The 57,671-nt window shown below is 61.4% G+C and carries 21 protein-coding genes (2 of these 21 cut by a window edge); 14 read left to right on the forward strand and 7 right to left on the reverse strand.

Translation table 11 applies throughout. The features are described from left to right. Together ACP3TY_RS15825 and ACP3TY_RS15830 are read left to right on the forward strand one after the other, a co-directional pair. Positions 1–215: the 3' end of a MacB family efflux pump subunit gene (locus ACP3TY_RS15825; protein ID WP_053118862.1), read on the forward strand. The gene continues 1,759 nt to the left of window position 1, outside the view; only the last 215 of its 1,974 coding nucleotides appear in the window; its start codon lies beyond the left edge, outside the window; its stop codon occupies positions 213–215. A 7-nt stretch (positions 216–222) separates the two neighbouring features. After that, complete coding sequence (locus ACP3TY_RS15830) at positions 223–1,617, forward strand: efflux transporter outer membrane subunit (protein WP_426617945.1); 1,395 nt, start codon at positions 223–225, stop codon at positions 1,615–1,617. A gap of 77 nt (positions 1,618–1,694) precedes the next feature. Here ACP3TY_RS15830 and ACP3TY_RS15835 read toward each other — a convergent pair whose 3' ends face one another. Then, positions 1,695–3,305, reverse strand: coding sequence for a PvdJ/PvdD/PvdP-like protein (locus tag ACP3TY_RS15835; protein ID WP_426617946.1), 1,611 nt, complete (start codon positions 3,303–3,305; stop codon positions 1,695–1,697). A 252-nt stretch (positions 3,306–3,557) separates the two neighbouring features. Between ACP3TY_RS15835 and pvdM the strand changes: the two genes are divergently transcribed. From pvdM to ACP3TY_RS15860, 5 genes are all read left to right on the forward strand, one after another. Further along, positions 3,558–4,928: a pyoverdine-tailoring dipeptidase-like protein PvdM gene (gene pvdM, locus ACP3TY_RS15840; protein WP_426617947.1), complete on the forward strand. Its 1,371-nt coding sequence runs from the start codon at positions 3,558–3,560 to the stop codon at positions 4,926–4,928. Beyond that, positions 4,925–6,205 (forward strand): aminotransferase class V-fold PLP-dependent enzyme, encoded by a 1,281-nt coding sequence (locus ACP3TY_RS15845; protein ID WP_426617948.1) that lies wholly within the window; start codon positions 4,925–4,927, stop codon positions 6,203–6,205. Before pvdM ends, ACP3TY_RS15845 begins: the two co-directional genes overlap by 4 nt. A 35-nt stretch (positions 6,206–6,240) precedes the next feature. Beyond that, positions 6,241–7,149, forward strand: coding sequence for a formylglycine-generating enzyme family protein (locus tag ACP3TY_RS15850; RefSeq protein WP_426617949.1), 909 nt, complete (start codon positions 6,241–6,243; stop codon positions 7,147–7,149). A 144-nt stretch (positions 7,150–7,293) separates the two neighbouring features. Further along, on the forward strand, positions 7,294–8,943 hold the full coding sequence (locus ACP3TY_RS15855) for a cyclic peptide export ABC transporter (protein WP_400647566.1): 1,650 nt from the start codon (positions 7,294–7,296) through the stop codon (positions 8,941–8,943). Between the two features lie 98 nt (positions 8,944–9,041). Continuing rightward, positions 9,042–11,504 (forward strand): TonB-dependent siderophore receptor, encoded by a 2,463-nt coding sequence (locus tag ACP3TY_RS15860; protein ID WP_426617950.1) that lies wholly within the window; start codon positions 9,042–9,044, stop codon positions 11,502–11,504. A gap of 146 nt (positions 11,505–11,650) precedes the next feature. On the opposite strand, the gene ACP3TY_RS15865 is transcribed toward ACP3TY_RS15860, so the two are convergent. The 5 genes from ACP3TY_RS15865 to ACP3TY_RS15885 form a co-directional block, all read right to left on the reverse strand. Then, on the reverse strand, positions 11,651–12,613 hold the full coding sequence (locus ACP3TY_RS15865) for an alpha/beta hydrolase (protein WP_426617951.1): 963 nt from the start codon (positions 12,611–12,613) through the stop codon (positions 11,651–11,653). A 262-nt stretch (positions 12,614–12,875) separates the two neighbouring features. After that, the gene (locus ACP3TY_RS15870) at positions 12,876–25,205 is read right to left on the reverse strand and encodes a non-ribosomal peptide synthase/polyketide synthase (RefSeq protein WP_426617952.1); all 12,330 of its coding nucleotides are present in this window, start codon (positions 25,203–25,205) and stop codon (positions 12,876–12,878) included. Beyond that, positions 25,205–36,277: a non-ribosomal peptide synthase/polyketide synthase gene (locus tag ACP3TY_RS15875; RefSeq protein WP_426617953.1), complete on the reverse strand. Its 11,073-nt coding sequence runs from the start codon at positions 36,275–36,277 to the stop codon at positions 25,205–25,207. The genes ACP3TY_RS15870 and ACP3TY_RS15875 overlap by 1 nt, the downstream gene beginning before the upstream one ends. Positions 36,278–36,279: 2 nt before the next feature. After that, a complete protein-coding gene (locus ACP3TY_RS15880) occupies positions 36,280–48,729 on the reverse strand; it encodes a non-ribosomal peptide synthase/polyketide synthase (protein ID WP_426617954.1) in 12,450 nt (4,149 codons plus the stop codon). A gap of 220 nt (positions 48,730–48,949) precedes the next feature. Continuing rightward, positions 48,950–49,684 (reverse strand): thioesterase II family protein, encoded by a 735-nt coding sequence (locus ACP3TY_RS15885; protein WP_212544378.1) that lies wholly within the window; start codon positions 49,682–49,684, stop codon positions 48,950–48,952. Positions 49,685–49,816: 132 nt separating this feature from the next. Between ACP3TY_RS15885 and ACP3TY_RS15890 the strand changes: the two genes are divergently transcribed. Then, positions 49,817–50,953: a cupin-like domain-containing protein gene (locus ACP3TY_RS15890; RefSeq protein WP_426617955.1), complete on the forward strand. Its 1,137-nt coding sequence runs from the start codon at positions 49,817–49,819 to the stop codon at positions 50,951–50,953. Positions 50,954–51,046: 93 nt separating this feature from the next. Here ACP3TY_RS15890 and ACP3TY_RS15895 read toward each other — a convergent pair whose 3' ends face one another. Continuing rightward, the gene (locus tag ACP3TY_RS15895) at positions 51,047–52,219 is read right to left on the reverse strand and encodes an MFS transporter (RefSeq protein ID WP_426617956.1); all 1,173 of its coding nucleotides are present in this window, start codon (positions 52,217–52,219) and stop codon (positions 51,047–51,049) included. 243 nt (positions 52,220–52,462) lie between these two features. On the opposite strand from ACP3TY_RS15895, the gene ACP3TY_RS15900 reads away from it, so the two are divergent. The 6 genes from ACP3TY_RS15900 to ACP3TY_RS15925 form a co-directional block, all read left to right on the forward strand. Continuing rightward, complete coding sequence (locus ACP3TY_RS15900) at positions 52,463–53,473, forward strand: terpene synthase family protein (RefSeq protein ID WP_426617957.1); 1,011 nt, start codon at positions 52,463–52,465, stop codon at positions 53,471–53,473. Between the two features lie 118 nt (positions 53,474–53,591). Continuing rightward, positions 53,592–54,392 carry a 3-oxoacyl-ACP reductase FabG gene (fabG, locus tag ACP3TY_RS15905; protein ID WP_159813774.1) on the forward strand — a complete coding sequence of 267 codons (801 nt, stop codon included), beginning with the start codon at positions 53,592–53,594 and terminating at the stop codon, positions 54,390–54,392. Continuing rightward, positions 54,385–56,211, forward strand: a complete 1,827-nt coding sequence (locus tag ACP3TY_RS15910; RefSeq protein WP_426617958.1) for a glycoside hydrolase family 15 protein — start codon at positions 54,385–54,387, stop codon at positions 56,209–56,211. The genes fabG and ACP3TY_RS15910 overlap by 8 nt, the downstream gene beginning before the upstream one ends. Positions 56,212–56,592: 381 nt before the next feature. Continuing rightward, positions 56,593–56,982 (forward strand): hypothetical protein, encoded by a 390-nt coding sequence (locus ACP3TY_RS15915; protein WP_053118822.1) that lies wholly within the window; start codon positions 56,593–56,595, stop codon positions 56,980–56,982. Between the two features lie 12 nt (positions 56,983–56,994). After that, complete coding sequence (locus ACP3TY_RS15920; protein WP_426617959.1) at positions 56,995–57,627, forward strand: BRCT domain-containing protein; 633 nt, start codon at positions 56,995–56,997, stop codon at positions 57,625–57,627. Positions 57,628–57,639: 12 nt separating this feature from the next. Further along, positions 57,640–57,671: the start of an alpha/beta fold hydrolase gene (locus tag ACP3TY_RS15925; RefSeq protein WP_426617960.1), read on the forward strand. It continues 868 nt past the right edge of the window; 32 of the gene's 900 nt are visible here — the first part of the coding sequence; its start codon is at positions 57,640–57,642; its stop codon lies beyond the right edge, outside the window.

Below are 57,671 nucleotides of genomic sequence, written 5' to 3' on the forward strand. Positions count from 1 at the left end.
CGGTGATGCTTTCGGTGGTTGGCGGCATCGCCGGGATCGCCCTCGCGCTGATCGTTGGCGGCGTGTTGATCCTCAGCGATATCGCCGTGGCGTTCTCGTTGCTCGCGGTGCTCGGCGCCTTCGGTTGCGCCCTTGTGACCGGTGTTGTCTTCGGCTTCATGCCGGCCCGCAAAGCTGCCCGGCTCGACCCGGTCACGGCCCTTACCAGTGAATGATCGATCTATGAAACCGCGCCTCAGTTTGTTGACCGTGTGCCTGCTCCTCAGCGCCTGCGGCAGTCCCGTTCAGCGCCCGGACAGCGGCGTGCAAGCACCCGCTATGTGGCAATCACCGCACAGCGCCAGCGTCGCCCGCAACAACCCGCAATGGTGGACACAGTTTGGCAGCCCGGAGCTGGATCGTCTGATCGAACAGGCTCGCGTCGGCAGTTTTGACCTCGCCGCTGCGGTGGCGCGCGTTCAGCAGGCGCAGGCCAGCACGGTGATTGCTGGTGGCTCGTTGCTGCCGGAGGTCAAGGCCGGGCTGAATGCCAATCGGCAGAAACTGTTGCGCGGCAAGGGTTACAGCCAGCTGGATGCCGACAGCAATAACAAGGCCGTGGACTATTTCGATGCCAATTTGAGCGCGACGTATGAGATCGATTTCTGGGGCGGTAAACAGGCGTCTCGCGACAGTGCGCAATTTGCGTTGCAGGCCAGCGAATTTGATCGCGCGACGGTTGAGCTGACGTTGCTCAGCGGCGTTGCCAATACTTATGCGCAGACCTTGTCGTTGCGTGAGCAGAGCCGCATTGCCGGACTGAATCTGGCTAACGCGCAAAGCGTGCTGAAACTGGTTCAGACGCGCTTTGATTCTGGTTCGGCGACAGCGCTGGAACTGGCGCAGCAGAAAAGCCTGGTCGCCGCCCAGCAACGGCAATTGCCGCTGGTGCAACAACAGGCGCAGGATGCGTTGATCAGCCTCGCCGCCCTGCTCGGGCAACCGGTGCAGCAACTCGCGGCCAATCAGGAATCATTCGATCGCCTGCAATGGCCGGGGATTGCCAGCGGTGTGCCGAGCGATTTGCTCACCCATCGCCCGGACATTGCTCGCGCCGAAGCACAATTGGCGGCCGCCGAGGCTGATGTCAAAGTCGCTCGCGCCGCGATGTTGCCCACTGTCACATTGACGGCGCAGTTCGGCTCGGGCGCTGACAAGTTTGATGACTTGATCCGCAGTCCTTTCTACAACCTGACTGCGGGGCTGGTCGCGCCGATCTTCAATAACGGCCGCCTCAGCGCTGAGCGCGACAAGGCCACGGCGCGTCAGGATGAGCTGCTGCAAACCTATCGCGGCGCGATCATCAACGGCTTCGCCGACGTCGAAAAAGCCCTCAACAGCATTCGCGGGCTGGACGAACAACGCCAATGGCAGAGCGAAGAACTGAGTCAGGCACAGACCGCTTTCAACATCGCCCAAAGCCGTTATCAGGCCGGGGCCGAGGACTTGCTGACGGTTTTGGAAACTCAGCGCACGCTGTATGCAGCGCAGGATCTGAACGTGCAACTGCGGCTGTCGCGGGTGCAGGCGAGTATCGCGCTGTACAAGGCGCTTGGGGGTGGGTGGCGGGTTCTCTGAAGATCAAAAGATCGCAGCCTTCGGCAGCTCCTACAAGGGATCAGTGTAGGAGCTGCCGAAGGCTGCGATCTTTTGCTTTAAGCCTTTGCTTTCAGATTGCGCGCATACCACGGCCGTTGCGGCACGCGGCGGAACAGGTTGGCGAGTTTGTTTTCGTCTTCGCCGAAGGTGATGCGCAGGGCCAGTTTCATGGTTTCCGGATCCATCTCCACTGATCGGCCCACCTGCAAACCCGGCGTAGTGCTGCAACCGTGCGTATCCGGCCCCAGCCATGGATCAGCGATTTCCACCCAGCGACCTGGCGCGAACCACTTCACGCCGTTGACCTCAAGGCGCGTAACCTGGCCCGGATGGAAGCGCTCATGCGCGCGATACCAATCCTCGATGCGATCATCGATCCAGCCGTGAAAATGCCAGAACACCGGGTTCACATGGGATGAAAACGGGTCGCCGAGGAAATCGTTTTCCGCGGCGAACCAGCGGGCGGCGAAGTCATCCAGATCACGCGCCAGCGGCACCGGCTGACCGTTGGAAGGGTCACGCGGCACCGACGCCCAACGCATGTGCAGCCAGTCGTGCAGGCCCAGCTCAACCTCTGAACCAAACTGGCCCAAAGTGAGCTTCGACAGATACTGCGGATCGCGGTACTGCGATTCCCAGACTTCAAAATTGCTTTGATAGGTCTCGGCGGTTTTCAGGTCGCTGACCCACTGGGTGTATTCATCGTCTTCGGCCGCCAGCCAGGTCGGCGGCAGCGAAGTGCCGTCGTGGTTGTCGAAGTAGCGCGCGAAGCCCTGGCGATCACGGATCAGCTCCGGTTGCGGCAATGGGAAGAACTGCCACGACGGCAAATCCATCATCGAGCGCGCCGTGCCGAGCATGTGCCGGTGCATGAAAAAGAAATCGATGCCTGAGCCGTTGCGATCCTTGTACGTGCCACGCGCATCCCGCTCCTGGTCACGCGGCCCGGGCTGCCAGCCGAGGCCGCGCAGGGCATTGCGTTTGTCCTCGGGCAGCGTATGCCATTTGTCGCGGGTGGCGTGCCAGACCTGATGGAACAGGCGATGTTCCGGCGACACCAGCCATGCCAGCAACGGCGCATTCAACGGCGCGCGCTGGCGGGCTTCAGGGAACAGGCATTTGACCGCGATGAAGCGATTGTCCTGCGCGGGCAAGGCCAACGGGCGATCGAGGCGCTGCACCGTGCCGCTGAGGGTGCCGCTGCCGGCATTGCCGAAGTCAGCCCAGACTTCATCAAGGATCATGTTCAGTTCGTAATCGACGCGACCGTCCGTGCCGAGCAACCGCCAACTGAGTTTCGAGGCCTCTGCCCCGGCCAGATCGCCAAGAATTCGGTAACGAGGTGTTTCGTCACTGCGCAAACGCTCGGCAGTGTCGAGGAAGCCATTGACGCCCCGGCCCTTCTGGCCGATGTCGAGAAACACTTCCAGCCCTTCAGCCGGCAAGCCATCGAGGCCGGCGTCAGTGCCGGTAAACCGAATGTTCCAGACACCGCGCAAGGCATTGGACAAGCGCTGCCCGGCCACGTCGGCGACATCGAACGACGCCTCACCGGGAGTGATCGTCGGATCCGGCTTCGTCCATTCACGGTGCCCGAAATAAGCCGCCGGTACGGCAGCGCCGGTCAACGCCAGGCCTGCCATGAACCATCGTCGAGAAATCCTCATTGCCCTACCTGTGTCAGCCCTGAAGCAGGCTTTATCCAAGCTAGAACGTTTGCTGCGCGGGTAAATTTATGTGGGTTTGAAAAGATCGCAGCCTTCGGCAGCTCCTACATGCAATGTATATCCCTGTAGGAGCTGCCGAAGGCTGCGATCTTTTAACCCGGCGACCTAAATTCCACGGCCATCCACTCGTTCTTCCCAGATAGCAAAGGCCTCTGCGCCTGCACCTCGACGGCGAACCTGACTGAGATGGCAATGACAAAACCACGTTCGAAAAAGGCTCTTTTCATCGGCCTGCCGCTGGCTCTGGCGGTCAGCGCCGGCGCTGCTTTTGCGGTGTGGGACATTTGGTTCAAGGACAATCCCGGCTACCCGCACAAAGTCATGCAGCAGGCCGAAGCGCTGCACGAGCACATGCTCTCGTTCGACAGCCACATCACCGTCACCCAGGATTTCGGCACCACCGGCAACGAGGTCGACAAGGACGGCAGCGGCCAGTTCGACCTGGTCAAAGCCAACCGTGGTCGCCTGTCCGGTGCAGCGCTGACGATTTTCGGCTGGCCGGAAATCTGGAACGGCGCCAACGCCCCGCACAAACCCACCGCCGGTTTCGTCGACGAGGCGCGCAATCAACAAGAGATCCGCTACAAGATCATTTCCGGCATGGTGCGCGACTTCCCCAATCAGGTCGGGATCGCCTACACCCCCGCCGATTTCCGTCGCCTGCACGGCGAAGGCAAGTTTGCGATTTTCATCAGCATGCTCAACGCCTACCCGCTCGGCCACGACCTCAACTTGCTGGATCTGTGGACGGCGCGCGGCATGCGCATGTTCGGTTTCAGCTACATCGGCAACAACGACTGGGCTGATTCGTCGCGGCCGTTGCCGTTCTTCAACGATTCGCCGGACGCCCTCGATGGCCTCTCGGATCTGGGCAAGCAAGCGGTCAAACGCCTCAACGATCTGGGCGTGATCATCGACGTCTCGCAGATGTCGACCAAGGCCCTTGAACAAGTCGCGCAACTGAGCCGCACACCGTTGGTGGCGTCGCACTCCGCACCAAGGGCGATGGTGGATATTCCGCGCAATCTCAGCGACAAGGAACTGCAGCTGATCAAAAACAGTGGCGGCGTGGTGCAGATCGTCGGCTTCTCGCAGTACCTGCGCCCGCTGACCCAAGGCACTCAGGACAAGCTCAACGAACTGCGCAAACGCTACGACCTGCCGCCGTTGCCAAACCTGGCCATGGCGCTGATGCCGGGCGACCCGATCATCGCCGCGTGGTCGGAGCAGAAATTTGGCGAGTACGCCGGTCAGCTCTACGCGATTCTCGAAGAGGAGCCGAAAGCCAGCCTCAAAGACTTGGGCGACGCCATCGATTACACCGTGCGCAAGATCGGCATCGATCACGTCGGCATCAGCTCGGACTTCAACGAAGGCGGCGGCGTCAAAGGCTGGGAGAACGTTGGCGAGATCCGCAACGTCACCGCCGAATTACTCGCGCGCGGCTACTCCGAAGCCGACATCGCCAAGCTCTGGGGCGGCAATTTCCTGCGCGTCTGGGATCAGGTCGAGAAATCCGCCAAACCGGCAGTGGCCGCTGCTCAGGACACCGTCAAGCCATGAGCAATCGTCGTGACTTTTTGAAGCAGGCCGGAATCCTCGCGGCGGCGCTGCCACTCGGCGCGAGCCTGCCGAGCGTTGCTGCCGCCACGCCGATCGCACCGTTGCCGCGCGATAAATGGGCGCAGTTGCAGCAGCTGTTCAATCAAGATCCCGAGTACCTGCACTTCTCCAACTTCCTCATCACCAGCCACCCGAAACCGGTGCGCGACGCGATTGAAATGCACCGCGCCGCACTCGATAAAAACCCGGGGCTGGCGATGGACTGGGACGTCGGCGTGATCGAAAAACGCGAACACGATGTGCGCGTCTGGGCCGGCCAATACCTGCAAGCCGATGCCAAGCAGATCGCCCTGACCGGCAGCACCACCGAAGGCCTGACCATGATTTACGGCGGCGTGCACGTGCGCGCCGATCAGGAAATCCTCACCACCGAACACGAGCACTACGCCACCCACACGATTCTGGAACTGCGCAGCGAACGTGAAGGCACCAAGGTGCGCAAGATTCGCCTGTTCGACGATCCGCAAACGATCAGCGAGAAACAACTGCTCGCCAACATCGACCGCAGCATCCGCCCCGAGACCCGCGTTCTGGGCATGTGCTGGGTGCATTCGGGCAGCGGCGTGAAGCTGCCGCTCGGCGCGATCGGCGCGCTGGTCGACAAACACAACCAAGGGCGCAGCGATGCTGACCGGATCATTTACGTGGTCGACGGTGTGCACGGTTTTGGCGTTGAAGACCTGAGTTTCCCGGCGATGAATTGCGACTTCTTCATCGCTGGCACACACAAATGGATGTTCGGCCCACGCGGCACCGGCATCGTTTGCAGCCGCACGCCGGAAGTGAAATACGTCACGCCGATCATCCCGACCTTCTCCGAGGCTGAGCACTTTTCCACGACGATGACCCCGGGCGGTTATCACGCCTTCGAACATCGCTGGGCGCTGACCGAGGCGTTCAAGTTGCATCTGCAATTGGGCAAAGCCGAGGTGCAGGCGCGCATCCATGAACTCAACAGCTACCTGAAAAAACGTCTGCTGCAACGCCCACAGATCGAACTGGTGACGCCGTTGAGTCCGGAGTTTTCTGCCGGTTTCACCTTCTTCCGGGTCAAGGGCAAGGACAGCGACAAGATCGCCGCGCACCTGATGGCCAACCGTGTGGTTGCCGATGCCGTCGAGCGTGACGTCGGCCCGGTGATCCGCACCGCACCGGGGCTGCTCAACAACGAAGCGCAGATCGAGCGCTTGCTGAGCATCCTCGACCAGGCCCTGTGAGCCTGCCCTCTTTTTCCTTTTTAGCGAGACGCGAAATGAACAGTGAGTTACCTCGTTTTTCCCTGAAAGCCCTGCCCGCTCTGGTGCTCGCCGCCCTCGCCGCAGGCCTCATGCCGAGCGCCGCTCAGGCCGCCACGCCACCTGCGCCGGGCAAAGTGTTCAAGGACTGCAAGGACTGCCCGGAAATGGTCGTGCTGCCCACCGGCACCTTCACCATGGGCACCCCGGATGACGAAGTCGGCCGCGAGCCCGATGAAAGCCCGATGCACCCGGTGACGTTCGCCAAACCCTTGGCCATCAGCCGTTTTCAGGTGCTCAAGGGTGAATGGTTCGCCTACCTTAAGGACACCGGTTACCAGATGCCGGACGGCGACGACCGCCCGGGCCGCGCGTGCAAAGCGGGGATTCCGGACTATCAGGGCAGCGACCCGCGCAAGCAATACACCGACCGCCACCCGGCGGTGTGCATGGACTTCGCCGAGGCCAATGCCTACGTCGCGTGGCTGTCGAAAAAGACCGGCAAGCAATACCGACTGGTCAGCGAATCCCTGCGCGAATACGCCGCCCGTGGCGGCAGCAGCGGGCCGTTCCCCTTCCCGTTCGATGAAGGCAAGGAATACAGCATCGCCAAACACGCCAACACCTATGGCGCCGCCGACGGCTACAACTTCACCGCCCCGGCCGGCAGCTTCGCGCCGAATGCGTTTGGTGTGTACGACATGCACGGCAACGTCTACGAATGGACGGCCGATTGCTACAACGAAAACTACGTCGGCGCACCGAGCGACGGCAGCGCCTGGCTGACCGGCAAGTGCGAATTCAAGCGCATTCGCGGCAACGACTGGGGCGAGGCGCCGGTGTTCTCCCGCTCCGGCAACCGCAACGCGCTGGTGCCGGGTGATCGCGGCGACTGGATCGGCTTCCGGGTCGCCCGCGATCTGTAACCGCAGCGCCCCTTAAATTAACCACCCCTCCAGTCGTTTTACAGGTGGGCGCGATCCATTGCGACGCGCCCCCGCCCTCTACGCACCCAGGCGAGGCCCGCGACCGATGCCGGCCTTCGCCGTTCTTTCAAGCAGGGAACCTCCATGAGCAAACCAACACGCGGGGTGATCAATGAATTGTTCACCCTGCTCAAACCCTTTCGTCTGATTGTTGCCGGCTCGATCCTGCTGGGCATGGTCGGTGGCCTGAGCGTCACGGTGCTGCTGGCGACAATCAATAATGTGCTGCATGCCGAGGGCGGCCTGACCAACACCGTGGTCGCCGCGTTCGCCGGGTTGTGTCTGCTGGCACTGGTCAGTTCGATTTTCTCCGACATCGGCACCAACTACGTCGGCCAGAAAATCATCGCCAAACTGCGCAAAGAGTTGGGCGAAAAGGTGCTCTCAGCACCGATCGAACAGATCGAGCGCTATCGCAGCCATCGGCTGATTCCGGTGCTGACCCACGACGTCGATACCATCAGCGATTTCGCCTTTGCCTTCGCGCCGCTGGCCATTTCCCTCACCGTGACACTCGGCTGCATGGGCTACCTGGCAATGCTGTCGTGGCCGATGTTTCTGATGATGGTGGTGGCGATCATCATCGGCACCATCGTTCAATACATCGCTCGCGGCCACGGCATCAAAGGCTTCATGGAGGCTCGCGATTCCGAAGACGAATTGCAAAAGCACTACAACGCCATCGCTGAAGGCGCCAAGGAACTGCGCATCCACCGCCCACGTCGTCATCGCATGTTCGTCTCGGGTATCGAGCACACCGCCGACAAAATCTGCGACACGCAGATTCGCTCGGTGAATATCTTCGTGGTCGCAAAAACCTTCGGTTCGATGCTGTTCTTTGTCGTGATCGGTTTGGCGCTGGCCCTGCAATCACTTTGGCCGAGCACGGACAAAGCGGTGATGAGCGGCTTCGTGCTGGTGCTGCTGTACATGAAAGGGCCGCTGGAGCATTTGATTGGCACGCTGCCGATTGTCAGCCGCGCGCAGATCGCCTTCCGCCGCATCGCCGAGTTGTCGGAACAGTTCTCCTCGCCAGAGCCGCACCTGTTGCTCAGCGATCAGGGCAATCGCAAAACCCCGGTGCACAGCCTCGAACTCACCGACGTCGCCTACAGCTTCCCGGCGGTCGAAGGCGCCACGCCGTTCAAACTCGGCCCGGTCAACTTGAAGATCGAACAGGGCGACATCGTTTTCATTGTCGGTGAAAACGGTTGCGGCAAGACCACCCTGATCAAGTTGCTGCTGGGACTTTACGCGCCGCAGCAGGGTGAAATCCGCCTCAACGAGCAAGTGGTCACCGCCCTCACCCGCGACGACTACCGCCAACTGTTCACGACGATTTTCGCCGACTACTACCTGTTCGACGACGTGGTACAGGGCGACACGCACATCCCCGAAGACGCCAACCAATACCTGCAACGCCTGGAGATCGCGCACAAGGTCAGCGTGCGTGACGGCTCGTTCACCACCACCGACCTGTCGACCGGTCAGCGCAAGCGTCTGGCATTGGTCAATGCCTGGCTGGAAGAGCGTCCGGTGCTGGTGTTCGACGAGTGGGCGGCGGATCAGGATCCGACCTTCCGGCGCATTTTCTACACCGAGCTGCTGCCCGACCTGAAGCGTCTGGGCAAAACCATCATCGTCATTTCCCACGATGACCGTTATTTCGACATCGCCGACCAATTGGTGCGAATGGAAGCGGGAAAAGTCATCACGGAACTGCAAACGGCGTAAATAGCCACGATTCTCATTCTGGTTTTCTGAGGCTCGTGCGTCTAATTAAGAATCGATAACAACTACAACCCATTTAAAACCTGCAAGAGTGAAACACAATGCCAGCAATTCCGGGGATTCCACGTTTTACCAAGGCGCTGATCATGCGTCGCCTGTTGCAACCTGGCTTCAGCGCTACCGCCTTCAGCATGGCCCTCGCCTTGCCGTTCAGCGCCCACGTTCAGGCTGAAGAAGTGAATTTCAATATCCCTGCGCAATCGCTGGCAAGCGCACTGCAGGCATTGGGCACGCAATCGAACATGCAAGTGCTGTACAGCGCTGATGACGTACAGGGCCTGCGCAGCCAACCGGTCAGCGGCCGGTTGTCGCCGTCGCAAGCGCTGTCGAAGATGCTGGTGGGGACCGGCGTCATGTTCACCGTGCAGGACAACACCGTCACCGTGCGCGGCAGATCGAGCGGTAACTCGCTGGAGCTGGGCGCGACCAACATCAATGGCCGAGCGGTTGAATCCGCCTATGGCCCGGTCGACGGCTATGTCGCGACTCGCAGCGCCACCGGTACCAAGACCGACACGCCGATCCTGGAAATCCCGCAGACCATCAACGTGATCACTGCCGAGCAAGTGCAGACCCAGGGCGCACGCAACCTGACCCAGGCCCTGCGCTACACGCCGGGCCTTAACGTCGGTGGTTTCACCGACCGCAACGCCATCGCCGACGAAATCACCAGCCGTGGTTTTGCACCGACGCCGCTGTACCTCGACGGCGCCTACCTGCCGTATGCCGGCAGCCTCGGCGGCGCACCGCAGATCGATCCGTACACCCTTGAGCGCATCGAAGTGCTCAAAGGCCCATCCTCGGTGCTGTACGGCCAAAACCAGCCGGGCGGCATCATCAATATGGTGTCCAAGCGTCCGACCGCCGAGCAGCGCAGCCAGGTCAAACTGGGTGCCGGCAGCTACGATCGGGTTAACGGCGCGTTCGACACCAGCGGCCCGATCGACGATCAAAAAGAGTTCACCTACCGCGTCGTTGGCGTTGGCAAAAAAGGCGGCCAACAGGTCGATCACACCCACAGCGAGCGTATGTTGCTGGCGCCGAGCCTGACCTGGACGCCAAACGACGACACCTCGCTGACCCTGCTCGCGCAGATCCAGCGTGACGACGGTCTGGAAGACTATCAGGCGCTGCCGATGATCGGCTCGCTCAAGCGCGGCCCGAACGGCGAGCGCATCGACCGCGAATTCTTCTCCGGCGACTCGAAATACAACGACTACAAACGCGATCAGTACGTCTTCGGCTACGACTTCACCCACAACCTCACCGAAGATTTGAAATACCGCTCCACCGCGCGTTACACCGACGTGCGCGATGACTACAAAGGTTTCTACCTGCGCAGCTTCGTCACCGATGACGCCGGCGTGACCGACTACACCCAGGCCAACCGGGTCAAGCTGAACTGGCAACAGCACAACACCGCGTACACCGTCGATAACAACCTGGAATACAAATTCAACACCGGCGCGCTGGAACACACCACGCTGATGGGCGTGGATTATCGCCACTTCAACCGTAAGTACGACGGCTACAACGCCTACAACGTGTTGCCGATCAACCTTTACGGCGCGAACAACAACTACGACACCAGCAGCGTCACGCCGCAACTGGACACCAAGTGGGACAACACCATTCGCCAGACCGGTGTGTACCTGCAAGACCAGATCAAACTGGACAAGTGGATCCTCACCATCGGTGGCCGCCAGGACTGGGCCGAAGTGGAAAACAAGGATCTGCTGGCACGCACCGTCGAAGAAAAACGTGACCACAAATTCACCAGCCGTGTCGGCTTGACCTACGTCACCGACTTCGGCCTCGCGCCGTACGTCAGCTACTCGGAATCGTTCCTGCCGACCCTCGGCACTGCAGCGCCTGAGCGCGGTGGCAAAGGCTTTGAGCCGACCGAAGGCGAGCAATACGAAATCGGTGTGAAATACCAGCCGTTCGACCAGACCCTGATCACCGCTTCGGTGTTCCAGATCAAACAGAAGAACGTGCTGACCGGCGACACCGAGTACCCGCAATACCAGGCGCAGTCGGGTGAAGTGCGCTCGCGTGGTGTCGAACTGGAAGTCAAATCGACCTTCGACAACATCGACGTGATGGCGGCCGCCAGCTACCTCGACTCGTTCTACACCAAAGACACTTGGGGCAACGAAGACAACCGCAGCGAAGCACAGTCGCCTGTTTCGGCGCTGGTGTGGGCCAACTATCACTTCACCCAGGCTTCGCTCAACGGTCTGACCTTCGGCGTCGGCGCCCGCTACACCGGTCGCAAGCCGGGTGATGCGGCCAACTCGTTCGACGTGCCGTCCTACGTTGTCTACGACACCACCGTCAGCTACGACATGGGCAAACTCTCGCCAAGCCTGCGCGGCGTGCAGACCAGCGTGAACGTGCAGAACATCTTCGACCGTGAGTACATCTCGGACTGCAACTACTCGTTCGGTTGCTACTACGGCCAGGAGCGCGTGGCATCGGTTGAAGTGTCTTACGACTGGTAAGCCACCCCACCGACAAAAAAACCGGGCGATTGCCCGGTTTTTTTATGCCCTGAAACCGCTTTTTGTAGGAGCTGCCGAAGGCTGCGATCTTTTGCTTTTGAAGATCAACAGATCGCAGCCTTCGGCAGCTCCTACAGGGGACGTGTTTAGTGTGAGATGGCTGTGCGCAGGCTTTGGGTGAGTTGGGTGTAGACGTTATCGATGTCCGGCACCACGCTCTGCAGACGCAGGAAGTCGTGAATCAAACCTGTGTATTCGATCAGCTCCACGGTCACGCCGTGCTCTTGCAGACGCCGGGCATAAGCGCGGCCTTCGTCGAGCAATGGATCGTGGCCAGCCAAGGCGATGACGGCCGGGGCCATGCCTCGGTAATCCGTCGCCAGCAGCGGTGAGAAGCGCCAGTCGAGACGATCCGCCGCGTCGTTGGCGTAGTGCCGGTAGAACCACTCCAGCGTCTCGCTTTCCAGCAGATAACCTTCGCCGAACAGCTCGGTCGAGGGGCTGCTGGTGGAGGCGTCCGTTACCGGATAGCAGAGCAGTTGCAGACAAGGCGTGATTGCCAGCGAAGCCGGATCGCGCGCCGATTGCAGGGCCAACACTGTCGCCAATGTCGCGCCGACGCTGTCGCCACCGAATGCCACGCGGTTGATGTCCAGACCTTCAGCCACAGCGTGCTGCGCCAGCCACGCCAAGGCATCAGCACCATCATTGAGCGGCGTTGGAAACTTATGTTCCGGCGCCACGCGATAACCCACCGACAACACCGCGCACGGCGTACGCGCGCAAAACTCGCGACACACGCCGTCATGGGATTGCAGGCTGCCGACCACATAACCACCACCGTGGAAATACACCAGCACCGGCAGCGCCTCGGCCTGCGCATTGGCGGGCCGATATAAACGCAGCTCCAGACTGGCGCCATCACGCGCGGTGTACGGCACCGTCACGACACTGACATCCGCCGGCGCGCCCCAGCGCAACTGCACCGTGGTGCGCTCGAAGGCTTCCCGGGCCTGAGCCGGCGTCGACAAATGAAACGGACCGGGGCCATCGGCCTGGCTTTCTTCGGCCAGATCGAGGAAGGCATTGAGTTCCGGATGCAGGGACATCGCAGGTTTCCTTATGAAAAAGCCACAGACAAAAGAGGAGCCGCAAGGGCTGACGCCGAACAGTCGGGGCAACGAAAGCCCTGTGGCGAGGGAGCTTGCTCCCGCTGGGTCGCGAAGCGGCCCCCTCTTCACCTGAGAAAAGAAGGACTGCTGCGCAGTCCAGCGGGAGCAAGCTCCCTCGCCACAGATTCTTTGCCAGACCGACTGCTCGACATCAGCCGCAAGGGCTCCTCTGTGTATAACGATGGATCAGGGCCAATACTTAGGCCGCTTGTGCGACACAGTGCTCGATCAGCGCCTCCAGTTCCGCCTGATACTCGCGCATCAGTTGCTCGACAGTCTCGGCGCGGTAACGGCGAGTGCTGTAGATGCAGCGCAAGGCCAGGCGCCCGTCGTACACCTGACCGACCACTTCCAGCCAGTTGCCCAGCGCAGCATGCGGGCTGTAGCAACTGCCGTAGCTTTCTGCCGCCGGCACCAGCATGGCTTTGTCATCAAAGCTTTGGTCGAATTGCCCCAAATAGTTGAAGGTCACGCGTGCCTGCGGCGCCTGACTCAAGGTCTCGGCCATCGCCCCGCCGCTCATGTGACGCAGCACGCCGTAGCCCAGACCTTTGTTCGGCACCGCCGCCAACTGCCGCTGCACGGCACGCACCGAAGATTCGATGTCGGCGTTTTCGCCGGGCACCAGGCGCACCGGGAACATGCTGGTGAACCAGCCCAGACTGCGGCTCAAGTCGATGTCCTTGACCAGATCTTCACGGCCGTGGCCCTCAAGCTGAATCAGCACCGAAGACTGCTCACTCCAGCGGCACAGCACCCGGCTCAGCGCCGCCAGCAGCACATCGTTGATCTGCGTCTGATACACCGCCGGCACTTGCTTGAGCAGTTGCTGGGTGTGCTGTTCCGACAAGCCCAAATGCGCTACCGACTGGTATTGCACCTGATTCTTGCCGCGCGGGTTATCGCACGGCAACTCGCTGCCGGGCTGGTCGATCTGCGCCAGCCACCAAGCCTTTTCCTCCGACGGATAATCCGCTGCGTAGGCTTGCAAGCCTTCGGCCCAGGCGCGATAGCTGCTGGTGCGAATCGGCAGGTTCGGTGAGCCACCGGCGCTGTACGCCTCGTAAGCCACCTGCAAATCCTGCAACAGCAAACGCCATGACACCGTGTCGATGACCAAGTGATGAATGACCATCAGCACACGGCTTTCGCCAGCAGGCAACGTCACGTGCGCCGTGCGCCACACCGGCCCATTGTGCAGATCGAGGCTGCGTTGCACCTGCTCGGCATACAGTTCCAGTTCGGCTTCATCGGCCACTTCGTGCTGCCACAGCAACGCTTCGTTGGCCCATTGCGCCTGCATCTCCGCCAGCGGTTGGTAATGCTGATAATGGCGCCCGCCGACATCGCTGAAGCGCAGACGCAGGGCGTCGTGCTGCTGCATCATTGCGCGCAGGGCCATTTCCAGCGCCGGCAAATTCAGTGCTTGCCGCGCACGCAACATCAGCGCCTGGTTGTAGTGATGCGGCTCGCTCATGCGTTGATCGAACAGCCATTGCTGGATCGGAATCAGGTTGAACTGCCCTTCGGCCGCCACCTGCGTCACGTCTTCAACCACGCTCGCCACTGCGCTCGAACGCTGTTCGAAAATCGCTTCGATGGTCTGCCCACGCATCAGGTCGCGCAGTTTCAGATCCATCTTTAGCTCCGCGTGGTTGCGCACCCGCGACACCACTTGCAGGCTGAGAATCGAGTCGCCACCCAGTTCGAAGAAGTTGTCGGTAATGCCCACCCGCTCGACTTGCAACACATCGGCCCAGACCTCGGCCAGCAGTTGCTCGTCACGGGTGCGCCCGGCCACATATTCCGCGCCCTTGAACTCGGGTTCCGGCAAGGCCTGGCGATCGAGTTTGCCGTTCGGCGTGACCGGTAGCGCGGCGAGGCAGATCACCTGCGCCGGCACCATGTAGTCCGGCAGTTGCGTACGCAATTCGGACTTGAGTCGATCACCGATGGCCACACCCTGCGGCGTCACCACATAACCGATCAGTTGTTTACCCGAGGCACTGTCGCGGGCGATCACCAACGCATCGCTGACGTCGGCGAGCTGACGCAGACTGGCTTCGATTTCGCCGAGTTCGATACGGAACCCGCGCACCTTGATCTGATGGTCGATGCGCCCGACGTAATCGAGCACACCGTCGGCACGCTGGCGCACCAGATCGCCGCTGCGGTACAGCCGATCGCCCGGCTGGCCGAACGGATCCGGCACGAAACGCTCGGCGCTCAGATCCGGACGCTGGTAGTAGCCACGGGCGATACCCTGGCCGCCGATGTACAGCTCGCCGGCGATACCCGGTGGCAGCGGATTGAGATCTTCGTCGAGCACGTACAACGCACGTTCGCCGACAGCACGACCGATCGGCGCGTACGCCGCTTCACAGCGCTCGCTGACCGGCACCTTCCACAGCATCGGCGTGACCACGGTTTCGGTCGGGCCATAACCGTTGGTGAAGAATTGCGGACGCAACGCGGCTTTCACTTGCTCAAAGGTTTGATCCGGCACCGCGTCGCCGCCAAAGCAATATACGCGTACCGGCGGCGGCGCCAATTGGCTGTGTGCAGCGTATTCGGCTAGTTGTTTAAGGTAGGCCGGCGGGAAACAGGCAATCGTGATCGCGTGCTGATGCAAGGCCTCGAAGGTCTGCTCCGGTGTCCACAAACTGGCGTCGCGAATCACCAGCGTGCCGCCGCTGAACAGCGTGCTCAGCCAGCGCTCGTGGGCACCGTCGAAGGCAAACGACATGAAATGCAGCTCACGGGTGCGCTCGTCCATGTCGTATAGCTCGGCAATGGCCTGGCAATGCATGCTCATCGGCCCGTGCGCCACCGCGACGCCTTTCGGCCTTCCGGTCGAGCCGGAGGTGTAAATCAGATACGCCAGATTGCCCGCGAGCAAGCCGCTGACCGGAGGTGTGTCGCGGTAAGCGCTGTCGTCGAATTCATCGATAGCCAGACGCGCCAGCCCCTCGACCACCGGCAAGCGATCTTGCACCTGCGTGTGGGTGAGCAGCAGCGCCATCGCCGAATCTTCGATCATGAACGCCAGACGCTCCGGCGGATAATCGATGTCCAACGGCACATACGCCGAAGCGCTTTTCATCACCGCCAGCAATGCCACGACCATTTCCACCGAACGTTCCAGCGCCACACCGATGACCACTTCCGGCCCGGCACCCAGTTCGATCAGTCGATGGGCGAGACGGTTGGCGCGACGCTCCAGCTCAGCGTAACTCAGCGTAGCGTCACCGCAGACCAGTGCCGTGACCTCAGGCCGCGACTGCGCATGACGAGCAATCAATTCGGGCAGCAACTGCGCCTGATAACTCGCCTCAGGCGCTGCGCTCCATTGTTCAAACGCTTGCCATTGTTGCGCGGACAAACGCTGCAGGTTGCCCAGGCACACGCTTGGCGCGGCAATCATCGCTTCAAGGGTGTCTTCCAGCGTGCGACGGATCTGCTCCACCGCCTCAAGGCTGAATGCGTTACGCAGGAACAGATACTCGATGGACAACTGCTCGCCGAGATTGACTGCCAGATCCATCGGGAAGTTGGTCACGTCATGATTGCGTGACTCACCGAAGCTCAGACCGCTGTCCTGCTGCTCGCTAAGACGCTCGTCGATCGGGTAGTTTTCGAAGACGATGATGCTGTCGAACAAGCCCTGCCCGCCCAGCCCCGACCAGCGCTGAATGTCCGCCAACGGTGCATGGGAAAACTCGCGAATATCGGTGTTGTATGCCTGCAGTTGCTGCAGCCACTGATCCAGCGGCTGTTCCGGCCGCAAGGTCTGGATCACCGGCAAGGTGTTGATGAACAGGCCAAGAATATTGTCGGCGTTGGCCAAACCGGCCGGGCGACCGGAAACGGTCGCGCCAAATACCACGGTGTTCTGCCCGGTAAAGCGTTGCAGCAACAGCAACCACGCCCCCTGAATCAACGTGTTCGGGGTGATTTGCAAGGCACGACAAGCCTGCTGCAAACGCGCGGTTTGCGCCGCGTCCCACCGTGAATAAATCGCCTCGTGCCCCGGCAGTTCTTCGACATGCCGCGGGAACATCGCCTGATTCAGCGACGTCGCCTGCTCCAGCGGTTCGAGGCGACTGCGCCAGAAACTTTCCAGCGAACCCTGATCCTGACGTTGCAGCCACTCGATGAATTCACGATAGCGGCCATTACGGCCCTGCACCTGGCCGTGGCTGTAGAACTGCATGACTTCGCCGAACAACCGCGAACTGCTCCAGCCATCCATCAGGATGTGATGGCAGGTCCAGATCATCTGGTAGCGATCGTCTTCCAGACGCAGTAGCAAGACGCGCTGCAATGGCGCCTGACTGAGGTCGAAACCGGCCAGATAATCGGCGGTCGCTCGTTCGGTGACGTCGGCTTCATTGATGTCTCGCACGCGCCAGTCTTCCACCGTCAGTTGCAACTCCACCTGACGATGGACGATCTGCACCGGGGTATTCGAGCCTTCCGGGAAGTGGAAACTGGTGCGCAAAATGTCTTCGCGGCCGATCACGTATTGCCACGCCTGTGCAAAGCGTTCGGTGTCCAGACCGTGCACCGGCAGGCTGATCTGGTTGATGTACAAACCGGAACTGTCGTCGGCCAAGGTGTGGAACAACATGCCGTCCTGCATCGGCGACAGTGGGTAAATATCCTCCACCTGCGCCACGGGCACCGGCAGACGATCCAGCTGCGGCTGGGTCAGACGCGCCAGCGGGAAGTCGGACGGCGTCAGGCCCAAGTGCTCCTGGGTGCAGCAATGCTCAATCAATTGCTCCAGCGCTACCGCGTAGGCATCGGCCAGTTGCTGAATCACCGCTTCGTCGAAGATATCGCGGCTGAACGTCCAGTCCAGCGACAACTGTCCGTTGAACACCCGGCCATCGATGGTCAGCCAGTTGCTCAAGGCGACGTCGTCGCCGTGCCCGGCCCCGCTGCCCTCTTCGCTCGGCACAAACAGTGCCTGCTCATCGAAGCTCTGGTCGAACTGGCCGAGGTAGTTGAAGGTAATCCGCGCTTGCGGCAATTGCGCCAGACGTTGCTGGACAGCGTCCGCACCGAGGTAGCGCAACACGCCATAGCCCAGACCTTTTTCCGGCACCGCGCGCAGTTGTTCCTTGATGCGTTTGATCGCTTCGGCTGGCTGTTTCGCCGGGGTCAGCAACACCGGGAACAGGCTGGTAAACCAGCCCACCGTGCGGCTCAGGTCGACGCCATCGAACAGCTCTTCGCGACCATGCCCCTCAAGCTGCACCAGACACGCCGGCTGCGCCGTCCACTGGCAAATCACTTGCGCCAGGGCGCTGAGCAACAGGTCATTGACCTGCGTGCGATACGCCGACGGCGCCTGTTTGAGCAGACGGTGGGTCTGCTCGGCATCCAGACGCGTATTGACCGAACGGCCATGCACCGACGCCTGACTGCCCTCAGGACGAATACGCGGCAACTCCGGCAAGGCCTGATCGAGTTGACGGCTCCAGTAGTCGAGTTCCTTGTTCAGCGTTTCGCTGTGCGCGTAAGCCTGCAACTGCTCGGCCCAGGTTTTCAACGCCGTGGATTTTGCCGGCAACGTCACTGGTTGATTGGCACTGAGCTGACGATAAGCATTCTGCAAATCTTCCAGCAGCACGCGCCACGACACACCGTCCATCACCAGGTGATGGATCGCCAGGTGCAGACGTTCGCTGCCGTCCTGCACGGCAATCAATGTGCAGCGCAACAACGGGCCGTTTTGCAGATCGAGACTGCGCTGGGCCTGATCGGCGATGGCGACGATTTCGTCAGCGCTTTCGGCTGTGCGTTGCCAGATTTCCGACACCTGCTCGGCCAGCGCCTGATGGCTGGCCTGCCAGGCGCCATTGCTCGCCTGCACAAAACGCAGACGCAAGGCATCGTGATGCGCCACTACATTTGCGAGGGCTTGCTGCAAGTGCGCGACGTTCAGCGCCTCGCGCGGCGTTAGCATCACCGACTGGTTCCAGTGCTCGCGGTGCGGAATATCACTGGCGAAAAACCACTGCTGCATCGGCACCAGCGGACTGTCGCCGGTGACCGGGCCTTGGTCTATCACCGCATCCTCAGTCGCCGTGGCCACGCGGGCCAGCGCTTGAATGTTCTGATGCAAAAACAGGTCTTTCGGGGTCAGGCCTATGCCCTGCTGTCGGGCGCGGCTGACCACTTGAATCGAGTTGATCGAGTCGCCACCGAGGGCGAAGAAATTGTCTGCCGTACCGACTTGAGCCACGCCGAGCACCGCTTGCCAGATCTGCGCTAACGCTGTTTCGATCGCATTGATCGGCGCGACGAAAGCTTGCTGGGCTTCAGCCACGTCAGGTGCCGGCAGTGCCTTGCGGTCGAGCTTGCCATTGGGGCTCAGCGGCATGCTCTGCAGCAGGGTCAAGTGCGCAGGTACCATGTGTTCCGGCAGGGTCTGACGTAAATGCGCCTGCAGGGTTTCGCGCATCGACGGCCAGTCCGTCGCGTCAAATTCCGTGGCGACGACATAACCACTGAGGACTTTGCCGCTGCGGCTGTCCTGCGCGACGACCACCGCTTCACGCACGGCGTCATGTTCCAGCAGGCGCGCTTCGATTTCGCCCAGCTCGATACGGAAACCACGGATTTTCACCTGATGGTCGATGCGACCGATGTAATCGATCACACCGTTCGGGCGATAGCGCGCCAGATCGCCCGTGCGATACAGGCGCTCGCCGGCCACGAACGGACTGGCGACAAAGCGTTCGGCGGTCAATTCCGGACGACGGTGGTAGCCGCGCGCCAGGCCCAGGCCGCTGAGGTACAGCTCGCCATTGACGCCGCTCGGCACCGGATTGAGTTCGGCGTCGAGAATGTAGGTCATCAGGTTGGCAATCGGTTCGCCGATCGGCACCGCATCGCGACCTTCATCGCGGCAGGTCCAATGGGTCACGTCGATGGCCGCTTCGGTCGGGCCGTAGAGGTTATACAAACCGGCATTCGGCAACTTGGCGAAAACCTGTTGCTGCGCATCGACCGGCAGCGCTTCACCGCTGCAAACGATGCGGGTCAGGCTGGTGCAGCGGCTGACATGGGCATCGAGGACAAACGCTTGCAGCATCGACGGCACGAAATGCAGGGTAGTGATCGCTTCGCGCTCGATCAGGCGGACCAGTTTCGCCGGATCACGATGGTCGCCCGGTGCCGCGACGACCAGACGTACGCCGGTCATCAACGGCCAGAAAAACTCCCACACCGACACGTCAAAACTGAACGGCGTCTTTTGCAGCACACTGTCGCCAGCGCGCAGCTCATAGGCCTGCTGCATCCAGCACAAACGGTTAGACAGCGCGCCGTGGCTGTTGCCGGCGCCTTTTGGCTTGCCGGTAGAACCGGAGGTGTAAATCACGTACGCCAGGTTTTGAGCAGTCAGCGCCGGCGTCGGATTGCTTGATGCAGCGTCGCCCAGCCACGCGTCATCGGCGTCGAGCAACAGCGTCTGCAGGCGATCGGGAATCGGCAAGGTGTCGAGCAGCGCCTGCTGCGTCAGCAGCCACTGAATGCCGCTGTCATCGATCATGTACGCCAGACGTTCGGTCGGGTACTCCGGATCCAGCGGCACGTAAGCGCCACCAGCCTTGAGAATGGCTAACAAGCCAATCACCATTTCCAGACTGCGATGCGCCGAAATACCCACCAGCACATCCGGGCCGATGCCCCGTGCGATCAAGGCATGGGCCAAACGGTTGGCCTGCTCGTTCAGCTCACGGTAGGTCAGTGATTGCCCTTCGAACACCAGCGCCAGCGCGTGCGGATCCCGCTCGACCTGCGCTTCGATCAGATGATGCACCGGCTGCTGATTCGGGTAGTCGGCAAACGTGTGGTTCCAGTCCTCGACGATCACTCGGCGCTGCGCCGCGTCGAGCATCGGCAGTTCGCCAATGCGTCGGGTCGGCTGCGCGACGATAGCGCGCAGCAGGTTAAGGAAATGTTCGCCGAGACGAGCGATGGTCGAAGGTTCGAACAGATCGCTGGCATACGACAGCGCCGCACTGATGCCTTCATCGAACTCGAAGGTGTCCAGCGTCAGGTCGAACTGCGCGGTGCCAGCGTCCCAGGTCAGTTCTTCGAGGCTCAGGCCTGGCAACGTCGAAACGGCGCGACGCGCATCGCTGGCATGGTTGAACATCACCTGGAACAACGGTGTATGACTCAGGTTACGAGCGGGTGCGAGCAATTCCACCAACTGCTCGAATGGCAGATCCTGATGCGCCTGCGCGCCCAATGCGCGCTGTTTGACCTGATCAAGCAACTGGTCGAAACGCAGGTTGCCGTCGATCTCAGCCTTGAGCACTTGAGTGTTGACGAAGAAGCCCAGCAGGCGCTCGGCCTCGACCCGGTTACGGTTAGCGATCGGTACGCCGACGCGAATATCGTTTTGCCCGGTGTAGCGATGCAACAGGGTCTGGAAGCTCGCCAACAACAGCATGAACAGCGTGGTGTTGCGCTCTTTGGCCAAACGCTTGAGGCCTTCAGCCAGTGCCGGTTCCAGGCTGATCGGCAGACGCGCACCGCGATAGCTTTGCTGTGCCGGACGCGGATGATCGGTGGCCAATTCAAGAATCGGCTGTTCGCCGCCCAACTGCGCCGTCCAGTAATCCAGTTGCCGTTGCTGCTCCCCCGCCTCCAGCCATTGCCGCTGCCAATGGCCATAATCGGCGTACTGGATCGGTAACGGCACCAGCGCAGCCGGTTGACCCTGACTGAAACCGGCGTACAACTGCATCAGGTCATCGACCATGATTTGCATCGACCAGGCATCGGAAACAATGTGGTGTTGGGTCAGGATCAGCACATGGTCGTCAGCTGCCAATTGCAGAAGTTTGACCCGCAGCAGCGGCCCACGCCGTAAATCGAACAGTTGCCGGGTTTCGGCTTCGATCAACCCGCGCAGGCCTTGCGCGTCGAGCGCGGCATCGACCGATGCAAGCGCAATGGTCACGGCAGCAGCATCTTCGATCACTTGCACCGGACGTTCGTTGTCCAGCACGAAGCGGGTGCGCAAACTTTCGTGACGCTCGACCAGCGCATCGAAACTCTGCTGCAACGCCGCTGGATCCAGTGCGCCGCGCAAGCGCAGCGCCGCCGGGATGTGATAAGCGCTGCTGGTCGGATCCAGTTGCCAGAGGAACCACTGCCGCTGTTGCGCGAAAGACAAGGCCAGCCGCTGTTCTCGCGGAACGCGGCTGATCACCGATTCCTGCTCGGTCGACGCCGAGTCCATCGCTTGGACAAAACCTTGCAGGCTGTTGTGGGCGAACAGCAGGCGCAGCGGCACTTGAATCTCGAGTTGCTGGCGGATGCGCGACACCACTTGCGTGGCCAGCAACGAATGACCGCCCAATTCGAAGAAGTTGTCGCTCAGACCAACGCGCTCGACCTTGAGAATCTCGGCCCAGATCGCCGCTACCGCCTGTTGCACCGGCGTCTCTGGCGCCACATAGGTTTTGCGCCATTGACTGGCATCGGGTTTGGGCAACTGTTTGCGATCGAGCTTGCCGTTCGGCGTCCGCGGGAACCGCGCCAGCAGCACCATGTGCGCCGGCACCATGTAATCCGGCAGATTGATCTTGAGGCGTGCATTGAGGCTGTCGCGCAAACGGCTTTGTTCGTCGGCATCCAGTGTGTTGAGGTCGGCGGCCGGCACAATGTAAGCCACCAGCGCCTGACCACCCGGAGCATCCTGAGCCAGCACGGCGGCTTCGCGCACGGCGTCCTGTTCGAGCAGACGCGCTTCGATCTCGCCCAATTCAATGCGGAAGCCACGGATTTTCACTTGATGGTCGATGCGGCCGAGGTATTCGATAATGCCGTCGGCACGCTGCCGTGCGAGGTCGCCGGTGCGGTACAGACGCTCGCCCCTCGCGGCATACGGATGCGGTACGAAACGTTCGGCCGTCAGCGCCGGACGCTGGAAGTAACCGCGCGCCAGGCCTTCACCGCCGATCAGCAACTCACCGGCCACGCCATAAGGCACCGGCAGCAAATCGGCGCCGACGATGTACAGCAAGGTGTTGTCGATCGGCCCGCCCAGCCACGGTTGTGCATCTTGCGAGCGCAGCGGATGCAACGCCGACCAGATCGTGGTTTCGGTGGGCCCGTAGAGGTTCCACACTTCACCGCCGAGGGCGAGCATGCGCACCGCCAGTTCCTGAGGCAGCGCTTCACCGCCGCACAGGCACTTGCAACCGCGCAGTTGCGCGGCGTTTTCGTTGTCGAGCAGCATGCGCCAGGTCGACGGTGTTGCTTGCACCACGTTGACCTGCTCGGCAGCAATCAGCGCCAGCACCGCGTACGGATCCTGCGCGACCTCCTGCCCGGTCAGGACAATGCAGGCGCCAACCATCAGTGGCACATAGATTTCCAGGCCAAAAATATCGAAGGAGAACGTGGTCAACGACAGCGCGCGATCCTGCGCCACCATGCCCGGCGCCTTGGCCATGCTGGCGACGAAATTGGTCAACGCAGCGTGGCGAACCATCACGCCTTTCGGCTGGCCGGTCGAGCCGGAGGTATAGATCGCGTAGGCCAGATGTTCGCTGTGCAGACGTGTCGGCAGATCCTCGCCGGCAAAGCCGTCGAGCCAATCGCCCTCTTGATCCAGCACCAGCGTGGTGAGCGAGTCCGGCACGGGCAACTGGCTGAGCAGCGAGCTCTGCGTCAACAGCAAATCGATGCCGCTGTCGTCGATCATGTACGCCAGACGATCCTGCGGGAACGCCGGATCCAGCGGCAGGTAGGCGCCGCCCGCCTTGAGGATCGCCAGCAGGCCCACCAGCATGTGCGTGCTGCGCTCGACCGAAATGCCGACCAGCACATCCGGCGCCACACCGAGGGTCTGCAGCTTGCGCGCCAACTGATTGGCCCGGGCATTGAGCTGGGCGTAGCTCAAGCGCTGGCCATCAATCACCAACGCCGGAGCATCGGGGGTGCGCGCCGCTTGCGCTTCAAACAGCTGATGAACGAAGCCTTTTTCAGGTGCCGGCGCGACGCTACGGTTACCGTCGTTGAGCTGCGCTTGATACTCGGCGGCGCTCAGCAGCGGCAGTTCGCCGATGGACTGGCCAAGGTTGGTGACAATCCCGCGCAACAGGTTCTGCCAATGCCCGGCCATGCGCGCAACGGTGTCGGCGCCAAACAGGTCGGTGGCGTAGATCAGCGCCGCCGACAGGCCGTCGCTGTGCTCGACGGTTTCCAGGGTCAGATCGAACTGCGCGCTGTGGCTGTCCCAACGCAAACCCTCGACTTTCAAACCGCCCACCGGCGCTGCAGTCGACAGGCCTTGGGTCTGGTGATTGAACATCACCTGGAACAGCGGACTGTGACTGAGGTTGCGCTCGGGTTGCAGCGCTTCGACCAATTGCTCGAACGGCAGATCCTGATGCGCCTGCGCGCCCAGCGCAGTCTGCTTGACCTGTTGCAGCAATGCGCTGAACGCGTCCTGACTGTCGACCTCGCTCTTGAGCACTTGGGTGTTGACGAAAAAGCCGATCAGGCGCTCGGTTTCCACCCGATTACGGTTGGCCGTCGGCACACCGACGCGGATGTCGTTCTGACCGCTGTAGCGATGCAGCAAAGCCTGGAACGAGGCCAGCAGGATCATGAACAGACTGACCCCTTCGCGCTGCGCCATCTGTTTGAGGCCGCTGACCAACGCCGCGTCGATGTCCAGTTCCAGGCGGGCACCGCGATAACTCATGACCGCCGGGCGGGCAAAATCAGTTGGCAATTCGAGTACCGGTTGCTGACCGCCGAGGCGCGCGATCCAATATTCAAGTTGACGCTCACGCTCGCCCGCCTCCATCCAGTGGCGCTGCCAGATCGCATAGTCGGCGTACTGGATCGGCAACTCGGGCAACACCGGCGCCTGCCCTTGAATGAACGCGGCGTAGCCTTTGACCAGTTCCTCGACCATCACCTGCATCGACCAGCCATCGGAGACGATGTGGTGCAAGGTCACGATCAGCACATGATCGTCGGGTGCCAGTTGCAGCAGACGTGTGCGCAGCAATGGCCCTTGTTGCAGGTCGAACAGTTGGCGGGTTTCTTCTTCGATCAAGTGGCGCAGTTGCGTGTCGTCCGGCCTCTGCGCCAGCACTTGCGCTTGCAGCTGCACTGGCGAAACCGCGTGGACTTGCTGCACAGCGTGCTCGCCGTTGAGCACGAAGGTGGTGCGCAGACTGTCGTGGCGCGCCACCAGCGCATGGAAACTTTTCTCCAGTGCAGCGACGTCCAGCGGCCCGCGCAAACGCAGGGCCGTGGGCATGTGGTACGCCGCGCTTTCGGGATCCAGCTGCCACAGGAACCATTGACGTTCCTGGGCGAAAGACAACAACAAGGTGTCGAACTCGGCACTGACAGGCGGAATCGGCAGGTTCGCCGGGGAAACGTCCTCTTCGAGCATTTTCTGCAAGTACAAGCGACGTTTTTCCAGCGGCAGCGTTATGAAGCGCCTGGCAATACGTTGTGCGACAGCGGTGTCCATCAAACCTCCTCAAATTCATCAAGCAGCGCTTCAAGCTTGCTCAATTTCGACGTGCTCATTTGCTCGCCGGACTGCTCGAGTTGCGCGACAAACGCACCCAGCACCGGGAATTGGAATATCAGTTGGGGCGTCAGCTTCAGGCCCAGTTCGAGTTGCAGGCGCGAGACCACATTGACCACCAGCAGTGAGTGCCCGCCGAGTTCAAAGAAGTCGTCAGCCAGCCCGACCTGGTCGATTTTCAGCACGTCCTGCCAGATCGCCGCGACCTTGCATTCCAGCTCGCTCTGCGGCGCCAGATAAACCGACTGATGCGCGCGGGTGTCCGGTGCCGGCAAGGCCTTGCGATCGAGTTTGCCGTTAGGCGTCAGCGGCAATTGGTCAAGGAACACCCAGTGGGTCGGCACCATGAAATCCGGCACCTGCCGGGCCAATTGCGCTTTGAGTAGTTCGGCCAGAGGCGCCGCGTCGAGGCTGTTGTCGTGGCTGACCAGATACGCGACCAGGTTCGGCCCGCTCAGTTCTTCCCGCGCCAGCACTACCGCATCACGCACTTCAGGCAGCGCTTGCAAGCGCGCTTCGATTTCACCGAGTTCGATGCGCAGACCGCGAATCTTCACTTGATGGTCGATACGACCGATGTATTCGATCACGCCGTCTTCGGCATAGCGCGCCAGGTCGCCGGTGCGGTACAGACGACCGCCAAAACCGGCGAACGGATCAGGAATAAAGCGTTCGGCAGTCAGTGCGCCGCGCTGGTGATAACCACGGGCCAGAGAATCACCGGCGATGTACAACTCACCCGTCGCACCGATGGCGCAAGGTTGCAGCGCCGCGTCCAGCACGTAGGTGCGCACGTTGCTGATCGGGCGCCCGATCGGCATGATTCGCGCGTCGTCTGCGACCGTGCGCGGCACCGAGTGGCTGCTGGTGTCGATGGTCGCTTCGGTCGGGCCGTAGAGATTGCGCAACTCACCGTCGAACAGCGCCATCACTTCACGTGAAAGGTGCGCACTCAGGGCCTCGCCACCGCACAGCAACAGGCGCAACGAAGCCAGTTGCTCACGCGTCGCCAGCGGCAGCAACGCTTGCAACAGCGACGGCGCCATTTGCAGCACGCTGATGCGCAGTCGCGCGACGTCGGCCCACAGCGTGGTCAGGTCGAGATTGAATTGCGCCGAGGCCAGCACCAGTTGCGCGCCGTTCATCAGCGGCAGCCAGAATTCCCAGACCGACGCATCGAAGCTGATCGCGGTTTTTTGCAGGACGCGATCCGCAGGCGTCAGTTGCAGGCATTCCTGCATCCACTGCATGTGGTTGCTCAGGCCGCCATGGCGCACGGTCACGCCCTTCGGCTGGCCGGTGGAGCCGGAGGTGTAGATCACGTAGGCGAGGTTGTGCTCATCGATCAGCACCTGCGGATCGCGCTCGCTGTAAGCATCCAGCCAATGCGCCGGCTGATCGAGCAACAGCGTTGTCACTGCGACATCGGCAAAACGTGGTTGCAGACTGGTTTCAGTCAGCAGCAGGACAATGCCGCTGTCCTCGATCATGTAGGTCAGACGATCCTGCGGATACGCCGGATCCAGCGGCACATAGGCGCCGCCAGCCTTGAGAATCGCCAGCAAGCCGACCACCATTTGCACGCCACGCGACATCGCCAGACCGACCAATACATCGGGGCCGACGCCGCGCTCGATCAAGACATGGGCCAAACGGTTGGCCTGGGCATTGAGTTGCGCATAGGTCAGCGTGGTCTGCTCGGTCACCAGCGCCACGGCGTTCGGCGTCAGCCGTGCCTGCGCTTCGATGCATTGCTGCACCTGATGGTGCTCGGCCGTCGCGACAGTCGTGGCGTTCCAGTCGCGCAACAACAGCGTGCGCGTGACATCGCCCAGCAAGTCGATCTCGCCAAGGCTGCGGCCGGCCGGCGTGCTCACCATCTGCGCGAGCACGTGTGCCACCTGCTCAGCCAGGCGCTCGACGGTGTGTGTAGGGAAAGCAGCGTGGGCATAAGTAAAGTGCAGACTCAGGGTGTCATTGTGATTAACGGCCAGGGTCAACGGGAAATTAGTCTGTTCCTGATTGTCCACGGTGCCGAAGCTCAACCCAGACGGTGCCTGCGCTTGCAACGCGTCCGACAGCGGGTAGTTTTCGAACACCAGCAAGGTGTCGAACAAACCCTCGCCGCCCTGCCCGGCCCAGCGCTGAATCTCGAACAGCGGCGTGTGCTCGTGCTCGCGCAGGGCGACGTTTTGCGCCTGCACCTGTTGCAACAAGGCCGACACCGATTGCTCCGGCCGAGGGCTGGCGATGACCGGCAAGGTGTTGATGAACAGGCCGATCTGCTGCTCGATGCCTTTGAGCTCGGTCGGCCGCCCGGACACGGTCGCTCCGAAAGCCACGGTGGCATGCCCGGTGTAGTGCTGCAGCAGCATCAGCCAGGCGGCCTGGATGACGGTGTTGAGGGTGACTTTCTGCGTACGCGCAAATTCACTCAGGGCTTGGGTCTGCACCTTGTCCAACCAGTGGTAGTGACTGACGTGGCTGCTGGCGAACGCCGCTTCGTCAACACCGAAACGGGTTTCGGCGAGACGGGTCGGCGCCTCGAACGAATGCAGTTGCTCCAGCCAGAACGCTTCACTGACCTTGGTATCGCGCCCTTGCAGCCAACTGATGTAGTCGCGGTAGCGCCCGGCCTGACGCGGCAAGGTCTGGCCGTCATAACGCTGCAGCACTTCGCCGAGCAACTGCGAATTGCTCCAGCCATCCATCAGGATGTGGTGATGGGTGTAGATCAGGTGATAACGCTGCGCGCCGGTCTGCACCAGCACCAGACGCAACAACGGTGCGCAGGCCAGATCAAAGCCCTGCGCCAGCTCTGCCGAAGCCAGTTCAGCGAGTGCTGACGTGACATCGGCGCGAGCGCTCCAGTCCAGCGACGTGAAGGGCACGCGCACCTGTTTGTGCACCACTTGCAGCGGGCGCTCGCTGCCCTGCCAAATAAAGCTGCTGCGCAGAATATCGTGGGCATCGACGGCGGCCTGCCAGGCATTTTCGAAACGTTGTGGATCGAGGCCTTCGATGTCCAGGCACATCTGGTTGATGTAATGCCCGCTGCCGTTTTCATAGAGGCTGTGGAACAACATGCCCTGCTGCATCGGCGCCAACGGATAGATGTCATCCACCGCACGCGCCGGCAGTGCCAGACCATCAAGCTGCGCCTGAGTGAAGTCGGCCAACGGGAAGTCCGACGGCGTCATGCCCTGATTGCTCGGTTCGCAGCAATGCGCGATCAGCAGCGCCAGTTCAGCGGCGTAGTCATCGGCCAACTGCTGGATCAGCGCCGGATCGAACTGCTGACGACTGAACGTCCAGCCCAGATTCAACGCACCGTCGAACACCTGACCATTGAGGGTCAGCCAGTTGCCGAGCGTGGTCAGTGGGCTCTGCTCGTCGCCGGCGCCTTCGCTGGCCGGGCTGAACAACGCACCCTGCGCTTCATCGAAACTGCCGTCGAACTGGCCCAGGTAGTTAAAGGTGATGCGCGGTTGCGGCAGCGCCTGCAACGCTGCACGAGTGACGTCGTCACCGAGAAAACGCAGCGCACCGAAACCGACGCCTTTATCAGGAATCGCGCGCAAGCCCTGCTTGATCGACTTGATCGAATCGGCGAGGTCAGCCGCCGGGGTCAATTTCACCGGGAACATACTGGTGAACCAACCGACGGTGCGGGTCAGATCGATGTTGGTGAACAATTCTTCGCGGCCATGGCCTTCCAGCTCGATCAAGGTGCTGGCGTGCCCGCTCCAGCGGCAAATCACCCGCGCCAGCGCGGTCAGCAACAGGTCGTTGACCTGCGTGCGATACGCCGCCGGGGCTTCTTGCAGCAGTTGTCGGGTCAGTTGCTTGTCCAGTCGCGTATCGACGGTGACAGCCTGACTATTGAGCGCGCTGGCCTCTGGATCGAGGCACGGCAAGTCGCCCTGCACGTCGCTCAACTGCGCCTGCCAGTAGGCCAATTGTTCTTGCAGTTCGGCGCTGCGGGCGTGGCCCTGCAGCTGTTCGGCGAAGGCTTTGACCGAGCTGGTCTTGGCCGGCAGTTGCACAGCCTGCACGGCGTGCAGTTGGTTGTAAGCGGTTTGCAGATCGTCGAACAGAATCCGCCACGACACGCCGTCCACCGCCAGGTGATGGATCACCAACAATAGCCGTTGAGTACCATCGGCGAGGTTCGCCAACACCCCGCGCAGCAACGGCCCGGCTTGCAGATCCAGACTGCGCTGGGCCTGATTGGCCAGGGTTTCCAGCGCGGCGACGTCGGCGACTTCGCGCACCCACAGCAGGTTTTCCGACGCCGCTTGACGGTACTCGGCGCGCCAGCCTTCAGCGCTTTCGCTGAACGACAGACGCAAGGCATCGTGATGCTGCACCAGTGCCTGCAAGGCTTGTTCGACAAGCTCGGCTTGCAACGCGCTGGCCGGTTTCAGCAATACCGACTGGTTGTAGTGGTGACGCTCGGGAATCGCCTCGGCGAAGAACGCTTGCTGGATCGGCAACAGCAACGCAGCGCCCTGAACCGGGGCCTGATCGATTGCTTGCTGGTCAGTGCCGGTCTGCGCCACTGAAGCCAGCGCCTGTACGGTCTGATGCTGGAACAGATCTTTCGGCGAGAAACGAATGCCCGCCGCGCGTGCACGACTGACCACCTGAATGGAGATGATCGAGTCGCCGCCGAGTTCGAAGAAGTTGTCGGTCAGGCCGACACGCTCAAGTTTCAGTACGTCCTGCCAGATCGCCGCGATCTGTTGCTCCAGCTCGCTTTGCGGCGCGACGTAATCCAGCTGAACTTGGCTGGCGTCCGCTGGCGGCAGGGCTTTGCGGTCGAGCTTGCCGTTGGCGGTCAGCGGCCATTGTTCGAGGAACAACAGGTGCGTCGGCACCATGTAATCCGGCAGATCGGCCTTGAGTTGTGCCTTCAGTTGTTCGCGCAAATCGGCTTCGTTGTCGACGCTGTGCGCGGCAATCACGTAGCCGACCAGTTGCTGGCCACTCGGCCCGTCCTGCGCCAACACCACCGCTTCGCGCACGGCATCGAGGGCATTCAGGCGTGCTTCGATTTCGCCGAGCTCGATGCGGAAACCGCGGATTTTCACCTGATGGTCGATACGTCCGACGTACTCGATCACGCCGTCGCTGCGGTATTGCGCGAGGTCGCCGGTGCGGTACAGACGCGCCCCGCTCTCGCCGAATGGATCGGGGATAAAGCGCAGTGCAGTGAGGTCGCCACGGTTCAGATAACCGCGCGCCAGACCGGCACGGCCAACGTACAGCTCACCGATGCAGCCCTTGGCCACCGGGTTCAGTTCGCCGTCGAGCACGTACCACGACAGGTCGGCGATTGGCTCGCCGATCGGGCTGTTGGCGTCCTGCTCAAGATCCGCCACCGACAATGGACGATACGTCACGTGCACGGTGGTTTCGGTGATGCCGTACATGTTAATCAGTTGCGGGGCAGCATCGCCGAAGCGCTCGAACCACGGACGCAGGGATTTCACGTCCAGCGCTTCGCCGCCAAACACCACGTAACGCAAGGCATTCGCCCGAGCATCAGCGCAAGCCACGTGCATCAATTGCTTGAACGCCGACGGCGTCTGGTTGAGCACGGTGACCCCGGCGTCGCACAGCAGCGCATGGAAGTCCTGCGGCGAACGGCTGACATCGTACGGCACCACAAGTAGTTCGCCGCCGTGCAGCAACGCACCGAAAATCTCCCACACCGAGAAGTCGAAGGCATAGGAATGGAACAGGCTCCAGACGTCTGTCGGGCCGAAACCGAACCACGGCTCGGTGGCTTCGAACAAACGCAAAATATTCTGGTGCGGCAGCAACGTGCCTTTGGGTTTGCCGGTCGAACCGGAGGTGTAAATCACGTAAGCGAGGTTCGACGACGCCATCGTCACCTGCGGATCGGTGTCGGCAAATGCGCTGACATCGCTGTCCAGCAGCAAGGTCTGCACGCCGTCCGGTACCGGCAATTGACCGGCCAGCGCAGCCTGGCTCAGCAGCAACTGAATGCCGCTGTCCTCGATCATGTAGGCCAGACGATCCTGCGGATAAGTCGGGTCGAGCGGCACGTACGCGCCACCGGCCTTGAGGATCGCCAGCAGGCCGACGATCATTTCCAGACCTCGCTCGGCAGCCAGACCGACCAGCACGTCAGGGCCGACACCGAGGGCGATCAACTGATGAGCACGGCGGTTGGCCTGACGATTGAGTTCGCCGTAGCTCAGGGTCTGCTCGTTGAAACGCACGGCGATTGCATCGGGACGCAGACGCGCCTGTTCGGCAATCAGTTGGTGCGCGCAGGCTTCGCTCGGGAAACTACGCGGGTTCGGGTTCCACTCGGCGATGTTCTGTTGCTGCTCGCTGGCGTCCAGCAACGCCAGTTCGCCGATACGTTGCTGCGGGTCGGCGACGATGCCGTGCAGCAGGTTCAGCCAATGCCCGGCCATGCGCTGCACCGTCGCGGCGTCGAACAGGTCGGTGGCGTAGGTCAGTGCGGCGCTGAGTTGGCCATCTGCCTCAAGAGTGTCGAGGGTCAGGTCGAACTGCGCGGTCTGGCTGTGCCAATCCTGCGCTTCGATGACCAGCCCCGGCAACGCCGGCAGGGCCTGACGCCCGGCACTCTGATGGTTGTACAACACCTGAAACAGTGGGCTGTGACTCAGATTGCGTTCCGGGCGCAGCGCCTCGACCAATTGTTCGAACGGCAGATCCTGATGCGCCTCGGCACCGATGGCGGCGTGTTTGACCTGCGCCAGCAGAGCACTGAAACGCTGCTGCGGATCGACCTCGGCCTTGAGCACTTGAGTGTTGACGAAGAAGCCAATCAGGCCTTCAGTCTCGACCCGGTTGCGGTTGGCAATCGGCACGCCAACGCGAATGTCCGACTGATTGCTGTAGCGATGCAAAAGGCTCTGGAACGAGGCTAGCAATAGCATGAACAGCGTGCTGCCCTCGCGCTGGGCCAGTTGCCGCAGTTGCTGGCTGAGCAGCGGCGGCAGGTCGATGGCCAGACGTGCGCCGGCAAAACTCTGCCGCGCCGGACGCGGACGATCAGTCGGCAGTTCCAGCAAAGGCTGCTCACCGCCGAGCACGCCAGTCCAGTAATCGAGCTGGCGCTCACGCTCGCCGGCCGCCATCAATTGGCGCTGCCAGACCGCATAATCGGCGTACTGAATCGGCAGCTCGGCCAACTCGACCGAGTGACCCTGGCTATACGCGGCGTAGCGCTGAATCAATTCCTGCACCAGCAGTTGCATCGACCAGCCATCGGAGACGATGTGATGCTGGGTCAACACCAGCACATGTTCTTCGCGCGCCACTTGCAACAAACCGACGCGTAGCAGCGGACCGTTTTGCAGGTCGAACGGCTGGCTGATCTGGCGCTGCACATAGGCCTGAGTCTGCTCGGCAGCATTGCCCGAAGTGCAGTCAAGAATCTCCGGCAGCAGGATCGGTGCCTGTTCGGCATGAATCACCTGGAACGCTTGTTCATCGACCTGTACGAAGGTCGTGCGCAGGCTTTCGTGGCGCTGGATCAGCTCGGCAAAACTGCGTTGCAGCGCGTTCAGATCCAGCGCGCCGTGAATACGCAGCGCCGCCGGAATGTGGTACGCCGCGCTCGCTGGCTCCATTTGCCAGAGGAACCACTGACGCTGCTGGGCAAACGACAACGGTAGTTGTACTTGATCACGCGGCGCCCGAGGGATGCTCGCAGGCTTGGCCACTTGAGTTTGTTCCAGCGCTGCAACGCAGGCTTTGAGGCTGGCGTTTTCGAACAACTGGCGCAGTTGCAGGTTGAGGCCGAGGGTCTGGCGGATGCGCGAAACCATTTGCGTGGCCAACAGTGAATGGCCGCCGAGTTCGAAGAAGTTGTCGGTCAGGCCGACACGCTCAAGTTTCAGTACGTCCTGCCAGATCGCCGCGATCTGTTGTTCCAGCGCACTTTGCGGCGCGACGTAATCCAGCTGAACTTGGCTGGCGTCCGCTGGCGGCAGGGCTTTGCGGTCGAGCTTGCCGTTGGCGGTCAGCGGCCATTGTTCGAGGAACAACAGGTGCGTCGGCACCATGTAATCCGGCAGATCGGCCTTGAGTTGTGCCTTCAGTTGTTCGCGCAAATCGGCTTCGTTGTCGACGCTGTGCGCGGCAATCACGTAGCCGACCAGTTGCTGGCCACTCGGCCCGTCCTGCGCCAACACCACCGCTTCGCGCACGGCATCGAGGGCATTCAGGCGTGCTTCGATTTCGCCGAGCTCGATGCGGAAACCGCGGATTTTCACCTGATGGTCGATACGTCCGACGTACTCGATCACGCCGTCGCTGCGGTATTGCGCGAGGTCGCCGGTGCGGTACAGACGCGCCCCGCTCTCGCCGAATGGATCGGGGATAAAGCGCAGTGCAGTGAGGTCGCCACGGTTCAGATAACCGCGCGCCAGACCGGCACGGCCAACGTACAGCTCACCGATGCAGCCCTTGGCCACCGGGTTCAGTTCGCCGTCGAGCACGTACCACGACAGGTCGGCGATTGGCTCGCCGATCGGGCTGTTGGCGTCCTGCTCAAGATCCGCCACCGACAATGGACGATACGTCACGTGCACGGTGGTTTCGGTGATGCCGTACATGTTAATCAGTTGCGGGGCAGCATCGCCGAAGCGCTCGAACCACGGACGCAGGGATTTCACGTCCAGCGCTTCGCCGCCAAACACCACGTAACGCAAGGCATTCGCCCGAGCATCAGCGCAAGCCACGTGCATCAATTGCTTGAACGCCGACGGCGTCTGGTTGAGCACGGTGACCCCGGCGTCGCACAGCAGCGCATGGAAGTCCTGCGGCGAACGGCTGACATCGTACGGCACCACAAGTAGTTCGCCGCCGTGCAGCAACGCACCGAAAATCTCCCACACCGAGAAGTCGAAGGCATAGGAATGGAACAGGCTCCAGACGTCTGTCGGGCCGAAACCGAACCACGGCTCGGTGGCTTCGAACAAACGCAAAATATTCTGGTGCGGCAGCAACGTGCCTTTGGGTTTGCCGGTCGAACCGGAGGTGTAAATCACATAGGCAAGGTTCGACGACGCCATCGTCACCTGCGGATCGGTGTCGGCAAATGCGCTGACATCGCTGTCCAGCAACAAGGTCTGCACGCCGTCCGGCACCGGCAGTTGACCGGCCAGCGCAGCCTGGCTCAGCAGCAGTTGAATGCCGCTGTCCTCGATCATGTAAGCCAGACGATCCTGCGGATAAGTCGGGTCGAGCGGCACATACGCGCCACCAGCCTTGAGGATCGCCAGCAGGCCGACGATCATTTCCAGACCTCGCTCGGCAGCCAGACCGACCAGCACGTCCGGGCCGACACCGAGGGCGATCAACTGATGAGCACGGCGGTTGGCCTGATGGTTGAGTTCGCCGTAGCTCAGGGTCTGCTCGTTGAAACGCAGGGCGATTGCATCGGGACGCAGACGCGCCTGTTCGGCAATCAGTTGGTGCGCGCAGGCTTCGCTCGGGAAGCTGCGCGGGTTCGGGTTCCACTCGGCGATGTTCTGTTGCTGTTCGCTGGCGTCCAGCAACGGCAGTTCGCCGATACGTTGCTGCGGGTCGGCGACGATGCCGTGCAGCAGGTTCAGCCAATGCCCGGCCATGCGCTGCACCGTGGCGGCGTCGAACAGGTCGGTGGCGTAACTCAGGGTGGCTGCCAGTGCGCCGTCAGCCTCATGTGTATCGAGGGTCAAATCAAACTGCGCGGTGTGCGAACTCCAGTCGAGGCTTTCGACTTGCAGCCCCGGCAGTTGCAACGCCTGCGCCGCCGTGCCGCCCTGGTGGTTGAACATCACCTGGAACAGCGGGTTGTGGCTCGATTGTCGATCTGGTGCGAGGGCATGCACCAGTTGCTCGAACGGCAGATCCTGATGCGCTTGCGCGCCCAATGACGCCTGTTTGACCTGCGCCAGCAATGCCTTGAAGGACATGCTGCCCTGCACCTCAGCGTCCAGCACCTGGGTGTTGACGAAGAAGCCGATCAGGCCTTCGGTTTCGACCCGATTACGGTTGGCCACCGGCACGCCGACGCGGATATCCGCCTGACCGCTGTAGCGATGCAGCAAGGCCTGGAACGACGCCAGCAAGACCATGAACAACGTCATGCCTTCACGCTGGGCCAACTCTTTCAGACGTTCGCTCAGCTCGCTGCCAACGCTCAGATCCAGACGCGCGCCGCGATGACTTTGCACCGCCGGACGCGGACGATCCGTCGGCAATGGCAGAACTTCGCCGCCATCGCCCAGACGCTCGGTCCAGTACGCCAGTTGCCGCTCCAGCTCACCGGCCTCCATCCACTTGCGCTGCCAGATCGCGTAATCCGCGTACTGGATCGGCAAAGCCGCGAGGTTGGCTGGCTGGCCACTGCTGTGCGCGGCGTAGAGTTTGACCAGATCATCGACCATGATCTGCGCCGAAGCACCATCGCAAATAATGTGATGTTGGGTCAGCACCAACACATGATCATCCGGCGCGATTTGCAGCAGTTTGACCCGCAGTAACGGGCCTTGTTGCAGGTCGAACAGCGTGGCGATTTCAGCGTCGATCAATGCCTTGAGGCCTGCATCGTCGGGCGGCGTGTCCAGCACCTGCGGAGTCAGCGGCAGACTAAGTCGCGGCTGGACTACCTGAATCGGGCCGTCCGCGCCATCGACAAACACCGTGCGCAGCACTTCATGGCGTTCGAGCAAGGCATCGAAACTGCGCTGCAATGCCGACAGATCAAGAGCACCGCGCAAACGCAACGCCGTCGGCACATGGTAAGCGGCGCTGTGCGGGTCGAGTTGCCAGAGGAACCACTGACGCTCCTGCGCGAACGACAAGCCAATCGTTTCGAACTCCTCGCGCACCGGGGGAATCGGCAACGCCGCAAAGCTCATGTTCTTGCTCTGCATTTTTTGCAGAAACGCTTGCCGTTGGGCGAGCGGCAAACGAATGAATCGCTGAACCAGAGACAGGTTATCGAGCTGAGTCATTTTCAAAGGGTCTCCAGGTCTGCCAGGAAATCATGCATCTCACTCAGGTCTTCGCTGGAGTGAGGGGTCAGGTGAACAGCCAGTTGTTCGGCGTACTCGCGCAGCGATGCGGTGCGGAACAGCAGATCCAGCGGCACCGCCGCCCCTTGCTCCAGTTGCAGTCGCGCGGTGGCCTGAGTCGCCAACAGTGAATGTCCACCCAGTTCAAAGAAGTTGTCGTCGCGCCCTACCCGGTCGAGTTTGAGCACGTCTTGCCAGATGGCGGCGACGCTGTGTTCCAGCGCCCCATCCGGCGCCACGTAGGCGCGCAGCAGTTGGTTGGCGTCCGGCAGCGGCAGCGCCTTGCGGTCGAGCTTGCCGTTGGGGGTCAGCGGGAAACGTTCCAGCAACATCCAGTGCGCCGGCATCATGTAGTCGGGCAGTAACGGTGCCAGTGCCGATTTCAACGCGTCGCGCAGGGCTGCGAGCTCGGCGTCCTGTGGCTTCGCCGCAATCAGGTAGGCCACCAGTTGCAAGCCACCCGGCCCTTCCTGTGCCACCACCGCAGCTTCGCGAATCGACGGCTGCGCCAACAGGCAGGCTTCGATTTCACCCAGCTCGATGCGGAAGCCACGAATTTTCACCTGATGGTCAACCCGCCCGAGGTACTCGATCACCCCGTCAGCGCGATAACGCGCCAGGTCACCGGTGCGATACAGCCGCGCACCGTTGCCGAACGGATCGGGCAGGAAGCGCTCGGCGGTCAGCGCCGGCCGCTCGTGATAACCCCGCGCAAGACCATCACCACCGATCAGCAATTCACCGATCACACCGGCCGGGTTTGGCGCAAAGTGTTCGCCGAGAATGTGCAGCGTGGTGTTGGCAATCGGCCCACCAAGGTAAGGCTGGCGCTGCTCGGCCGTCAGTTGATAAGCCGCTGACCAGATCGTCGTTTCCGTCGGCCCGTAAAGGTTCCAGACTTGGCCGGCGACCTCGAGCAGACGTGCGGCCAGATCCTCCGCCAGCGCTTCACCGCCACACAGGCATATACGCCCTGCAAGCCGCGCAGCCTGTGGATGATCAAGCAACATTCGCCAGGTCGACGGCGTCGCCTGAACCACGCTGACCTGTTGTTGATCGATGATTTGCAGCAGCGCCTGCGGGTCGTGCGCACTCTGCTTGTCCACCAGCACCACGCAAGCCCCGCTGAACAGCGCGCCGTACAACTCGAGCCCGAAAATATCGAAGGAGAACGTGGTCAGCGACAGCACGCGGTCAGTCGCCACAAGCCCCGGCTCACGGGCCATGCTCGCGACAAAATTGACCAGTGCCGCGTGGCGCACCATCACGCCTTTCGGCTTGCCGGTGGAACCCGATGTGTAGATCACATAGCTGAGGTTATCGCCGTCGACCGCCACCTGCGGATTGGCCGCCTGTGCAGCGCTGATCGGCTCTTCGAGGGAGCCCGGCACCAGCGTCTGCACACCGGCCGGAATTGGCAGCACTTGCAGCAACGACGCTTGAGTCAGCAACAACTGCAAACCGCTGTCTTCGATCATGTGCGCCAAACGCTCGCTCGGGTATTGCGGATCCAGCGGCACGTAAGCGCCACCGGCCTTGAGGATCGCCAGCAAGCCGACAATCATCTCCACGCCGCGCTCCAAAGCGATGCCGACCAGACGATCCGGGCCAACCCCTTGGGCAATCAGGCGATGGGCCAGACGGTTGGCCTGCGCATTCAGCTCGGCGTAGGTCAAGCATTGCTCACCGAACACCAGCGCTGTCGCGTCAGGCGTCTGGCTGGCGCGCGTTTCGATCAATCGGTGGATGCAGCGCGACTCGGGCCAAGGCGCTGCGCTGGCATTCCACGTCAACAGTTGCTGATCGGTTTCGGCGGCGTCGAGCAGATTCAATTCACCCAGTGCACGTTCGCTGCCGTCGATCATTTGCAGCATCAAGCGTTGCAGGTGCAGGCCCATTTGCTCGACCGAAGCGGCCGTAAACTGTGCGCATTGATAGCTGAATTGCACCGCCAGCTCGGCAGCGAGACTGACCGACAGCGTCAGCGGATAGTTGGTTTGCTCCAGGTTATCCACGGCACCGAAACGCAGGCCTTGCGGCGAGCTCTGTTCCAGCGCCTCGGAAATCGGGTAGTTCTCGAACACCAGAATATTGTCGAACAGCGCCTCACCGCCCAATCCCGCCCAGCGCTGAATGTCGAACAACGCAGTGTGTTCGAACTCGCGTAGCGCCAGATTCTGCGCCTGCACGCCGTGCAACCAGTCGCCGAGACGCTGCTCCGGACGCGGGCTGGCAATGACCGGCAAGGTGTTGATGAACAGGCCGATCTGCTGTTCTACACCAAGCAGATCCGCCGGACGCCCCGACACCGTCGCGCCGAACGCCACGCAGGATTTGCCGCTGTAGCGCTGCAACAGCAGCAGCCAGGCCGCTTGCACCAGCGTGTTGACCGTCACTTTCGCATCGCGGGCAAAGTCGCTCAAACGCTGAGTCTGTGTCGCGTCCAGCTGCACCCGATGCTGCGCATAGGCATAAGGCTCAGCGTTTTGCGTCGGTGTCGCAAACACCTGCGCCAGACGCACCGGCTCATCCAGTTCACGCAATTGCTCGAGCCAGAAGGCTTGCGCGGCACCGGCGTCCTGACGCTGCAACCAACCAATGTAATCGCGATAACGCCCACTCGGCCGCGCCACCGTTTCACCGCTGTAATGCTGCAACACTTCGCCGAGCAACTGCGCGCTGCTCCAGCCGTCCATCAGGATGTGGTGGTTGGTGTAGATCAAGTGATGACGATCGGCAGCGGTGCGCACCAAGACCAGGCGCAGCAGCGGTGCCACGCTCAGATCCAGACCTTGTGCGCGCTCGTCATCGGCGAGGGTTTGCAGTGCCGCGTCCAGATCAGTCTGAGCGCTCCAGTCGAGCACGCGGAATGGCACCTCCAGATGGCGCTGCACAACTTGAACGGGTTGATCCAGATCGCCCTGCCAGAAGAACCCGGTGCGCAGAATGTCGTGCGCATCGACCACCGCTTGCCACGCCGCGCGGAAACGCTGCGGATCAACGCCGTCGACGTCCAGACGCATCTGGTTGATGTAGTCGCCACCGCCCTGTTCGAGCAGGGTGTGGAACAGCATGCCCTGCTGCATCGGCGACAGCGGGTAGATGTCATCGACGGACTGCGGCTGTTGCACCAACACGTCGAGTTGCGCCTGCGTCAGCGTCGCCAGCGGGAAGTCCGAAGGGGTCACGCCACGGTTGGCGCTGTCGCAGCAATGCGCAATCAGTGCGGTGAGCTCTTGCAGGTAATCGTCGGCCAGACGCTGGATCGTCGCCGGGTTGAACATCTCGCTGCTGAACGTCCAGCTCAGATCCAGCTCACCGCCGAAGACTTTGCCGTCCAGCGCCAACGGGCTGCCCAGCGGGCCGGCCATGTTGACTTCTTCGCCGCCGGATTCGCTGGTCGGCACGAACAAGGCGTCGTCGCCGGCATCGAAGCTGCCGTCGAACTGGCCGAGGTAGTTGAAGGTCAGGCGCGGTTTCGGCAAGGCTTGCAGCGCTTGCTGTGCAGCGGCGTCGCCAAGGTGCGCGAGGGCACCGAAACCGATGCCTTTGTTGGGGATCGCGCGCAGTTGCTCCTTGATCTGTTTCAGCGAAGCGCCGAGGTCGGCGACCGGCGCCAATCGCGCCGGGAACACGCTGGTGAACCAGCCAACGGTGCGGGTCAGATCGACGTTGTCGAACAGGTCTTCGCGACCATGACCTTCGAGTTGCACCAGCACACTGTCGTCGTCCGTCCAGCGCACCATCACTCGCGCCAGTGCGGTCAGCAGCAGGTCATTGACTTGCGTGCGATAGGCCGCCGGGGCTTCCTGCAACAGCTGGCGGGTCAGGGTTTTGTTCAGTTGCGTGCGGATCGATTGCGCCTGATTGTGTTGCTGACCGGCGTGCGGGTTGTCGCAAGGCAACTCAGTCGAGGCGCCTTGCAGTTGTTGCTGCCAGAAACCCAGTTCGGCCTGCAGCGGCGCGCTCGCGGCGTAGTCTTGCAGCGCCTCGGCCCAGGCTTTGACCGCACTGGTTTTGGCCGGCAGTTGCACAGTCGCACCCGCCAGAATCTGCCGATAAGCGCTCTGCAGATCTTCGAACAGAATCCGCCACGACACGCCGTCGACCACCAAATGGTGAACCACCAATAACAAGCGATGAGTGCCATCAGCGAGGTTCGCCAGCACCGCGCGGATCAGCGAACCGTCACTCAATTGCAGGCTGCGCTGAGCCTGATTGCCCAGCACCTCAAGCGCCGCCAGATCGGCGACCTCGACTTGCCACAGCACGGTTTCGCCCGCTTGCGTCGCGACATCGCGGTACTGCGCCGACCAGCCTTGCGCCTGTTCGGCAAAGTCCAGACGCAGACTGTCGTGATGCGCTACCAGTGCGTCCAGTGCTTGTTCGAGCACTTGCGCGTCGAGTGCCTGGGTCGGTTTGAGCATCACCGACTGGTTCCAGTGATGACGATCAGGAATCGGCTGGGCGAAGAACCATTGATGAATCGGCAGCAGCGCCGTTGCACCGGTCACCGGTTGTTGATCGATCAGTTGCAGCGGCTCGCCGGTTTGCACCACGGCGGCCAGCGCCTGAATGGTCTGATGCTGGAACAGATCCTTCGGGGTAAAGCGCAAACCGGCCTGACGGGCACGGCTGACCACTTGAATCGAGATGATCGAATCGCCGCCCAGCTCGAAGAAGTTATCGCTGAGGCCGACGCGTTCCAGCTTCAACACGTCCTGCCAGATGGTCGCCAGTTGCTGCTCCAGCGCGCTTTGCGGCGCGACATAGACTTGCTGCAATTGGCTGACATCCGGCTTCGGCAGGTTCTTGCGATCGAGCTTGCCATTCGGGGTCAGCGGCATGCGCTCCAGACGCAAAACGTAGGCTGGAACCATGTGTGACGGCAGCGTTGCTTTGAGCTGCTCACGCAGTTGCTCGGAAAAATCTTCGCGCGGCGAATCGCTGACCACGTAGGCGACCAGGCGTTTGCTGCCGGCGCTTTCCTGCGCCACAACCACCGCTTCGCGCACGCCATCAAGGGCTTGCAGACTGGCTTCGATCTCGCCGAGTTCGATGCGGAAACCACGGATTTTCACCTGATTGTCGATACGTTCCAGATAGTCGAACGTGCCGTCAGCGCGCTGGCGCACCAGGTCGCCGGTGCGATACAGCACGCCGCCGCTACGGCTGAACGGGTCAGCGACAAAACGCTCGGCGGTCATCGCCGGACGGTTCAGATAACCCCGCGCCACACCACTGCCGCCCAGATACAACTCACCGGCCATGCCTTGCGGCAGCAGGTTCAGATCGGCGTCCAGCACATAGGCGCTGCGATCACCGATGCGGCTGCCGATTGGCGCGTACGCGGCGCCGCACGGTTCGTCGCGAGCGGCCTTCCAGATCAGCGGCGTGACCACGGTTTCGGTCGGGCCGTAGCCGTTGATGATGTACTCGGGATTCAGGGCACGCTTGACCCGTTCGAAACTGGCGTTCGGCACCGCATCGCCGCCGAAGCAGTAGATACGCACCTTGGGCGGATTGCCGACCCGCTCGGCGTGCTCGGCCAGTTGTTGCAAGTACACCGGCGGGAACGCGACCACGGTCACGCCGTGCTCGATCATCGCGTTGTAGGTCTGCTCCGGCGTCCACAAGCTGTCGTCGCGAATCAGCAGCGAGCCGCCGTGGGTCAGGCTGGTCAGCCAGCGCTCGTGGGCGCCGTCGAAGGCGAACGACATGAAGTGGAATTCGCAATCGCTGTCGCGCATTTCATAGCGCTCACCGATGGCCAGACAGTGCATGGCCAGCGGGCCGTGGCTGACGCTGACGCCTTTCGGGTTGCCGGTGGAACCCGAGGTGTAAATCACGTACGCAAGGTTGTGCGGATCCAGCGCCACGATCGGTGCCTGCGCCGGGTGCGCGCTGAGGTCGAGGTGATCGAGTTCCAGCACGGTCAGGGTGTCAGCGATCGGCAATTGCGCCGTCACCCGCGAATCGGTCAGCAACAGCGCCAGACCGGAATCCTCCATCAGATACGCCAGCCGCTCGCGTGGGTAACTGGTGTCCAGCGGCACGTAAGCGCCGCCCGCCTTGAGCACCGCCAGCAGCGCGACAATCAAACCTTCGCTGCGCGGCAGCGCGACACCGACACGCACCTCGGCGCCAACGCCATGCGCCACCAGTTCATGGGCGAGACGGTTGGCACGAGCATCGATGTCGCCGTAGCTGAAGTGTCGGCCGTCGAAAATCACTGCGGTGCGATCCGGCTGTTGCGCCGCCAATCGGGCATAGCGTTGATGCACAGCGAGATCGACCGGGTACGCCTGCGGTTGGTTTTCGAGGATCTGCCGGGTGTGTTCTTCGGCCGTTGCCAAGGCGATTTCACCGAGACGACGTTCGGCAGATTCGGCGAATTGCTCCAGCAGATGCAGCAGTTGCGCGCTGAGACGCTCGACAGTCGCGACACTGAAATGCGCCTGATCAAAACTCATGTGCAGCGCGAGGGTTTCGCCCAGTGTCACGCCCAACGTCAGCGGGTAGTGCGTCTGATCCTGGTTGGCCACTTCGCCGAACACCACGCCTTGCGCAGTGCCGTGTTGCAGCGCTTCGGAAATCGGGAAGTTTTCGAACACCAGCAGCGTGTCGAACAACGACGCGCCGCCCTGCCCGGCCCAACGCTGAATGTTCGCCAGCGGCGTGTGTTCGAACTCGCGCAGGCTGAGGTTCTGCGCCTGCACCGTCGCCAGCCATGCGGCTACGCTTTGATCCGGATGCGAACCGGCGATCACCGGCAAGGTGTTGATGAACAGGCCGACTTGCTGCTCAATGCCAACCAGTTCCGCCGGACGCCCGGCGACGGTGGTGCCGAACGCCACGCAAGCGCTGCCGGTGTAACGCTGCAACAGCAGCAACCACGCGGCTTGCACCAAGGTGTTGGCGGTGACTTTCTGCTGCCGGGCAAACTCGTTCAGGCGTTGCGTACGCGCTGCGTCCAGCGCGTAATGCTTGAGCGCATGCCCGCGCTCGGCACGCACCTCACCGCCACCCGCCGCGGCTTGCGCGAGCACGGTTGGCTCATGGAAGTCGGCCAGTTGCGCCAGCCAGAACGCTTCGCTGACGGCGCCGTCCTGACGTTGCAGCCACTGGATGTAATCGGCGTAACGGCTTAGCGGACGCGGCGGTTGCTGGCCGGCATAACGCTGCAGCACTTCGCCGAGCATCTGCGCGCTGCTCCAGCCGTCCATGAGGATGTGGTGGTTGGTGAAGATCAGGTGATGACGCTGATCGGCGATTTGAATCAGCGTTACGCGCAGCAGACCGGCCGCGGTCAAATCGAAGCCCTGCGCCAGATCGGCAGCCCTGAAATCCTTCAGTGCCTGAGCGATGTCAGGGCGTGCGCGCCAGTCGAGCAAGGCGTAGGGCAACTCGAGACGACGATGGATGATCTGCAGTTGTTCCTGCAATTCACCCTGCCAGATAAAGCCGCTGCGCAGGATGTCGTGGGCGTCCATGGTCGCTTGCCACGCCGCACGAAAACGCTCGGGGTCGAGGCCGTCGACATCGACGCAAAGCTGGTTGATATAAGTGCCGGTGCCCTGTTCGTACAAGGTGTGGAACAGCATGCCCTGCTGCATCGGCGACAGCGGATAAATGTCTTCGATGCCGGCGGCCGGCACTGCGATCGCATCCAGTTGTGCCTGAGCGATGTGCGCCAGCGGGAAGTCCGACGGCGTGATGCCCATGCTTTCCGGCAGGCAGCAATGGTTGATCAGCGCTTGCAGTTCAGCAGTGTATTCGTCGGCCAGACGGGCGATGGTCGCCTCGTTGAACTGCTCGCGGCTGAACGTCCAGCGCAGGTCGAGTTCACCGTCGTAAACCTGGCCTTCGACGCCCAGCCAGTTGTCCAGCGGCGCATCGAGACTTTGCTCGAGCCCGGCGCGCTCACCGGCCGGACTGAACAGTGCGCCCTCCTCGGCATCGAAACTACCGTCGAACTGGCCGAGGTAGTTGAAGGTGATGCGCGGCAGCGGCAGCGTTTTGAGCGAGGCTTGCGCCGCGTCGTCGCCGAGGTAACGCAGCACGCCAAAACCGATGCCCTTGTTGGGGATCGCGCGCAGTTGTTCCTTGATCTGCTTGATCGCGTCCGCCAGCGAATCCGCTGGGGTCAGGCGCACCGGGAACAGGCTGGTGAACCAGCCGACGGTGCGGGTCAGGTCGACGTCGTCGAACAGGTCTTCGCGACCGTGACCTTCCAGTTGAATCAGCGTGTCGGCGTGACCGCTCCAGCGGCAGATCACCCGCGCCAGCGCCGTCAGCAACAGGTCGTTGACCTGCGTGCGATACGCCGCCGGCGCCTGTTGCAGCAGTTGTTGGGTGAAGGTTTTGTCGAGGCGGCTGTGCAGCACCTGAGCGTGGCGACTTTGCAAGCTGCCCTGCGGGTTGTCGCACGGCAGATCCAGCGCCGCGCCGTCGAGTTGTTGCTGCCAGAAACGCAGCTCGGCCTGCACCGCGTCAGTCGCGGCATAGGCTTGCAGATGCTCGCCCCAAGCCTTGTACGAATTGGTTTTGGCCGGCAGTTTGATGCTCGTGCCTTGCACTGCTTGCTGATAAGCCTGTTGCAAATCTTCGAGCAAAATCCGCCACGAAACACCGTCTACCGCCAAGTGATGCACGGCCAGCAATAGACGCTGACCGCCATCGGCGACGGTCGCCAGTACCGCGCGCAACAGCGGGCCGTTTTGCAGGTTCAGGCTTTGCTGGGCCTTGGCGTATAGCGCTTGCAGATCATCAGCGTCGACACGGTCAGCCGTCCACAACAGCTCAGGATCCGTCGCGACCGGCGCCACTTCTGCACGCCAACCCTCAGCGCTTTCGACGAAGCGTGAACGCAAAGCATCGTGCTGCACCAGCAAGGCATTCAGCGCTTGCAACAGAGCCTCGGCATTCAGAATTTGATGACTGCGCAGCAGCACTGCCTGGTTCCAGTGGTGACGCTGAGGAATCTCGTCGGCGAAGAACGTCTGCTGGATCGGCAGCAGCGGCAACTCACCGCTGACCGGGCCTTGATCGATGCTTACAGCGACGTTGCCTTGCTGGGCGACGCTGGCCAGACCTTGCACGGTCTGGTGCTGGAACAGGTCGCGCGGGCTGAAATGAATCCCGGCCTGACGCGAACGGCTGACCACTTGAATCGAGATGATCGAGTCACCGCCCAACTCGAAAAAGTTGTCGGTCAGACCGACCTGTTCGAGCTTGAGCACGTCCTGCCAGATGGCTGCGATTTTCTGTTCCAGCGCACTGCGCGGCGCGACAAACGCTTGCTGCATCTGGCTGGCGTCCGGCGCCGGCAGTGCTTTGCGATCGAGTTTGCCGTTCGGACTCAGCGGCAATGCACCGAGGAACAACAGCTGCGTCGGCACCATGTAATCCGGCAGGCTGTCCTTGAGTTGCGCTTTGATCGCTTCGCGCGCGGCACCTTGGGCTTCGGTTGAAGCGGCAACCACAGCGGTGTCTTTCGGCACCACGTACGCCACCAGTTGCAGGCTGCTGCCGCCCTGCACCGCCAGCACCACGGCTTCTTTGACGGCATCGAGTTCTAGCAGACGTGCTTCGACTTCGCCCAGTTCGATACGGAAGCCACGGATTTTTACTTGATGGTCAACGCGGCCAACGTATTCGATCTGGCCATTGGCGTTGTAACGCGCAAGGTCGCCAGTGCGGTAAAGACGCGCACCCGTGGTGGAAAATGGATCTGGGATAAAACGTTCAGCGGTCAGATCCGCGCGCTGGAAGTAACCCCGCGCCAGCAACTCACCGCCAATCAGCAGTTCACCGACCACGCCAATCGGCGTCGGCTGAGCGTCAGCATCCAGCAGATAGGCATGACGTCCCGGCAATGGCTGACCTATCGGCATGGTCAGCGGCAACGGCTGACGACCGAACACGTAATCGCTGCAATCCAGCGTGGTTGCGGTGACGGTGGCCTCAGTCGGGCCGTAGGTGTTGAGCAACTTGACGTGCTCCAGCCCGGCCACGCGCCAGGCCTGCACACCTTCCGGCGGCATTGCTTCACCGCCGCTGTGAACCTGACGCAGCGCGGCGTAATCACGCGGGCCGGCGGCGGCGAATTCCTTGGCAATCATGTTCCAGTAAGCGGTGGTCAAGTCCATGACCGTGATGCCGTGCGCGACGATATTTCGATACAGGGTTTCGCTGTCCCAGACTTCGTTGCCGCGCAGCACCACCGAGGCGCCGCAGGTCAGCGGGCCAAACAGTTGCTCGCCGAAGGCATCGAAGTTGAACGTGGCGAATTGCAGCGCGCAATCGGCGGCGCTCAAGGCGTAGTAATGCTGCGAAGCGAAGGCGTGTTTGCTCAGCGCACCGTGGCTGATGCCGACGCCTTTAGGGCGGCCGGTGGAGCCCGACGTGAACATCACATAGGCGAGGTTATCCGCCCACACCGCGCGTTGCGGATTGCTGTCGTCGGTAAATTCCCACGCTTCGGCTTGATCGAGGCACAGGCTGCGCACGTTGTGCGGCATCGGCAGACGTTCGAGTAAATGGCTTTGCGTCAGCAGCAAACGACTGCCGCTGTCTTCGATCATGCACAGCAGGCGGTCGCGCGGGTATTGCGGATCCAGCGGCACATACGCGCCGCCAGCCTTGAGCACGGCGAGAATGGCGACAATCAGTTCCAGCCCGCGATCAACCGCAACGCCGACCAGCACTTCCGGGCCGACGCCCTGCGCCAGCAATGTGCGAGACAGACGATTGGCGCGGGCGTTGAGCTGTGCATAAGTGAGTTGCTGACCGTCGAAAATCAGCGCGATGGCATCAGGTGTTTGCGCGGCCTGCGCTTCGAACAGCTCATGCACCGGGCGCTCGCTCGGCCATGTTGTGTCGTGACGACCCCAGTCCTGAGTCAGTTGCTCAAGCTCCTGCGCTTGCAGCAAACCGATCTCGCCGACCCGTTGCTGTGGATCGCTGACGATGCTGTGCAGCAGATGTGTCCAGTGCCGCGCCATGCGTTCGATGGTTGTGCCGTCGAACAGGTCGCTGGCGTAGGTGAACGCAGCGTGCAACTGGCCGCCCTTTTCGTAGGTGTCCAGGCTCAGGTCGAACTGGGTGCTGCGACTTTCCCATTCGATCACGCCGAGTTCCAGACCGCTGCCGACCTTGAGGGTGGTGACGTCAGCGACTTCCGGCTGGTGGTTGTACATCACCTGGAACAGCGGGTTGTAACTCAGACTGCGTTCCAGTTTCAGCGCCTCGACCAGCCGTTCGAACGGCAGATCCTGATGCGCCTGAGCACCGAGCGCGGTTTCCTTGAGCGCGCTGAGCAGCTCCGCGAATGGTGTCTGGCCATCCAGTTGCACGCGCAGCACCTGAGTGTTGACGAAGAATCCGATCAGGCCTTCGATCTCGCGGCGATTGCGATTGGCGATGGGCACACCGACGCGCAGGTCGGTCTGCCCGGTGTAACGGTGCAGCAGAATATTGAAGGTGCCGAGCAACAGCATGAACAGCGTAACGCCATGCTGCCGGGCGACGCCGCGCAATTGCTCGACCAGCGCAGCCTCCACTACGTGCTCATGGCGACGGCCGCGGTTGCTCGGCAAGACTGGGCGCGGACGGTCGAGCGGCAGCTCCAGCACCGGATGCTCGTCACCCATTTGCGCCAGCCAGTAATCGAGTTGACGCTGCTGCTCTCCCGCCTCCAGCCAACGCCGCTGCCACAGCGCGTAATCGCTGTACTGCACCGGCATCGACGCCAGCTCGGCCACGTGCCCCTGATCGTGGGCATCGTAAAAGCGACAGAATTCGTCGATCAACACGTTCATTGACCAGCCATCGGAAACGATGTGGTGCAGGGTCAGCAGCAGCACGTGTTCCTGCTCGGCCAGATGCAACAGACGCACGCGCAGCAGTGGGCCGTTGGCGAGATCGAACGGCAGCAGCGATTGCTCTTCGGCTGCTGCAGCTACGCGTAATTCACGTTCGGCAGCGGGTAAATCGCTGAGGTCGACGCGCTGGATCTCCAGCGGTTGTTGCAGCGGCACTTGCAGCAGGCTGTCATCGGGCTGCTGCTGGAACACCGTGCGCAAGGTTTCATGGCGCTCGATCAGGCTGGCGAACGCTTGCTCCAGCGCCGGCTGATTCAGCCGCCCGCTCAGGCGCACCGCCGCCGGCAGGTTGTACGCGCCGCTCTGCGGATCCAGATGCCAGAGAAACCACATGCGTTGCTGGGCATAAGACAGTGCCTGCCGATCCTCGGCCTCGACCCCGGCCGGAATCGGAAACCGCGAAAAATCCACCCCTTCCCTCTGCAAGGCAGCAAGGAACATCTGGCGCTTTTCCAGGGGCAACCCGATAAACCGGCGAGCGAGTTTCAGGGAGTCTTCTGCATTCATTTCTTGGCATCCGGATCAGTAGGCAGGCAGCACAAAGGCACGTCGTCCCTATAAAACGAATGCAGACCGGAAAAATTAGCGATTGAGAACAACTATCAGGCGGGAGGTACAGCGGAGATTTCAGACCGCTCCTGTAGGAGCTGCGGCACGCTGCGATCTTTTGATCTTGATCTTTAAAATCAAAAGATCGCAGCGTGCCGCAGCTCCTACAGGAATGGTGTCAGGCAGTCGCGGCCATGGCGTGGCGGCGATGGTGTATGTCGAGCTGGTCTTTGATCACCTTGAGCACTTTGGCTTCGTGCTCATGGATGAAAAAGTGCCCGCCGGCGAGCATGTCCACCGAGAAACTGCCCGAGGTTTCCTTGCTCCAGCCGATCAATTGTTCAGTAGTTGCGCGGTCAGCCTTGCCGCCGAGCACGTGCACCGGGCAGTTGAGCAGTGGGCGTTGCTGCGGCTCGAATTTGCCGCACAGCAGAAAATCGGCGCGCAGGATCGGCAGGGTCAGGCTCATCAACTCGTCATTGGCCAGCACTTCTTCGCTGGTGCCATTGAGCGTGCGCAGTTGCTCGATCAGTTCGGCGTCGGTCTTGGCGATGGCAAAGCCACGATCGTAATCGGCGCGCTGGGTCGGCGCCGCCGTGCCGGACGCGAACAACGCCACCGGCTCAGGGCAACCCAGGGCCCGCAGTGCATGGGCCATCTCACAGGCCAGCAACGCACCGAGGCTATGACCGAACAACGCATAAGGCGTCTTCAATGTTGGCTGTAACTCCCTGGCCAATTGCATCGCCAAGGCGCGCATATCGGTCTGCAGCGGCTCGTCAAAGCGCGCACCACGCCCCGGCAGCTCCACCGGTTTGAGCTGCAGCCATTGCGGCAACTTCGGTCGCCAGCGGCTATAGACCATCGCACTGGCACCGGAATACGGCAGGCACAGCAAAGTCAGCTGGGTCACCACACTTCCCTCAAAAAAATTCGTCTGTAGAGAGAAACGGTTGACTGCCCGGGCAAATTAGTCGACGCCGGCTAAATCGCCCACACAGGTGCTCGTTAACCGTTCAGATAAAACCAATAACGAGGATTCACCGTGGATCTGCAGAGCATCCTGAGCAAACTGTTCGCCAATGCCGGCGCCGTCGGTATTGAAGGTGTTTTCCAATTCGTTTTTAGCGCGCAGCAGGCTTATTGGTCTGAGGTCAAGGCCAGCAGCCGCACCGAGGCCGGGCGCCATCCGAGCCCGAACGTGACCATTGAAGTTGCGGAACAGGATTTCCTCGGGATCATGGCCGGCATGGCCAATGTCGAAGAGCTGTTCGCCAGCGGTCGCCTGAAGATTGGCGGCAACATGGGGCTGGCGACGATGCTGCCGCAGATCATCGACCATGCTCGAAACGGTGGCGGTGCGGTCGCTGAAAAAGTCGACATGAACAAGCGCTACCCGACGCCACCGCGCTTCAGCGAAAAGCTCACCGCCAGCCTGCCGACCCAGGTCAACGTCGAACGGCGTGCGCGCGAGGAGCTATCGGTGACTGAGTTCAAAAGCCGTTATTTGCCCCACGGCATTCCCGTGGTGATCAGCAACGCATTGCACGACTGGCCGCTGTTCAAACTCAGCCGCGAAGAATCGCTGGTGCATTTCGCCGAGCTGCAAGGCATCACCCGCCATGGCGATTACGTGAAGAAAACCTTCTCCACCGAACGGGATTTTCGTTCGACGTCGATGGCCGATTTCATCGCTTCGCTGGACAGTCCGGCGGGCAAAGGTGCGGACGGTGAGCCGCCCGCCTACATGGGCAACAACATCTTGCCGGCGGCGTTGATGCAGCAGATCAAGTACCCGGCCTACTTCGATGCGTCGCTGTTTATTCCGCCGCGAATCTGGATCGGGCCCAAGGGCACACTGACGCCGCTGCACCGCGACGACACCGATAATTTGTTCGCGCAGGTCTGGGGGCAGAAGACCTTCACCCTCGCCGCGCCGCATCACCGTGAAGCCCTGGGCACGTGGTCGACAGCACCGGAGGGTGGACTGGATGGCTGCGATTTCAACCCGGATGCGCCGGACTATCAGCGCTTCCCAAAGGCGCGCGACGTGACGTTTTTGCGGGTGACGCTGGAGGCTGGGGATTTGCTGTTCTTGCCGGAGGGCTGGTTCCATCAGGTGGAGTCGGTATCGACGTCGTTGTCGGTGAATTTCTGGGTGAATTCGGGGCGGGGGTGGTAACCCAACTCGATCCCTTTTGTAGGAGCTGTCGAGTAAAACGAGGCTGCGATCTTTTGACTTTAAAGATCAAAAGATCGCAGCGTGCCGCAGCTCCTACTTGAGATGACGATGACTTTGCACGGCTGAGCCAAGCACCACCGCGCCCGCCGCAATCGCCAGCCAGAACCCGCTGCGCGCGCCAAATGCATCGACCAACGCCCCCGAGCCCGCCGCACCAATCGCCACGCCGATACTCAACCCCGTCACCAGCCACGTCAGGCCTTCGGTCAACTTGGCCGGCGGCACGATGCGCTCAACCAAAGCCATAGCCACAATCAATGTCGGCGCGAAAAACAAACCAGCGACAAACACCGCCATGGCCAGCCCGACGATATTACTGGCCAACAACAGCGGCAATGTCGTCACCGCCGTCGCCACGCCGCCGTACAAAAACAAGCGTGGCAGCGGCAGTTTCGAGCGCATCGCACCAAACGCGATGCCGGCCATGCACGAGCCAATCGCGTAAACCGACAAGACAATGCTCGCCGCCGCCGGCTGCCCCTGCTGCTGGGCAAACGCGACGCTGACCACATCGACCACGCCGACGATGATGCCCATGGCGATCATCAGCGCCAGCAACAATTGAATGTCGGTCGAGCGAATGATCGAACCCTGATGCTGCAACTCACGCGGATGCACCGCCGGTTCAGTGCTGCGCTGGGCGACGAACGCCGTGACACCAATCGCCAGCGCCAACAACGCGGCCAAAGGCCCGGCCTCGGGGAAGACCGCGACGCACAGACCAACTGAAAGCGGCGGACCGACGATAAAACACACCTCATCCAGCACCGATTCCAGCGCGTACGCGGTCTGCAGTTGCGGCTGACCGCGATAGATCTCGGTCCAGCGCGCCCGCACCATCGCCGACATGCTCGGCATGCAACCGGCCAGCGCGGCAAACACAAACAGCGTCCAGACCGGCGCCTGCAACCGCGTGCACAGCAACAGCATCAACAGCGCCCCGCCGCCAATCAACGCCGACACTGGCAGAATCCGCCGCTGACCAAAACGGTCGACCAGCCGCGACACCTGCGGCGCGCAAAACGCCGTGGCCAAGGCAAACGTCGCCGCCACGCCACCGGCCAGCGCATAACCACCCTTCAACTGCGAAAGCATGGTGATCACACCGATGCCCGTCATGGAAATCGGCATGCGCGCGATCATCCCGGCCAGGACAAAATTTCGAGCGCCGGGGGCGTTGAACAATTCGCGGTAGGGGTTTGCCATGGACTGCAGCCTCATCAAGGGCCGCCAAGTTGCCATAGGGCCGGGTGGCGTGGAAGCAGGGAATTGTTGGTGGAATGTGAAGGCTTCGCAGCTCATCCCGAGCGCCGTTGGCACCTCGACCATTCGTCGCAAAATCGTGCGCACCTGTTAGGTCTGACAGGTGCGCTTCTCGGGCAAAAAGCGCTTTTATAAACGCTGCTCAATGACAACGTCTGATCGCTTCCACCGCCGAAGGAGTTCGCCATGAATCAGTCCACCAACACAGCTCAATCGCGCGCCGCCGTATCGCCCTTTGTTGTCCGCACACTTGTTTGCCCGCCCCCGACACGCATTGATGAAGCGCTGGGCCGGGACGTCAACAAGCGCCTGATGGCATGGATAAAGCGCATAGGTATCTTTGCCGGCAAACAGGAAAAAATTTGCGCGAGCGACTTTGGGCGCTACGCAATGTTGTGTCATGCAGACACCGATGATCCCGACAGATTACTACTGGCAGCGCAATGTTTCGCGGCGTTGTTCGCGGTGGACGATCATTATTGCGACGATCAATCGTTGGGTGGCTGCCCCGAAAAAGTCGCCGAGAAGTTGTCATTTGCCGTCACCGGAATAGACCCGGTCTACTTGCCTCCCCCCTACAAAAAAGAACTCCTGCAACAGCAAAGGAACGATCCCGTGTTGAGAGGATTGCTCGCGTACATGAAGCGGGTCGCCCATTTCTGCACACCCTCGCAGGTCGCCCGCGTGCGACAAATCACCATCGCCATGTTCGTCGCCATGGCGGCCGAGGGGCCGTGGCGTCTCTACGGCACAAAGCCAACCATCGCCGAGTATCTGGCCAGCCGGCAGGTCAACAGCTTCTGGCCTTGTCAGGTGCTGATCGATCCCATCGGCGGCTATGAGGTGCCGGCCAATGTCTACGCCAAACCAGAGATGCAACGCGTTTGCGCACTGGCGTCCCTCGCCACCACGCTGCTCAACGACTTGTATTCCGCTTACAAAGAGCACCTCAACGAAACGGGCGATTTCAAACTGCCCTATCTGCTGGCGGCCAAACATGACTGCTCGCTGCAGGAAGCCATCGACAAAACTGCGGATATTCATGATGCGGTCATGCGCGAATACGTGGCGCTGGAACAACGGCTACTGAAAGACGCCGACCCTTTAGTGCGGCGTTACCTGAGCGGTTTGACCACGTGGATTGCGGGCAACCAGGAATGGCATAAACACAGCGCGCGGTATCGTATTCAGGCGTGAGGAAGGTCAAAAGTCCTGTAGGAGCTGCGGCACGCTGCGATCTTTTGATCTCGCCTCTGAACTCTCAACGCCCCTGACCAGTCAGCTAAATAAGCCCTCACTCAAGGCGCGCCATCGCATGCACATCTCCCTCACCGGACAAGTAGCCCTGATCACCGGCGCCAGCTCCGGCATCGGCCACGCTGCCGCCAAAGCCCTCGCCGCTGCCGGTGCTGCGGTGGTCATCAATTACAACCGTCAATCAGAGCCCGCTGAAGCACTGGCCCGGCAGATCATCGCCGACGGCGGTCAGGCGCTGGCCATCGGTGCCGATGTTTCCAAGGAAGCCGACGTCGAACGACTATTCGCCCAAACCCTCGATGCCTTCGGCTCGCTGGACATTCTGATCGCCAACTCCGGGATGCAGAAAGACGCGCCGGCGGTGGATATGTCGCTGGACGACTGGAACGCAGTGATCAACGTCAACCTCACCGGGCAGTTCCTCTGCGCCCGCGCCGCGCTGCGGATTTTCAATCGTCAGGGCGTCCGCGAAGGCGTCTCCCGCGCCGCCGGCAAGATCATCCACATGAGTTCGGTGCACCAACGCATTCCTTGGGCCGGCCACGTCAATTACGCGGCGTCCAAGGGTGGCGTCGATCAGTTGATGCAAACCCTCGCGCAGGAAGTCAGCCATCAACGCATTCGCATCAACGGCATCGCGCCGGGGGCGATTCGCACGCCGATCAATGCCGCCGCGACCACCGGCGATGCTGAACAAGAGCTGCTTAAACTGATTCCTTACGGCCGTATCGGTGATGTCGAAGACGTCGCCAACGCGGTGGTTTTCCTCGCGTCCGACGCCTCCGATTACATCGTTGGCACCACCCTGTTTATCGACGGCGGCATGAGCCTCTATCCGGAGTTTCGCGGCAATGGCTGAGCATCACCTGGAACGACAAAGCCCCATCGACGCCCACGGCATCATCGGCGACATGCGCAGTGCGGCGCTGGTCAACGTTCGCGGCAGCGTGGATTTTTTCTGCTGGCCGGAGTTCGACAGTCCATCGATTTTCTGTTCTTTGCTGGACACCCCCGAGGCAGGGATCTTCCAGATCTCGCCGGATTTGCCCGATGCGCGTCGCGAACAGATCTACCTGCCCGACACCAATGTTTTGCAAACCCGCTGGCTGAGCGAACGTGCGGTGGTTGAAGTCACCGATCTGCTGCCGGTGGGCGACAGCGAGGATGATTTGCCGCTGTTGATGCGTCGGGTTCGTGTGGTCAGCGGCGAGGCGACTTTTCACGTGCGCTGCGCGGTGCGCCACGATTACGCGCGGGCCGACACGCGTGCGCGGATGGATGAGCAAACGGTGATTTTCAGCGCCGAAGGTCAGCCGTCACTGCGCCTGGCTTCGGATCAAGCGCTGCAGATAGACGCCAATGCAGCGGTCGCTTCCTTCACTTTGAAGCAAGATCAAACCGCCGCATTCCTGCTCGGTGGCGAAGACGATCCACGCTTCGAGGAAGGCGCCGCGCAACTGTGCATGGAGCGCACGCTGAAGTTCTGGCGCGACTGGCTCGGCCAGTCGATCTATCGCGGACGCTGGCGAGAAATAGTCAACCGCTCGGCCCTCGCGCTCAAGCTGCTAACCTCGCGCAAACATGGCGCCATCCTCGCAGCTGCGACCTTCGGCCTGCCGGAAACACCGGGCGGCGAGCGCAATTGGGACTACCGCTACACGTGGATCCGTGATGCTTCGTTTACGGTCTACGCGTTCATGCGTCTGGGCTTTGTCGGCGAAGCCAACGCCTACATGGGCTGGCTGCGCGGACGGGTCAGCGATTGCCACGGGCAACCGATGAAACTCAACATTTTGTACGCCATTGATGGGCAACAGGAGTTGCCGGAAACCGAACTGGATCATCTGTCCGGGCACGGCGGCGCAAAACCGGTACGTATCGGCAATGGTGCTTACGACCAGATCCAGCTCGACATCTTTGGCGAGCTGATGGACGCGGTGTATCTGGTTAACAAGTACGGTGACGCGATTTCCCACGAAGGCTGGAAGCATGTGCGCGAAGTGGTCGATCAGGTCTGCGAAACCTGGCAGACCACCGATGTCGGCATCTGGGAAATGCGCGGCGAACAGCACCATTTTCTGCATTCACGATTGATGTGCTGGGTGGCGCTGGACCGGGCGATTCGTCTCGCCTCGAAACGCTCGCTGCCGGCACCGTTCGCGCAATGGGATCAGACCCGGCAGGCGATCTACGCCGATATTTGGGACAACTTCTGGGACGAAGAGCGCGGACATTTCGTCCAGTACAAGGGCGGCACCGCACTCGACGGTTCGATGCTGTTAATGCCGCTGGTGCGTTTCGTCAGTGCCAAGGATCCGCGCTGGTTGTCGACACTGGAGGCGATTGAAAAACATCTGGTGCGCGACGGCATGGTTTATCGCTATCGCAACGATGACGCCAATATTGATGGACTATCCGGCACCGAAGGCGCGTTTGCCGCGTGCTCATTCTGGTACGTCGAATGCCTCGCCCGCGCCGGGCAGGTGGAAAAGGCGCACCTGGAATTTGAACAATTGCTGAGATACGCCAATCCGTTGGGGCTGTACGCTGAGGAATTTGACAGCCATGGGCGGCATCTGGGCAACACGCCGCAAGCGCTGACGCATCTGGCGTTGATCAGTGCGGCGAGTTTTCTGGATCGCAAATTGAATGGGGAAAAGAGTGAGTGGCAGCCGTGATGTTCGACGGGGACTGTAGGAAGTTCCCCCATGCTTGTAGGACTGAAACGCAAAAACTGATGTTTCACCACCCCCTGTGGCGAGGGGATTCATCCCCGATGGGCTGCAAAGCAGCCCCAAAACCCTCCAACTCATTCCCCCAGAAGTAGCGAGTTTTCTGACTTTGGGGCTGCTGCGCAGCCCATCGGGGATAAATCCCCTCGCCACAAATTCGCATGGCTATGGACTACAGGAGCTCAACATCCGCCGCGTCACCCCTCCCCCAGACCCCGCACTCACACCCTGAAATACCCTGTTGCCAGCCGTTACATCCCCCCCTACCATCAAACCCAACGGGCACAGCGGAGCTGTCCAACAAAACCCGAATTTCAAGGAACCGGAATGACCCAACACGTCCAGCGCCCCATCACCTCGCCGCTGCGCAGCGGCCTGACCCGCACCCAACTCTGGGAAGACGCCGACAAAGGCCTGATCAAATGCTGGGAAATCGGCCGCCAGCGCGCCACGCGCTTCCCCGACCTCGCCGACAAATGCCTCGCCAACGAACTGCCGGTACTCGGCTGGAAAGGAGGCGTCAGCCGCAGCCTGAAAAAACTCGAAAAATTCGGCTCACTGAAATACCTCGCACAGTGGCAAGGCTTGCGTGGGGAGGATCTGGATATTGATCTGGGTGAGGAACGCGCACTGACGTGCTCGCGGACGAAAATGGTGGTGACGTTTACGCCGGATCGGACGAAGTATTTCAATCAGGTGGCGGAAGCTGAGGCTTAAGGAGAAGCATCGATGGTCGATTTACATCAGGAATTTCAAAACAGCCGTTTCTTTCACGAAGCGCGGATCGACAGGCGTTCGGCGGATGCGCTTGCAGGTATTGCGGCAGGGCTTGCCGCCGACGGCAAGATTAACCAGCAGGAAGCCGAGTTTCTAAAAACCTGGATCGAAACGCACTTGGTGCACCTGGAAGATCCGGTAGTCAATATTCTCTACAGGCGTCTTGAAGGCATGCTTAGCGATGGCGTGCTGGATGCCGAAGAGTCTGTGGAATTGCTGGAGATACTTCACCAATTCGCCGGTCTGCCAGTGGGCGCAGCACAAACCTTCAGCATACCCAACAACCTGCCGCTCGATAATCCAGCCCCGTCGCTGGACTGTGCCGATCGCGTTTTTCTGTTTACCGGTGTTATGGCTTACGGGCCGCGCAAAGCGTGTGAATCGTTGATCGTAGAACGCGGCGGACTGATTGGTGCAGGTGTCAGCAAGAAAATCCACTATCTGGTGATCGGCAGCATCGGCAATGAACAGTGGCTGCACAGCAGCTATGGTACGAAGATCAAAAAAGCCGTTGAGCTAAGAGACAGCGGCGTGCCGATCGCCATCATCAGTGAAGATCATTGGCAGAAGGTGCTGTTCGGATAACAGGAGCCCGGTATGAGTGGAAAAGCGATTCTGTTGTGCAAAAC

Origin of the sequence: Pseudomonas rustica (genome assembly GCF_049959085.1) — a bacterium.
GTDB lineage: Bacteria > Pseudomonadota > Gammaproteobacteria > Pseudomonadales > Pseudomonadaceae > Aquipseudomonas > Aquipseudomonas rustica.

Coding starts and splice junctions, on each gene's coding strand:
- ACP3TY_RS15900 (WP_426617957.1), top strand. CDS start 52,463: ATGAATCAGTCCACCAACACAGCTCAATCGCGCGCCGCCGTATCGCCC.
- ACP3TY_RS15830 (WP_426617945.1), top strand. CDS start 223: ATGAAACCGCGCCTCAGTTTGTTGACCGTGTGCCTGCTCCTCAGCGCC.
- ACP3TY_RS15920 (WP_426617959.1), top strand. CDS start 56,995: ATGGTCGATTTACATCAGGAATTTCAAAACAGCCGTTTCTTTCACGAA.
- ACP3TY_RS15870 (WP_426617952.1), bottom strand. CDS start 25,205: ATGGACACCGCTGTCGCACAACGTATTGCCAGGCGCTTCATAACGCTG.
- ACP3TY_RS15860 (WP_426617950.1), top strand. CDS start 9,042: ATGCCAGCAATTCCGGGGATTCCACGTTTTACCAAGGCGCTGATCATG.
- ACP3TY_RS15895 (WP_426617956.1), bottom strand. CDS start 52,219: ATGGCAAACCCCTACCGCGAATTGTTCAACGCCCCCGGCGCTCGAAAT.
- ACP3TY_RS15835 (WP_426617946.1), bottom strand. CDS start 3,305: ATGAGGATTTCTCGACGATGGTTCATGGCAGGCCTGGCGTTGACCGGC.
- ACP3TY_RS15875 (WP_426617953.1), bottom strand. CDS start 36,277: ATGACTCAGCTCGATAACCTGTCTCTGGTTCAGCGATTCATTCGTTTG.
- pvdM (WP_426617947.1), top strand. CDS start 3,558: ATGACAAAACCACGTTCGAAAAAGGCTCTTTTCATCGGCCTGCCGCTG.
- ACP3TY_RS15855 (WP_400647566.1), top strand. CDS start 7,294: ATGAGCAAACCAACACGCGGGGTGATCAATGAATTGTTCACCCTGCTC.
- ACP3TY_RS15880 (WP_426617954.1), bottom strand. CDS start 48,729: ATGAATGCAGAAGACTCCCTGAAACTCGCTCGCCGGTTTATCGGGTTG.
- ACP3TY_RS15850 (WP_426617949.1), top strand. CDS start 6,241: ATGAACAGTGAGTTACCTCGTTTTTCCCTGAAAGCCCTGCCCGCTCTG.
- ACP3TY_RS15910 (WP_426617958.1), top strand. CDS start 54,385: ATGGCTGAGCATCACCTGGAACGACAAAGCCCCATCGACGCCCACGGC.
- ACP3TY_RS15845 (WP_426617948.1), top strand. CDS start 4,925: ATGAGCAATCGTCGTGACTTTTTGAAGCAGGCCGGAATCCTCGCGGCG.
- fabG (WP_159813774.1), top strand. CDS start 53,592: ATGCACATCTCCCTCACCGGACAAGTAGCCCTGATCACCGGCGCCAGC.
- ACP3TY_RS15865 (WP_426617951.1), bottom strand. CDS start 12,613: ATGTCCCTGCATCCGGAACTCAATGCCTTCCTCGATCTGGCCGAAGAA.
- ACP3TY_RS15915 (WP_053118822.1), top strand. CDS start 56,593: ATGACCCAACACGTCCAGCGCCCCATCACCTCGCCGCTGCGCAGCGGC.